The following is a 57,671-nucleotide window of genomic DNA, read 5'->3' as shown; positions in this document are numbered from 1 at the left end:
ACAATCCCTTTTTCTCAAATAAAAACAAGACTACTTCTTTTTTATTTTCATATTGTTTACTATTGAAAGAAATTTTAAGGAGGTTACGAAAATGAAACGTTTATTTCTCTGTATGGAGCGTGAACTTGTTGTAGTGAAAGAACAAGATGGTAACTACGAAACGACTTGTCACTTGCAAAATATGCAACCTACCTGTATTGCCGTTGATCCGTTCCAACAAAATCGTATATATTGCGGAACATTTGGACGAGGTTTATGGTTAAGCGACGATGGCGGAGATTCGTGGAGACCAATTGGGGATTCCTATCGCTACTTTGATTTCCCTAAAGAAGATGGTATTTTACACTCCTCTATCACTTCTATAACGATAAGCCCTAATGAACAAGTTAACGGATATGGAGTCGTTTATGTAGGGACTGAACCGAGCGCTTTATTCCGTTCAGAAAACGGTGGTGAAACGTGGACGGAACTTAAAAATATGAAATCATTATTATCTTCTTATACGTGGGCTTTCCCGCCTAGACCTTTTACCCATCACGTACGCTGGATCACAGTTGATCCAAACAATCCAAATACAATTCACGTTTCAATCGAAGCTGGTGCTGTTATTCAAAGTAACGATAAAGGGCATACATGGATTGATAAAAAATTCGGTGCTCCTATCGACGCCCATCAATTACTCATGCACCCCGAAGCCCCCAATCGCCTTTATGCATCATGTGGTGACGGATTTATGGGCGGACCTGATCGTGCCTATCTTGAAAGTTATAACAGTGGAAACAGCTGGATCTCATGTAGTGAAGGACTTGAGCATCATTATTTATACAGCATGGCTATCGATCCAGCTGATTGCGATACTGTTCTCGTTTCTGCTGCGCCAAGTGCCGATCTCGCTCATCACCGTATTCCTTATGAATCTTATATATATCGAAAAACGAAAGATACTCCTTTTGAGCAAGTACAGCAAGGACTACCGTCTGCAATCGGTACAGTCATTTCGATGTTTGCGACAAATCCAGCAGAACCACATACGTTTTACACTTTAAATAACAATGGCGTCTTTCAATCCAATGATAGCGGCGAATCGTGGGAACAACTAAACATTCCGTGGAAAGATGAGTATAAAACGCAGCATCCGCATGCTTTACTCGTAACTAGTTTTTAACGAAAAAGAGACTACCTAATGTTTTTAGGCAGTCTCTCTTTTATTTCTTTAAATCAATTACAATATCATCTAACACAATACCCTTATTGCCTCCCAGTTTTCGAGACACGAAACTCTCCTTTACTTGTCCTCCAATTATTGTTACCGAACCATAATTTTCAGGAGTGTGAATTCTTAAATTAACGTGAGGCGTTATTATTAGCTTGGTTGCATTCTCATTGAGTTGTTGGAATGTTTTACTCCAATTAAAATTATAAGAATCCTCACCTGAGCCTCCATTTCCTTCCCCAGAATACTGATTACCTAAATCATCTCTCACTTCTAAATCGATATCCACTCCATCCCATACACCCCTTATTTCTTGAGATACTTCTTGGTTGTAGTATAAAATAAACGACATTGGTGTTATTTCCATTCTCTCCATATTTACTTTTACACCATCTTTTTCTGTACTACCTCTAATCAATTGCTCTTTATTTTCTATTCCTCTTAGATTAATATTAAAATTCCAATCCCCTTTTATCGTTTCTTCTGTTTCTAAAATGTCTATACTTTTTATACTCCATTCAATGTTCACTGTAGTTTCTTTACTACTAACTAGATCGCTGCTTGTTTTTATTAAACCTGTATATTTTCTATCAGCGACTTTAGTAATTTCATTGCTTCCTGATTGGGCACCTGCTCCTTTAATAGTTAAAAAATCCAATGTACTTGGATTTTTGCCTAAATCTCTGTTACTTTCTATAGAGTAGTTTATTGATACTGTCTTCCCATCGAAAATCGCATCATTTACCGTTATCTTAATTCCATTGCTTTCTTTTATCATATTTAGTACTATAGCGTATTGTTTATAATTATTATGAAGCTCCGCCGTCTTCTCTACGTCAGCTTTATAATTTTCATATAACCCTGTTCTACCATTATCTAAAAATCGGAATATGTCCCCTACTATTGGTAGTCCTCCAGCGTATGTAGGAAATCCGATGCCAAGCATGGCAACCGATACGCCGACTAAAATAGATGCTGCAGCAACACCTTTTTTCCAACTTTTCATCTTTTTCTTCGTACGTATCAATTGTTTTACATTGCGCTTCACTTTTTCTTTTTCAATTTCAGAAGCCTCAATTTCCTCAAGTTCTTTTTCATCTATATCAATATCATTTAATAGTTCATAAATGTCTTTCATATTGCACTACCTCCAAAACTAATTTTCGTAGCATTTTGTTGTAGTTTCTTTTTCCCACGGTACACACGATTATCTATTGCCGCCCTGGTTAATCCTAATTTCTCTCCGATTTCCTCTGTCTTCATACCGAGGAGATATTTCATAATGAATACCTTTTGATCTAACGGTTCTAATTGATTAATAAGCTGCATTAGTTCTTCTCTATCTTCCATAACGATTAGTTCGTCTTCAGCTGACCTTTCCGTACTGATATGAAACTCACCTGAACCAATTTCTACTTTTTTAGTTGCTTTTCGGTAATAATCAATCGCCTTAAATTTCGCAATTGCCGCTATCCATTTTTTAAAGTCACTCGGCTCTCCGTGAAATTTATTTGCGTTATTCCAAATGGAAAGAAATATATCGTTTACACATTCCTCTATGAGTCCATCATTTTGAACCGGAAGAAGAACTTTGTGCGTGATTCCTTTTATGAGTGGTAAGTATGTATCGACAACGAATTCTAGTGCATCTTCTTTTTGCCGTTGTAATCTTTTTATAAAATTTTTCTCATTTGATTTCATGTAGCGATTCCCCTTATTTTTTTGTAAAAGCTTTTACACCCTATATAACGTCTTACAAAATATTTTCTCTCATCTTTTTTTATTTTTTGTATGTTATGGAATACTTTCCCTAAGCCATTGTCTCACATAACTATGTATTACAAGAAAATTTTCTCAAGTCTGCCTTTTAATTAATGTAGTACACTATTTATATAGCTATTTTTTAACTTGGTGTACATTTTATTTCATTAATCTACTTTTTAACATTTTAAATTAGGAGATGAGATGTGTATGTGTGGAATTACAGGTTGGGTAAATTGGAATAAGGATCTTTCCAATGAACATGTTATTTTAGAAAAGATGGCAAATAGTATTCAGCATCGTGGTCCTGATGCTGAAGGATTTTGGTTTTCACCACGTGCGGCCTTTGCACACCGGCGACTAATTGTAATTGATCCAGAAGGCGGGACACAACCAAAAACATTCCGTACTGGTGATTATACGTATGCTCTTACTTATAATGGAGAAATTTATAATTTCCGTGAGCTGAGAGAGCAACTTCAAAAATGTGGGCATGCATTTGAAACTCATTCAGATACAGAAGTGTTACTACACGCTTATTTAGAATGGAAAGAAGACTGCGTACAACATTTAAATGGAATTTTCGCTTTTGCCTTATGGGATGATCAGAAACAACAATTGTTTTTAGCACGCGATCATTTAGGTGTAAAACCACTTTTTTATACAGAAAGAAATGAAAGTATTATTTTCGGTTCTGAAATTAAAGCATTATTAGCGCATCCATCTGTCCCTGCTGAAATTGATGCGGATGGAATAAATGAAATATTTGGATTAGGGTTATTTCGAACTCCAGGATGTGGTGTGTTTAAGCATATTCAAGAAGTACGTGCTGGACATTCTATAACATTTACACGTGATAAAAAAGTAGTTACGAAGTATTGGAACTTAGAAAGTAAGATCCATACAGACTCTATAGAAGATACATCTTCTCATATTTTATCTATTTTACAAGATACAGTAAAAAGACAATTAATTGCCGATGTTCCACTCGTTTGTATGTTATCAGGCGGATTAGATTCTAGTGGTATTACTGCACTTGCGGGGAAAGAATTTGCAGAGGAACACAAAACACTTCACACATATTCAATCGACTTTTTAAATAGCGCGAAAGATTTCGAACTTACATTTGCTCGAACTGGTCTAGATGCTCCTTGGGTAAAACGTGTTTCTGAACATGTAGGGACGTCGCATCATGACATTATTGTGAATGCTGAAGAATTAGCAAATCACTTATTCGTTCCCCTTCATGCGAAAGACTTACCAAGTGCAGGCGAAATGGAAACTTCACTATATTTACTATTTTGCGAAATGAAAAAAGATGCAACTGTAGCTTTATCCGGGGAATCTGCCGATGAAGTATTCGGTGGGTATCCTTGGTTTCATCAAGAAGAACTATTATATGTAGATAAGTTTCCGTGGTTAACAAACTGGAAAAACACATCTTCTCTAATATTAAACGACGTATCAAAGCAATGTAATCCTGAGCATTATATTCATACACGATTCCATGAAGCTGTTCTTGAAGTACCTACTCTTGAAGGGGAAAGTAAAAAATCCGCGAAACAACGCCAAATGTTTTATTTATTTTTAACGAGATTTCTCCCGTTCTTACTTGATCGTAAAGACCGTATGAGCATGGCTGTAGGATTTGAAGTTCGTGTACCGTTTTGCGATTATAGATTAGTTGAATATTTATGGAACGTTCCTTTCAACATAAAAAGTATTGATAATATTGAAAAAGGCATTTTACGTAGAGCACTAAAACCAGCTTTACCTGACGATATACGAAATAGAAGAAAAAGCGCTTATCCAACTTCACAAGACCCACACTACTTACAAACGATTCGTAATTTAACACTTGATATGTGTAGTAATAAAAACAATCCTATTTTCTCACTCATTAACCATTCCATTCTACTTTCAATTGCTGATCAAAGTAATAAAGAGATTAACACTTTTGAAGCGAGGAGTGCTATGGAGTATATGCTACAAGTAAATGAATGGTTGAAAACGTATCATATTCATATTGCTTAACAAAAAGGAGTTCAAGGACAACAAACCTTGAACTCCTTTTTATTATTAATTAGCGCATTGTTTATTTTCAGTATCGATAGACCATCCGATAATCGTGGCACAATCTCTACCTTTCCACTGCAGTACATTTGTTAATACCGGCTCAATCTGTAAGCTATTTCCGTCGTGTAATATTTCTACTAAAGATTGATCATCATCAAACCTTCGTTTATCACACTCTAAAATACCGTCCGTTGCCATTACAATGTGATTCGTACCTTTTTCTAATCCCCTCACACCTGAAGTAAAACAAGGTGTATTTGCTGCGAAAATATTTTTCCTGCCAATATATTCGTAATTCTTCCGTTTATTTAATCGTCCTTTTCCATTCTTCGTTTGCTCAGAATGGAATAAGTATGCGAAACAATCACCAACTGATAGCCAATATAAGAACTCGCCTTTTCGCAAACAAATTAAACATGCAAGTTCTTCATCATTTTGATCACATTTTTCAATAAATAACTCATCTGTGAATAAGGCTAATAAGTACATATGTGTATGATGAAAAGCTAAATGTATTGGGTATGAAAATAATTCTTTTAGTTTCTCTTTTCTTTCTGAAATTGCTTCTATTATATAATGGATATTTTTCGTTTTATGATGTGTATCAAAAATCATAACAAATTCAAATTCTAATTCAGGATCCCACCAAGCAAGCACCGCATCTCCTCTTTCATATGCATCACTTTCTTGATTTCCACCGTATACGCCAACTGAAAGAGGACCACATTTTTCAACATGTATTTCATCTACATACATCTGTTCATGACTAATCCATTTAAATGTATTCACAGCTATCATCCTCTCTCTTGCTAAATGTATACCTTTACACATAGATTACCTTATATTTCAATAAAAATAAACTTTTTCAATATTTTTTATCCAAATAAAAGGATTTTATTTCTGCATTAACGAATATATCTTATTATGCGATATAAAAATAGGGGGATTTATTATTATGAAAGACATCAATCAACATTGGGAGAGCATTTATTATCACTTACGATGTGAATATGAGGACAACCTTTCCCACCAAGCAATTCGTATTTTACAAATCGTTTCCCGTGAGAAAAATATAACAATTGGAAAAGTTGCTTCTGAGCTTAGTCTCTCTCATAACACAGCATCTGAACACGTAAAGCGCCTTATTCAAAAGGATTTCCTCCTTAAAGAGAGAAATAAACAAGATGAAAGGGTCGTAAATCTTACATTAACAACCGAAGGAATGGAAGTATTAGAAAAGCATACTTTACTAGATAAAAAAAAGATAAAAATATTAGAATCACAGTTATCAAAAGAAGAACAACAATTAATTGAAAAAGCCTTTTCTTTATTAGCGAAGGAGGCAAAATATGCATTTCCTCGTTAAAGTTATCGTTTCGGCACTTATTATTGGTATCATTACTGAAGTCGCTAAGCATTATAGTACGATAGGCGGCTTTATCGCTGCCCTTCCTCTTGTAAGTTTACTTAGTCTATTTTGGATTTCTTTCGAAGGTGGTAACAAACAAGAATTGAGTCAATTTGCTTTAGGTGTATTATATGGATTTCCTGCATCAGCACTACTACTATTTATCGTCTATATTAGTTTAAAAAATTCATTTGCACTTAGTACATCTGTCCTACTCGGTATAGGTGCTTGGTGTATCGTTTTTGCTTGCCAAAAATTATTTCAAACTTAGGAGGAATTATTATTCATAAATTTGTAGAGATATTGGGACAAAATATAGAAGTATATATAAAAGGAAGTAGTAAACAAACTATAGTCATTCAAACTGGAATGACTTGCTCCTTTTATGATTGGCTTCCCATTATGAAAAAGCTTTCCGAGCACTTTACAGTCGTTTCATACCATCGCCCAGGTTACGGAAAAAGTGAGTTGGGAATGTATCCGCGTACTACGATACAAGTAACAAAAGAACTACATATGTTACTAGACAAACTATATATTCATGAGCCAATCATTCTAATCGGTCATTCCTATGGAGGATTATGTGCACAACATTTTGCGATGTTACATGAAGATAGGCTACAAGCACTTCTTTTAGTTGATTCTACTTCCATGAACTTACACCGATTAGACGAACTTCATTTACCGATTTCTGATCAAACTGATTCTGATGATATGTGGCTTCAAAAATATAATACGTACTCCAAAATGGATGTCGACACACTTTATAATGAACAAAAACCTATGCTCGTCAACAAACCAAAACATTATATAGAATTCTCTACATCACCCTCATTATATAAAGCGACGGTTTCTGAACTATCCGAGTGGAAAAACTGTGCTCGTTCAATAAAAGAGCTAGATATAATATTAGAAATACCATTAATCGTTATCGGTAGAGATCCTCATTATTCTATTACTCAAATGATTGAGGGCGGCATGCCAAAAGAGGAAGCAACACAACTTGAATCGACGTGGCAAAAACTAATTCGTGAACAATTTCACCTCTCTATAAACAGTCAATATATTCTAGCTGAACATGCTAGTCACGGAATAGAAAATGATCGACCAGATATTATCATTGAAGCTATTCACTCATTACACACAAAAAAAGGAAGCAACTAAAGCTGCTTCCTTACTTATCTATTCATAATCTTCTTCATCATCAATTTCTTCATAATACGAATACCCATTGCTTACATATATAGGACCATTCGCAACATCAATACGTAGTACCCATGCCCATGGCACAGCTAAACGTTTATGTAATGCTCGCCAAAAGTTCATCGATTTTCTTTCATACTCCTGGAACTCCTGAAGTAACTCTTTATAGGAGGAACCGTCTAACTGAATATTTGCTTCTAACAAACGAGAATGGGCACAGTACTGTAACTCTAGCTCAGCAGCAATTTCCATTTCTTCTTCCGTTGCCATACCAATAATTGTTCCATCTGCTGGTGCAATTTCATATACGTTGTGAACTTCAATAAGCCCTTCTTTCTCTTTCTCAAACATGTAAACAGCCTCCTTTAACATATATTTTTTATGTTACAAAGTCATACTTCTACAATAACTTCTCTCTTTCCTCTTTTTTTGATAAACTTTTACAAAATATTTATCCGATGACCTGCTTCCTCTATTCTTTCAGCAGAAATGAAACGATTATTATCAAAAGTTAATTTGTACACGTCAGGCATTTGAATTATTTTCCAAAACTGAAAATCATATTTCGAATCAAAATAATTCATAAGTAACACCATAATATTCCCATGAGTACCTATTACAATATTCTTCCCTTTATATTTTTCCAATATATTTTGCATGCATAATATAGCGCGCTTTTGTGCTACATCATTTGATTCTCCGCCTTCATATGCAAAAGTCCAATCTTCCCACACATTCTCAATGGCATCATTAAAATCTTCTACTGGCTCTGAACTTAATAACCTTTCCCGTAAATCTTCTTCTATTTGTATCGATACATTATATGTATTCGCAATTCCTTGTACAGTTTGAATTGCTCTTTTGTACGGGCTAGAGATCACAACATCAATATGCCCATCTTTTAATAAGCGTGTTACATTTTCTGCATCACAGTGTCCCTTTTCAGATAAAGGCCGTTCACGTTCTTCTTTTGTATATGTTGAGTGGGCATGGCGAACGAAATATATTGTCGTCATTCTTCAACTTCCTTTCTTATTTTCAATCTATATTCAATGGCATAATTAGAAAATCCTGTATCATTTATAGAAAAGAGCGCTTTTTAAAAAACACTCTTTTGTTTACATAATAAAATTATTTCATTATAATTTTATTCTAAATTCCTTACTTGTTATACAATCTTGAATAAAATAATCTATGTTATTTCTAAGTTTTTGATATGCAACTTGATCATCTATATCGTTAAACATAATTACAACTTCCACCTTATTGCCGTTTTTATCCGTAGTATACAAACTTTTTGTCAATACGAATGCGGTAGAACCACCCTTTTGTCCAGCATATTCAAACTTACTATTTTTAACTGTTCCGTTAAAAACATTCTCAATTTCATCTTGCATTGATTTTGGAAAATAATTTCTACTATTTATTTTCCCCATTATACTCATATAATCTTTAGCGTTTGCACCCACTAATCGATCTGACCAAATTCGCTGAAATTCCATATCTACCTTTAATGGGATATCCCGTTTTTTCCATTCTTCTTCATCTTTCATCCATTCATGTATTTGTAACACATGTTTATTATACTCATCCTTTGACATGTTACGTATCGTTTCTAAAGATTGATTTTCTGGCTCATGAAGCTCTTTTTCTACATACCCTCTCATATATAGTGAAGCAGTATACGAAGAGAACTTGTCATGACTAGTAAGCTCTAACTCTTTTATACTTTCATTTACTCTTTCTATTCCAAGCTTTTCTAACAAATATGTTGTATTTGCATTCGAACTATAATGAATCATCCCTTTAGCGACTTCTTCCAAAGCGATTTGTCCATTTTTCACTAACTCTCTCGCTTTAGCATCTTCTAACCAGTTAGGATGCGCTCCACCATCAGTGTTTTTAACATAATATTTTTCTAGCTCCTGCAATGAAATTTGTTCATCTCGACTTATTTTCCCTTCTGATACTTGCTTAGCAAATTCAACTGCTATTACGATTTTCGCCGTACTCGCCAATGGTAATTTTTTATTGGCATTTATAGAAGTTAATACTTCTCCATTTCTTTTAATAAATAATGAACATGTTTCATCGTCTTTATGTTCTTTTATGTACTTTAATACGTAATCAGGATCTTCTTTTGACAAATAGTACTTCATAATGACAAAGAAAGCTATAACAGCTACTAGAATCACTCCTGCAACAATTCCTATAATCTTAAATATGTTCACAATATACCCCCTCTAATAAAGTGAAACTATAATCAGTGGGGTTGTTCATCCCCCACTGATTATTAGTTGAACCAATCGGCGTTTACGGGCAGCCCGACTCTCACCTAACATCTTCGCCCCAGCCGAATTTTAAGGTGGGAGTTTTACTGCCCGTTAATGCCAGATACATTCCCTTCTATATAATTATTATAACGAATTGAATTACAAAATTATACAAAACAGAATAACTCTTCCTAAAAAAGAAAGAGTTACTCTATTTCACATGAAGTTATTTGTCCATTTAACGTAACGACTATATTTGAGTCGTCACTTTCTTTAACATCTTTTAGCCGTTTGGAGTTAGGTGGACCAATTACAACTGACTCCTTAATTGGCGAAAGGTCTTTCTCTAATTTCTCTGCACTTACACCGTATGCAGCTTGAAATACTTCTGGTGGTGTTAATCTAAGTATGTCTGATCCTTCTGCTGTTTCAAACTGATCGTTATTGAAGAACAAATGTAATTGTACTTCTTCTGTTATGGCTGTGATCCAATGCCACCATCCCATTGGAATAAAGACAGTTTGCCCCGCTTTTACATGATAATTTTGCAATTGATTCGTTTCAGGATTTAAAATGGATGTAACTGCTTCTCCTGATACAACAACATCTAATTCCCATGCATTCGGATGCCAATGCGGTTCTCGCATATGTCCCTTCGTCATAAATAAATCAACAAATGCTCCTCCAATCATTGCTGGTAACTGCGTTGAAGTAACTTCATATGCAACGTTTTTCTCATCCCTTTTAAAAAAGACATTTTTTCTTGAATCAAAGAAAAGGTTTGGAGTTCCTGAGCTTTTCTTTAAATTTTTATTATCTGGAACATAACCTGACGTACTCATATCATCCCTCTTTTCCGCTCCTAACATTTTGTACTTAACGATGTATCGTATGGAAAAAATAGATGATATGTGCCTATTCAGCACATAATAAAAAAACATGCTTTCATTAGGAAAACATGTTTTGTGATATCCTTCACATTGTTTAGTTAAATAATAACTCTTTTACTTACCATGATGTAACATTAAATCACTAAGTTCTTCTTCAATGTGATTTAATTTCGCAACGCCTTCTTTCCATTTATGAATATAACGTGAAACTCCAACGAAAAATAAAACAATAATTGTAGAAAGAATAATACCATACACGATTGCTACAGTACTCATAGTTACACTTCCTTATAATTAGTAATGTGGTTATTAGTTATATTTTTATTATAAACCTTTTTCTTTTAAAATACTTCGATTTCAACTTTTTGTAACAAAATTGATTTTTCTAATATTTCGTTCGTAAAAATGGCATATTTTTCACAAATTATACAAAACTTCACCATATGTACTATTACCATATGAGTTATATTATTAAATAGAATAAAGGGGATGATATACTATGACGACTTGGTTTATTGTACTGTTAGTTGTATTTGGGGCATTTAAAATTATCGTTTCTAGCCTTCCTAACTCTGTTATTGAATCCATTATTAGCAAGTACGAAACACATCCACAACTTGAAGAAGAGAATGTGACTGTTACTATTAATGGGAAGAGCGTAGAAGACGAAAAAAAGTCTCAAATCATTCATGATTTTAATGAAGGTTTATTTTTAGATCGCTATTATGCACCGCCTCACAATGAAGGCACTCCTTTAATTATCAATGCAAAACGTGGCAAAAAGGATTTTACATTTTATATTTATAGTCACGAGGAGCATGTTGATGTTGTAAAACAACATAAAAAGAAGGTAGTTGCTTATAGTTTACGCTCTAAAAATCTTCAAAATAGTGATATGTTCGTGTCAGCTGACTTAGCTTAATACTCATATATTAGAAAAAGGAATCCACGAAATATGGATTCCTTTTTTCTCATTTACTGAAAAATAAGCTCTGTCTTCAAACTATCTTTCGGTAACAACCATCCTTTTTTCTCTATACTCGCCATTAATAATTCTCTTTGTTTTGTCGCAATACTTTCCTCATTTGTTTTAAACGACACTTCTATTACGAAGTCATCTTCTATCTTCCCAGTATTACCTAATGGCCAAATTTCAATATTCGTTTTTATATTTTCAAATTCACCTGTATATCGTTTCATTAATACAGGACCGTAAATGTGAGAATCCCTTAACATTTCTTCTCCCCAATTCGTATACAACCATTTGTTCATTTTCCCTGGTAACTTTTCTATTAACATATTTTGAGCAGCTTGTTCGTTTGGTAAGTCAAGTACCCCATATCCTTTCGCACTGTAACTTTTCTTATTTGAAATACTTAACGTTTTCTTCCCAAATCCCCAATCTATTTCCGCCTCATAACTATCAGTTTTACTATCAAATCCTTCTTTTTTAGCTACTTCTAGTGCATCTTGAATTACACCATTTTGAATAGGATATCTTTTTTTATATGTTAGCTCAAAATCTTTACTAAATTCTTTCTTTCGAATTCTCGCAAACCAACCTTCGTTACTTAAACTTTTATTCGCCGTATCTAAAAATTGCACTTGTATTCTTTCATCATTTGTACCAGCTTGGAAATGTTCTAGTACCTCTTGCTTCATCTCTTTGTTATAACCTAATACTTGTTCTGGCTTTAATAATAACTTCACTTCAAAACTAGGTTTCATTGGACTAGCAGCAAACCCTTCCATCACGTTATAAAAGAAACAACAAAAGAAAATGCTTACGAATACAAATACTTTTTTCATATACCTATCCCCTTTACATTTTAAATGACTTCTATACGTTCCATTGCAAGTGAATATATATTTTCATATCCTGCTGTACTTAGCTTTTGTTGTAATCGATCCGTATCCTCTTTAAGAGCGTGCACTAACAAAGTATGTTCCGGTAATAATATATTTAACATTGCCTTAACATCACCCATACTTTGATGAACTTTATACGGAACTCGATTCACCCTACATGTATTCCTTACATGCTCTTTCATAACTTTTTCTGCAAAACTCTCTTTCGCAATATGTCCTGTAAAAATAATGGAATTCCGTTCTTCATGCCGAATTTGTTCATAGTATAACTGTGCGCGTTTCGTTTGCATATTCGCATCACTCATTACAACTATTCCGTAACTATTTTGCAGACTAATGTCATGATCCATAACGATTATGTTTCTTTTTAAACTCTCCATAACCCATTGAAGTTCTTCATTATTTTTTATCCAATCTTTATATAGGAACATCTCTTCAAATCCAGCCAAAATTTCTTTATCTACTATAAGCGGAAATTCTTTATATCGTTCATATAAATACAATACTATATCTTGCGCCCTACCAAGTTGCGGTAGCGGTAGTAATGCTATTCCTTTATTTTTCATAACTCGTTCAATTTCTGCACATAGATTATCTAATCTTTCATTTTGCGAAACATCATCAGTATGGTAAGCGGCATCTACAATTGCAATTTTTATATTGCTTCGCAACTTCTCAGGTAAATTTGCTCGTAGTATATTAGATTCTGCGGAATAATCACCAGAATAAAATACGTATGTATTACACATATCCACTAAAAACCAAACCGCTCCTAATACATGCCCACTATACCCCCATTGAAACCGCAATGTAGGAGTAATTTGTATCCATTCATTTGGATTACTAATCTCATCAATACATACATAATTTAAATCTTTTATATTTTGATCGTTATAAGGTACATTCCACCCTTGCGAAAGATTGTAGTTTCTCCATTTTTCAAAATAAGCTGGAAGTTGTTCCTTTGTATAACGAGTTGTCCATATTTTTTTCTTATATCCATACTTCGCTAATAAAGGTAAACCCATCGTATGATCTTCATGAATATGCGATAAAAATACCGCCTCTAAAAATGGAACGACTTCTCTTTCTAGTTTTGGATAACTATCTTCATACGATCGATTAATACCACAATCAAATACGATTTTTGTCTCTTTATTTTTTACAAAATAGCAGGAACGACCGTACTCTCCTGCTCCTCCCCATACTTCTACCCTCATCATGCGACCCCTTTTCTTTTTTGCTCCATATGTTGCAGAAGTAATAAGCATAGTGTTGTAATTCCAACAGAAACAACTGCCATCGCCATTCCTATAGATACTTCCCCCTGTTCAAATTGAGCAAAAATAAACGTTGCTGACGTTTCTACTGATGGAGGTAATACGAGAAGCGATGCTACTAACTCTCGTATTGAAATCGTAAATGTCATCGCCCATCCAGCGAGAATGCCAGGAATAATAAGAGGCAATATTATTTTCCTAAAAATATAAATATAATTCCCGGAAAAAATACTTCCTGCCTGCACAAGAGAGTCATCAATTTGTCCGAGCGATGATTTTACATACTGCACTGTATAAGGTAAAAAAAGAACAACATACGTTACGATAACCATAACAGGTGTATTGTAAATGGACATAGGCATATATGGTGAATTCCAAAATAAAATAAGACCTACAACCATCACTATTCCTGGTACCATATTCGGTAACATACCGCACATATCAAGCCATTTTTCAGAAGACTTCTTCCCCTTTCGAATCATAAGTGCTAAAAAGACTCCAATCATTACAGCAACAACCGCTGTTACGAGCGAAAAAAGAAAACTGTTCCATAAAGCTTCTAATCCTGGAGAACCCATTGTAAACAATGCTTCATAATGACTTATTGTAAAGTTATTTACATGTAAGCCACCGCCTCTTAATTTCGACAATGAAGCAATCAGTATAGAAAAGTATGGGATACCAATTGATACGATTAGCAAACTAATCACATAAACCCATGCTACAACGCGCGCAAATATAGACAAAGTATACCTTTTAGATTTCACACCTTTTCCACTAACCATTGCATATGAATACTTTCGATTCAATACATTTTGCATATACCAAATGAGCATACATGCACTAAGTAATAAAGAAGATAATGCTGTTGCACTACTAAAATCAATCGGCCAACTCGAAATAAATTTATGGATTTCTGATGTTAACACGTGGAATCCTATTCTACGCCCAAATGTAGCTGGTGTTCCAAATTCAGCAATCGTCTTTACGAAAATGAGTAAAGCACCCATGACATAGCTTGATACTAATAACGGCAATATTATTTTTCGTAAACGATAGAAAAAGCTCCCACCATGAACTGCTGCCGCTTCTTCTTTACTACTCCCAATCTGAAGTAACGTGTTTTTCAACATGAAATAAAGGAATGGGAATAAATGCAGACTCATAATTAAGACCATACCTCCTAAACTAAAAAACGATGATGAAATCGTCTTTAGCATCGGAAAAAATTGTTCAAAATAGCCGTTAGGTTGCATGAACAAAATCCATCCCATCGATCCGATATAAGGCGGGGTCATAAATGGAATCATAAAAACAATATCTAACTTACTATACTTTCCTACATCGGTTTTACTCATAATGAACGCCAATGGAAATGCAAATATTGTAGCTCCTATTACAACGAGTACACCTAGCAGCATCGAATTCAGAAAAATCCCAGCTAATCCGCCACTCTGCATGACTTCAAAAGGCTTTAAAAAATTCCAACTGCTATTTTCATATACACTAGAAAATAAAATGAGAAAAAGCGGAATGACGATTAACATCGCCACAAGTAACAACGCTACTGTCATTCCAACTTGTCTTACTGACACGAATCGATTTACCATGTAATCACCATCTTATTGAAATACTTTCTTAAATTGTTTTCCTATTGCATCTTGTTCTTTCTCAACTGTTTTCCAATCAATATGTAATACTGGAATCTCTTCTACATCCGGTCTATTTTCAGCTTTTATATCTTTTCTACCTGGCAATAAATACGCTTTAGAAACTTGTTTTTGTACATCATCTGATAATAAATAATCAATAAACTCTTTTGCACCTTCTACATTTTTACTACCCTTCATAATGCCTGCCGCACGTGGACTAATAACTGTTCCGCTTTTTGGATATACGATATCAACCGGTTCACCCTTAACTTTTGCACTGTACGTCATATAATCAACACCCGCAATTACCATATCTTTCGCACCTGTTACAACTGGGTCTAACGCTTCTTGGTTTGCCCCCGCTACTGTACCTTCATTTTTCTTAAGTTGTTCAAATAATTTCCATCCATCTTGTCCATTCTTTTTCACATATCCTGTTACAAAGTCTAAAGCTGAACCTGAAAGTGCTGGATCTGGAAGATTCACTTTTCCTTTCCATTCTCCTTTCGTTATATCGCTCCAATCTTCAGGTGCTGTTTTCACATTTTTTGTGTTGTACACAATTCCTAATGCTGAAGCACTATATCCAAAATAATGTCCTTTATCATCTGACCATTCAGAACGCAGCTTATCAGCTTGTTTCGCTTCTTTATAAGGTAACGTTTGACCATCTTTCTTTAGTCCTTCCATCGCTGGTAAAGAAGCGAGTACGACAACGTCAACGACTGGATTTTTCTTTTCAGCTTCCATTCTCGCTAAAATCTTACCTGTTGTTCCTTGAAACATTTCCACTTTTATACCGGTTTTCTTTTCAAAGTCCTTTTGAATTTTTTCTGCTAATCCTTTCGGTCCTGCACTATATACAACAATTTTCTTTTCATTAGAATTTTTATTTTTTGCATCTGCACTACCTGTCTTTGAACTACAACCTGTTACTACAGCTGAAAATAGTAAAGTACATACAAATAAAGACTTAAGCGAACTGAATTTCTTCATACGACTCTCCCCCTATATGATGAATACATTTTTTTGGTACATATAAGGATACCGGTTTACCGACGCTTAGCTTACTATTGTGATAAGCTGTCCATACACCGAGTGTCCCCATGTTTACTTTCACTTCATAACGTTCTCCGACATATGTAACGTGCTGAATTTCACCTGTATACGTATCGCACACTTCATTTTTTGCCCAGTTCACGTGCTCTGGACGAACCATTTGTTTATTCTCTACAAGCCAATTTGCCTTACCAACAAACTTTGCAACAAATTCATGAGACGGCTTCACATAAATATCTTCTGGCGTTCCTTTTTGTAATACTTCTCCTTGTTTCATGACAATAATTTGATCTGACATTGACATAGCTTCCGTTTGATCATGCGTTACATACAATGCCGTTAAGCCAATAGAATGAACGATATCCATAAGCTCTAAGCGCATTTCTTCACGCAAAATTGCATCGAGTGCACTAAGCGGTTCATCAAACAAAATAAAATGAGGTTTTGTTACAATTGCCCTAGCAAATGCAACACGTTGCTGCTGTCCACCAGAAAGTTCGTGTGGATATCTTTTCTCCATACCTTGCAGGCGAACTCGTTTTATCGCATCTTCTACCTTTTCTCGTAAATGATTCGTTTGCTTTGTAGCCCTTAATCCAAATGCAACATTTTCAAACACAGTCATATGCGGCCATAAAGCAAAATCTTGAAATACCATACCGATATTCCGTTCATGAGGAGATGTTTTTATTTTTTTCGCACCAGAATACATACACTTATCTCCAAAATATATTTCACCTTTATCCGGCTCTTCAAGCCCTGCAATCATTCTAAGTAAAGTCGTTTTTCCGCATCCAGAAGGTCCTAAAAGTGTGGTAAATTCCCCTTGTTTCATGACAATTTGCAGTGGTTTTAACGCCTGTGTTTGTCCAAATGTCTTTTCTAATCCGTAAATTTTAATATCCATCGTTTCACCTCTCTCCCCTCATTCTTAACCTGCTTTCATTCTATATGGAGGATTTATACTGAATGTTAATGTACTGTAAAGATTAAATTAAAAAACTTCTAATAAACTATTTATTTCTATAGATTTTTTCTATAGTTAAAATAAAAAAGGCGGGCAATTCATAATGAATCTCTTAAAATTAGAAATTGTAGTGCTTATTAAGAAATACAAAAAGCTTACGATTGTTGCAGAAAAACTTGGCGTGAAACAACCTACTATTACATTTCATATAAAAAGCTTAGAAGAGGAACTTGGTGTGTCTTTATTTGAATTACGTTCCGGAAGGTATTTCTTAACAGAGGCTGGCGAGGCATTTCATCATTATGCTTGTAAAATAGATGCACTTATGAAAGAAGCTAGGCGGGTCACACAAGAGTTTAAAGATTTTCATAAAGGTGCTATAACAATCGGTGCTAGTTATGTACCAGCGACTTATCTTTTACCAGAAGTTGTTCACCAATTTCAATGCGAATTTCCTAATATAAAAATAACGCTCATGGTAAAACCAGCTCCTGAAATTCGAATCATGCTACAAAATCATGAAATTGATCTCGGAGTAATTTCTGCTGCACCATTTGATGAACCACTTTTAAAACAAACGAATGTAATGCCTGATACACTTGTTCTCGCTTTTTCCAAAGAACATCATTTTGCTAAAAAGACAAATGTATCATTACAAGATATCGAAAAAGAACGTATATTATTGCATCGTAATCCATCTACAACGAGAGATTTACTTACACAATGGACACTAGCACATAACATCACATTCAAATCTGAAATTGAACTAGATTCATTAGAAACGATGAAACAAATTTTAAAATACGGGAATGGCGTCGCTTTTATTTCTAAACTTGCTATTGAACAAGAAATACAGCGAAATGAGCTATGCTATATACCAATTCCAAGATTTGAATTTCAGCGTAACATTTATACGATTCATCATGAGGACAGATGGAATTCTAAAATCATTTCTTTTTTACTACATAGCATCATTTCTTTCGCAGCCAAAAATTAAAAGGCTGTCGTTATACACGACAGCCTTTTAAACTAAAACTCTATTTATTTTTCTTCGCCTCAATTTTTGCTTGTGCCTCTTCAGCCTTATCTAATGCTTCTGAAACTTTTTTCTCTTTTTCTTTCACTTCATCTATACTATCGACTGCTTTAATAAGTTTATCGATTCCTTCTTCTTCTACTTTTCTCCGCTTTGCCACTCTTTCATTTACTTTCTCTTCCACATCTTTTGCTTTTTGAAGCATATTCTCTGCATTTGATTTCACAGCTTTTTCAAGTTCATCATCTTTTTTCTTTTGTAACACTTCATTTGCAATATCTTTCGCTTCTAAATACTTACCGTCTTTTAATGCTGTTGCTCCGTGATCCATTATCTCGGCAATTTCTTTATATGATTTCGCTTCATTTCCTGATTTCTCTTTTTCTGCTTTTTCGAACCACATTGTTGCATCACTATATTTTTCATCTTTCAATGATTGCATACCTGTTTCAATATACGTGTCATAATTGCTACATCCAGCCATTACAACTAACAGAAAAAGCATAACAAAACTTATTTTTTTCATGATGTTTTCTCCTTTTCTTTGCCTGCTCACTTTACTGTAACATACATGAAAAAGAGTTTCAAAAACTAAAATACTAATTTGGTCATTTTTTATCATTAAGTCAAATTTTCTTTTAGGCTGACACATCCACTTGCTTTTTCGCTACATGCTTCTTCACTCCAACTAAAACAACTAACAATAATCCTCCGCCTATTGTCATCATAACAATGCTAGTCGGTAACATATCTAATAATAATCCATATACAATCATACCAAGCGGTGCAATAGCAGTAGCAATTGTTTCAAGCAAACCGAAAACACGGCCTAAATAACTTGGATCTGTCGTCTTTTGCAAATGTACTTGCATCGGGATATTTACAGCCATCATTGATATACCCGTTAAAATCATAAAAGCAATATAGTACATAAAACTTACTACTTTCGGAATGGTAACTAACAATGGGAAGACCGTACATAAACTTAAACCCGCAAATAAAAACAGCCCAATATAAACAGAGCGAAACGGATTATTCACTTCTTTACGTACTGATAATGCAATCGCACCAATTAGCATCCCGACAGCTAACATGCCCTCTACAACACCGAGTTGCTTCGAGGATAAATGCAGGTTTTGAATAATAATAAATGGTAGTGAAACGAACAGTGCACTTGCAAAAAAGTTTACCCATAGCCCTATTTTCATTAAACCATATATTTCATGCTGTCTTTTTATATATGAAAAACCTTCTTTTATACTCATCAAGAAATGCTCTTTACTTTCAACCATTTCTTTTTTATATAAATCAAATACGATAAATAATTGTACAATTACCGCTAAAAAGAATGTAATACTATTTAACAGAAAGAACGACTTAATTGAAAAGAAACCAAATACAACTCCGCCAATAATTGGTGCTAAAATATTCGATAATGATGCTGCAGTCTGGTTCAAAGCACTCGCTTTTTGAATACGCTCCTCATCTACTAAATTAGGAATAGACGAAGTTAATGCTACAGAATAAAAACTTGCACAAATTGATAATAATGCCGCTGATACATAAATAAACAGTAGTGATGGCCCAAAAGTAGTTGCAAGAATAAACATAATAAGCATCGTTAAACTACTTAATAAATCTGTGCCAATGACAAGCCATTTTCGATTGACGCGGTCAGCTACAGCACCTGCAATTGGGCCACAGATCATTCTTGGTATTGATCCGCAAATAAGAGTAGTTGCAAACCCCATTCCTGAACCAGTTGTCTTTAATACGTATAGCCCCATTGCAAACGTATAAATACCCGCCCCTAACAAGGACGTCATTTTTCCAATCATCATTAAAATAATATTTCTCGTTGCAATCTTCATTTTCCAATCATGTTGACCTATACTTACATCCCCCATTATGACACTCTCCCCTTAAAAGTTAAATTGTGTTAAACTTATTATATAATCAACTTTCCAATTTTTACAATAAAAAGTTTAATTGTATTTAACTTTTAAATTATAAAGGAGCATATGATGGCTACTCTCGGTGCAAAAATTAAAACGTTACGAAAAGAAAAAAAGCTTACTCAAACTGATTTAGCAGGTTCAGAACTGACAAAAAGTATGCTAAGCCAAATTGAAAACGGAAAAGCTACACCTTCCATGAAAACATTACAATATATTGCTGAAAAACTTGGATGCGAAACGAGTTTTTTACTAGAAGATGATGATGTGGAAATGATAGAACTCATTCAACAAATGGAACAACTAATAAAAGCAAATAAGTACGATGAAGTATATGAGGTTTTACTACCTATCGTTCAAAAAGAGCTACCTCCTACTTTGAATACCGCTCGTTTATATAAACAATTTGTAACAGCTGCGGCTAAAATGAAAGATTACAATATTGAACATTACGTGGAAAAGGCTACTTCTATTTTTGAAAAATATACGTTATACCGGGAAAGTACGGAAACAAAATTAAAATTATCCTTTACGATATTCACACGTAAAAAGTATGCTGAATGTTTACAACTCATTGCTAGCATCCGAAATGACTATGAAGAGAAACATTTAGAAATGGATCTCATTATACATATCGAGTTATATTTATATGAGGCGATTATTTTTCTTGCATATGGTAATTACGAACAATGTGAAAGTGTCATTTTAGATGCACTTGCATTTTCAAAAAAACATCAAGTATATTATAAAACAGATGAATTTTACCGTATTTTATCTTACCAAAAAGTCCTAACGGCTGATAAAGAACAATATTTACATTACATAAAAAAATCAGAGCAATTTGCCATTTTTACAGAAGATACTTTATCTGCAGCGGTTATTAATCTTTTAAAAGCTTACTACTATAACACAATTACTCATGAATATACTATTGCATTAGAACATGTAGAACAATTTCGAGAAAAACTAAAAGATGAGCGAATTTTTCAAGATGATGGATCGTATTATCTTGAAAAAGGAAAGGCTTTGTATGGTTTAAAACAATACGAAGAAGCTTTAAAAACATTACAACGTGCTATCATACCAGATTATATAAACCATCCACTTGATCACGCACGGCTTACAACAGCTGGGGCATATCGTGCTCTTTGTTATGTCAAACTTAATGATAAAAAAAGAGCTCTTGAAGAAGTAACAGAAGCATATGAAATCGTACAGTCCTATCCTGATTCCATCTTCACTTCATTTATTAAAGAAACATTACAAATAATACAAAAACTTTAAGAATGTCTCGAAATGGTATATTATTCCTCTTTTTTAGCAAAGATAATAATGATGGGAGGAATATAAATGAATATTCAACGTGCAAAAGAGCTTTCTGTGTCAGCGGAACATGCTAATGTCAGTTTTCAAGGCATGCCCGTTATGATTCAACACGTCGACGAAAGCAACGAAACCGCCCGCATATATGAAGTAAAAAATCCAGGTCGCGAATTAACTGTTCCAGTTAATAGCTTAGAGGAAATATAAGAAACGCCACTTCAATTTTTTGAAGTGGCGTTTTTCTTTCTTTAGATTATTTATTATAAATTTCTTCTATCTTCTATTTTACATGGGATGAAAAAATTTGAATTTTCCACTTCTTTTCTTTTTGTGACCTGCTAAAATACAAACTATGGATGAATTATTCGTACTATACATTAAGGGGGAAAGACAATGAAATCTGATTTAGAAAAAAACAAACCTTATTATGCAGTTATATTCACTTCTAATTTATCAAATGATACAACAGATTATAGTACCGTTGCCGAAACAATGGAGGAACTTGCGAAGCAGCAACCTGGATTTTTAGGTGTAGAAAGTGCACGCGGTAATTCGGGCCTCGGCATTACAATTTCTTATTGGGAATCACTTGAAGCAATTGAAAATTGGAAAAAGAACACCTTACATAAAGAAGCGAAAAAAAGAGGTCGTGAGCAATGGTATGAAAACTTCCACTTGCGTATTTGCCTTGTAGAGAAAGAATACAAGTTTCAAAGAGAAATTTTGTAATGATGAAGAAAAAATTAGCTCTCGTTGTTTCACATGAAATATATGGTGTAAATGATCATATGCATCATGTAATTGACCACTTCACTTCATCTCAAATAGATGTATTCTGCCCGAATCTTCTACAATTACAACAGGCATTTCATTATAATAATGAAGAAAAAGCATACCAATATTTTATGAACCACATTGGATTTGATGGTGGAAAAAAGCAAATTGAGGAACTCATTCATAGCCTTTCCAATCGTTACACACATATTGGACTTATCGGCTTTAGCGTTGGAGCTACCATCTCATGGCTATGTAGTAACAATCCAAAACTAGATTTTATTATTGGATGTTACGGCTCTCGTATACGCGATTATGTTCACATGAAGCCTGCATGTGCTACATTACTCATTTTTCCTGAAAAAGAAATTAGTTTTTCAGTATCCTCCTTAACGAAAACATTACAGCAACAAGATAATCCTTTATTAGAAATAAAACAACTACAGGGTGAGCATGGATTTTTAAATCCATACACTGAAAAATATAACGAACACTCTACAAAACAAGTATACAATTTAATAGATTCATTTCTTATGAAAGCACTCTTATAAAGGAGGTTCTAATGCCCCTTACATTACTCTTACTTATTTTCATAATCATTGCCTTTATATCAGCGCTAACTCTCATTTTTATAACAGTTAAAAATGAGAAATTTTTAAAACGTCCCTATTCACAATCCATTATCGTTTGTATTTTATTTTTGACAAATTGGGTACTATATGTAACAACTTTTTATTCGTTACTCCCCAAGAAAATGAGTGAGTTCATATTTTTACCCATTTGGTTTTTCCTTTGCATTTTAGGATTTATCGTCTTCTGGCGCGAATGGAGAAATAATCGTGTGTTCTCGATATGTATCGGTTTTCTTTCTTTTATTAGTTTTCTATTCGGAGTGTTGTTGTTAGTTCTTTCAGGAATGTAAAAGAAAAGGAAGAAAAGCACGACATCAACTTTTCTTCCTTCTATCTTTACCTTTAGACTTCACTGTCACTGATTCACAAGGTGTATAATAAATTTGAGGTGTCGCCTTATCAACAAACATCATAAACGTAATAAAGCCGATAATAAAGAAAATAAACAACGTTAACAATATTGCTCCTATCGTTAAAAGTATCATAACACCACCCCTATATATTTCTTATTATTACACCTTTCGCTATTATATGAGCCGAATCCTTTCTAGAAAAAGAAACGTAACAAAATAATCACAATCACTCCAGTTAATACGGTTCCTAATAGACTACGAGTATAGATTGCGACAAGAAATGTTGGAATTGCGGCGATAAGATAATCCCACTGCATCGTCTCATGCATAAATAATACTTGTGCTAAAAGTGCTGCTAATATCGCAATTGGTATGTAATTTAACCATTTTAAACCCCAGTCTGGAATTTGTATTTTACTAAATACGAGAAGAGGCAAAATACGCGGAACGAGTGTGACAGCTCCTGCCGCTAGTAATAGTAATAATACATCTAATCTCATTTCCATTTTTCAATCAGCACTCCAATCGTCGCAGCTAGTAATGTTGCAATAATAACTGCTATACTATCTGGCATAAATAAGTGTGAAACGTATGCGATAATAATCGCTACAATTGCTACACTGAGATGAATTGCTAGTTTCGGTTTACTACTTATTAGCTGAAGTACAAATAATCCGATAAACATCGCTGGTAATGCATAATCCATCCCGTACGTATGAGGGTCTGGTATCCACTCACCAAAAAGCCCCCCGATAACTGTAGCAAGAATCCAATTTAAATACGCTGTTACATTAAGGCCCATCATCCATTTCTCGCCTAAATATCCTTTTTGCGCTGCTTGTTGCACTGCAACGCCGAAAGTTTCATCTGTAATTTGCGAACCAATTATTACATTTTTAAAAAGAGGTATCTTCGTGAAGTAAGGCGCAAGTGCCGCACTCATTAATAAGTGACGTAAATTAACAAAGAACACGGTAAAAATAATTGCTGAGGCTGGGGCACCTGCTGCATACATCCCCGCTAATATAAACTGAGCAGAACCTGCGTAAATTAACGTGGACATAAAGGCGATTTCTATGACCGAAAAACCTGCTGTTTTCGCAATAACACCAGCTGCTATACCGATGCTCAAATATCCAAATACAGTTGGTAAACAATCCTTTACACCTTGCTGAAATGAATCATCGCTCTGCAGTGTCATATGTGCTTGAGCTTTATTCACCATTATCTCCCTCCATTTCTTCCATCGTGCGTTTGCCTGTTACGACATGAACTAAATCTATGTTTTCACGCCATAATGTATCTAATTTATCAGCTCCAAACTCCTTCGTAATCTCTTCCACCATAATATCGTGTCGAACATACTCTGTAGCGACGAGTACTAAAGCTGGATCATACGTTGTCACCGCCCATGAAGTGCTATCATTTGAAAAGTTAGCAATTAATACTTCTTCCCCATCACGCGCGATAACAGTTAAATGACCTCCCATTCTCTTTTCAACGACGTGAGGTGTCATATAATTATGATGAAATGTCGCTCCTATTTTTGTTTCTGGAGCACCAAATAAAATGGAAAAAATATGTACGCCTTCCTCTTCCTTTTGATGAATGAACGGCTCAATCTCGTGCACTTGATCTTCCCATACTGAAATCCATAGCTCTTCTTTTGCTCTATTAATTATATTGCATATTTCTTTCAAAACACGATCATTTGAGCGAATATGCGAAATTACATCAATTTGCCTCTCTTGTTCTAAACAATTTAATTTCTGGTCTAAAAATGCAAAGGACTTTTCAAAGTCTTTTCGCATTCGATCCATTAATTCCGTAGCTGGCACTGGTACATATTTCACTGGTTCAGAAGGAACGATATGCACCGCTCCTTTATCCATCAACTTGCCAAGTACTTCATAAATCATCGAACGAGGTACCCCTGTTTGTTTACTCACTTCGTATCCTGTTACTGGGGAATGTTTTAATAATCCAATGTACGCTTTGCATTCATATTGGGAAAAACCTAGCTTTTGTAACTCTTTTATTATTTCATCCATCGGTAACCCCTCACAATCTACATAGCTCTCATTTGAAAACGATGCATTCATTTTATATTAGTAGTTATTATTATACCTACTAATATAAGAAAAGAAGACCCGTAAAGTCAATTGATAATTCTGAAATTTTAACAAAAAAGAAAAAGCCTTCTTATGAAAGTCATTTTCTACATAGTATTCCACTTATTTTAACAGCAAAGTATTTGATAAAGTCCCCTCTAAATGTTCACGCAAAGTTGAACCTGTATATTCTTCCCTAAATACACCCGTCTTCACAAATAACGGAATAACTTCAATAAAGAATAGATCCAATGATTTCTGAGGCCCACCTGGAATTGCAATAAATCCATCTAGTGCTCCTGCTTCAAATCTTTCCATAATTTGCTGGAATACATCTTGTGGTGTACCGATCGCAACCCAATGAGCAGAACCAACAACTTCTGGTCGTTCTAGTATTTGTTCAACAGTTGGCTCATTTTTAATGATGAAATTCCGTAATAATTCGGCATGTGTTTTACTACGTACAGTTTGCTCTCTACTTGGCAGCATATCTTCCTTTATCTTACTTTCTAGTGGAATTCCTCTAGCATCTAATCCGAGTACCATTTCAAGTAAAGCCAATCTCTTCTCCATTGTGAGATGTTGATGAGCTTGCCTATGCATCTCTAGCGCTTCTTCATATGTATCACCGATAAAGAAATACAATCCAGGTAATACCCGTACATCATCTTGCTTTCGGCCATGCTTTTCTGCTCTTCTTCTTAAATTTTGACGAAGTTCGATTCCTGATTCTATATCTGGCATCGCGGCGAAAATCGCATCCGCAACAGAAGCAGCGAAATTCCGACCAGCCTCTGAAGCACCCGCTTGAAATAATGGCATTTCTCCTGAAATATGCTGCGGAATATTAAGTGGTCCTTTCACCTCAAAGTATTCACCACTGTGCTCAATAGGCTTTACCATCTCTCTAATGACTTCAGTGTTATCTACTTTCAAAACTTCATAAGGATGGCTTCTCCAAAGTTTTCTTACTAACTCTGTACATTCTGCAGCTTTCGCATATCGTTCCTCAGATGGCGGCATCCCTGTCTCACCAAAGTTTTCTGCACCATCAATGGATGTGACAATATTCCAACCTACTCGGCCATTACTAATCCAATTTAAAGATTGTAATTGCCTCGCAAGTATGTATGGTGGATAAAACGATGTGGAGGCAGTCGTAACCACTCCAATTTTTTCTGTTGCATACGCAATAGCAGTAAATAATAATGTCGGATCTAACATTACATTCCCCTTATTACGAGCGATTAAATCCGGATGCGCCACTAAATAATCTGCTTTAAAAACAAAATCTAACTTAGCCTCTTCTGCCTGTAGTGCCAACTCTACTTGTTCATCTATCCCTGAATTAAACATACTCTCTTGTTCTTTCTTTCTAGCAATTAAACATAATCCAATGCAAAGTTTCTTTTTAGTAGACATAAATACACCTTCCCCTTCGTTTTTAATTCACCTAGTTAAACAATTGATACGACCATCACAACTTCCATTCTTATTAAACACCATAAGATGATAATGATTATCATCTTATGGTGTAACTGTAATAAAAGCAACCAAAAAAGACTCCCCTTAACGGGAAGTCTCCTTTATCTCAATATTTCATTCGCTTCTTTTTCATAAATTTTATCAAATGAAGTCATAATACGCTGAGATGCTTGAATCATTTTTTGACTCGACATAAGATCTGCCATCTCTTTCGTCATATCTACATTTGAATTTTCTAGCATATGATTTTTTACTATTCCTGTTCCGTTCGGTAAATTAGCAATATTTCCTTCTGCTAGTGTAAAGCTTTTGTTTTCACGCTGCACGAGACGAGCATTCGTTTCTGCATCTACTGTTTTTGTTTGCAAACGGGCAATATTATTCTGTGTTACTTCATCATATAATGTACCATCTGCTTGTACAGCAACCTTTGCTCCTTCTGGAATACGAATACGCTCATTATCCTCTCCCATTACGAAAGCACCTGAAGATGTTTGCAAATAACGATCACTATTTAATGTGAAGCTTCCGTCTCTCGTTAAAAACGTTTCATCATTTTTAGATGTAACGAAAAATGATGATGTGCCTGCCGCACCGTCATCTAAAAAGAAATCTGTAGCACTATTTGTAATTTGTACATTTCCTTGTACTAAGTTCACATGCGTCGCAGCTGGTACTACAGCGTAATCGACCGAACCGATATTTGTCATAGCCCCATCTCCGCGGCGATATGTGTCTTGTACATCAAATACTTTAGAAGTCATATTTTCTGCTTTAAATCCTGTCGTTTGGGCATTTGCAACGTTATTCGAATGAACATTAATACGCTGCATGTAATTCATCATTCCCATAGAACCTATATAAAGACCGTTCATATTCCTTTGAATAAGGCAACCGCCTTATTCTTCACCTCTTTTCTTACGATGTTTGCAACATTTGTTTCGCTAAATGTTCAGCTGTAGCGATATGTATATGTTGCTTTACGTCTTGTCCGTCTGTCATTAATACAATTGGAGCTGATGAAACTGCTGGGATTTTCAACAATTCGCCACTACTTGCTGTTTCATCAAATTTCGTAAACACGATACCATCTATATGAATATCTTTAAAGTTCGCAATGATTTCAATCATATCTTTACTTTTCATAGAAGCTGATAACGTTAAACAAATATAATCTGGTTCTACTTGTCCCATCGTTTCAATCATTTCTTCTACTGTATCTGACGTACGATAATTTTTTCCGGCTGTATCAATTAAAATATAATCGACGCGTGCTTCTTCTTTAAAATACGTAAGTGCTCTTGTCATTGCCGCTTCATCACGCACAGCGATTACTTCTGATCCAATTGTCTTTACGTAATCTTGCAGTTGCTGTACTGTCCCAATGCGAGAGTGATCCGTCGTAATAAAGCCAACCGTTTTTTTCTTACCGTGAAATTGCCATGCCATTTTCGCAAGCGTCGTCGTTTTCCCAACCCCGGTTGGACCGATTAATGCAATTGTTTGTACTTCTTTTTCAAATACATTTTCAGTGTTGAAGTGAGATCTCATATCTTCCAATATATACCCGATTACTTCCTCTTCTGTAATCATCGTTGCATTTTCAAACTTCACTTTTAACTTTTCAGCATATGCATGAATGAAATATTGTTCTACATCGTTTTGTTCTAGCATCCGAATTACTTTTTGAATAATAAACGGTACAGATTCTTGATTTTCTTTCTTTGCAACTACTTCTTTTTTCTTGGTCGGAACGACTTGTTTCACAACTTTTTGCTTTTTCACTACTTTCGTTTCTTCCGTCTGTTTCACCACGACGATTCCTTTTTCAAACAGCTTTAATAGTTTCTCTTTTTTTCTTGCCCATTCTTCACTATTTCCTGTTTGCATTGCCGCGTATGACATAGAAGTCGTTACATTTTCTAAATTGTGCAGTACTGATTGAATTCCATTTGCCTTCACAATTTGTTCTGAAGAATCATTCACAACATCCATTAATTGTTCATGAAATTGTGCTGTTCCTTCATTCACTTCTTCCTGTTTATCCTCTGGAAAAGCAACTAACATTTCATAATCCTTTTTCCAAAAAAACGGGATATTTCGTTTTACACTTTCATCGACAACGTAATAATAATCTGTACCATATTGGTCAAATAACTTTCGATACAATTCATTTTTCGAAGCTGCTTTTATTCGCATTAACGCTTCTTTCTTTTCTGTACTTTCCATTACTTCACCCCCTACTATTCAATATAGGCAATTTGATCTACAACAATTTCTGGTGCTAATTCACTAATACAAAGCACTTGCGCTTCTATTTGATATCGTTCTAGCAGTCTTACAATCGCAAATCTGAAATCTTTTCTACGCGTTAATAATACTGGTTCTCTTCCCATTAATCGCGCTTGTTTAAAGACGCGCTGTACTTGCTCAACGACACGTGTTTCTAAATCTAAATCCCAGTTTAATAAGTAACCTTGATAGGAATTGTTCACAACATCCGCATCTAGCTCTATTGAATCAGAGAAAAGCGCCGCATAAATTTTCCCGTCCGGATTTTTTGCATTTTCACAAATAACTTTTGAAATACATTCACGGACGAATGCCGTTACACCATCAACATGATTTTGATACACTTCTTTTCCGTCAATAATACCTTCAATAATCGTTGGTAAATCACGTATTGAAATACCTTCTTTTAGAAGTTGTTTAATAACATTTTGAACGAGTGATAAATCGATTTCTTTCTTCTTAATCTCTTCTAATAAAACGCCATTATCATTTTCAAGAGAATTGATTAAGTCTTTCACATGTTGACGCTGAATTAACTCATGAAGATTACGTCTAACGACAACATCTAAATGTGTAATTAATATACTAAGTGGCTCTAACACTTGATAGCCCTTCATTTGTGCATCTTGCACCATATGCTCTAAAATCCAATATCCATCTTCACCGAAGATTGGATCTTTCGCTGGTTCTGCATCTAGATCAGCCATTACGTTCGGTGTTTTTAGTGCTAATAAGTAACCAGATTTTAAAACACCTTCAGCCGCCTTCGCACCTTTAATACGAATAATGTAACGACCACGTGGTCTAAAACTCGTATTATCTTTAAAGTTAATGCCAGGAACGTTAATACCAAGGTCGGTAATAATCGATTTCCTCATAAGAACAACTTTATCACGAGCTGTCTCCCCATTAATTTTTTGCTTTACAAGTGCCGCTAAATCTAAACCGAGTTCTACAATAATCGGATATTTATCTGTAAAGACTCCAAATGAATCTTCCACTTGTTGTAATTGCTCATCCTCGCCTTGAATCATTTCTAATTCTTTTTGGAGCTCGTCTTCTTTCTCTTTCTTTATTCGCTTTTTATTGCGAATTCCTAAGAAGATAATTGTTCCACCAACGAGAGCAAACGGTATGAATGGTAGCGGAGTAAAAATACCCATTGCGATAAACAAACCACCGAGCGCATATACAACAACTTCATGCGCTAATAACTCTTTAAAGATACCTTCCGTTACCGTATCCGGTGAACCATCAAATACACGCGTTACGATAATACCTGTTGAAATCGCAAGCATTAACGAACCGATTTGGTTTACGATTCCGTCACCGACAGTTAACTGTGTATAATGAAGAGCCGCATCTGCAAAGCTCATTCCTTGCTGCATCATTCCGACAATTAAACCGAAAATGATATTTACGAATAAAATGACAATCCCGAAAATAACGTCCCCTTTAATGAACTTCCCGGCACCATCCATCGCCCCGTAAAACTCTGTTTCCATATTTAATTTTTTTCGTTTTGCTTGTGCATCTTTTTCTGAAATAATACGCTGGTTTAAATCCGCATCGATAGACATTTGTTTCCCTGGTAAAGAATCAAGTGTAAAACGAGCTGCTACTTCAGCTGTACGAGATGCACCGTTTGCAACGATAAACTGGAAAATGATTAAAACGATAAAAATAACGATACCAATTAATAAGTTTCCGCCAATTACGAACTGACCGAACTCTTCAATAACATGACCCGCATTTCCGTCTGTTAAAATCGCTCGCGTCGTCGAAACGTTAATCGATACGCGGAAAATCCCGATTAATAACAACATCGTCGGAAATGACTTTAATTCATCCCACTCGTTAATACTTGTCGCTCGCATATAAATAAGTACTGACATACTTAGTAGAAAAACGATAACGATATCAAGTACAAATGGTGGAAGTGGAATTAGGAGCGCCACAACGAATGACGCTGCTAAAAAGATAGAAAAATAGGTTCTTGCAGAATCCATCTTAAACAAAGAGATCCCCTCCAAACGCGCTATTATACTTCAAGTTCATTCGTTTGAATTAAATAGCGCATAACTTCAATTACAGCTACGTATAAATCTTCTGGAATCGTCTCATCTTCCTCGACTTGATAATATAAAGAACGAGCGAGCGGACGGTTTTCCACCATCGGTATTTCTTGTTCACGGGCAAGCGTCCGTATATATAATGCGAGCTCATCTTCCCCTTTTGCAACGACAATTGGCGCCGCATCAACTTGTTTATTGTAACGAAGTACGACTGAAATATGCGTCGGGTTATTTACAATAAACGTTGCACCATCCATCTTTTTCGCAATAGTCCCTTGCAAGATGGCATGCATAAAGTTTTTTCGTTTCCCCTTTACTTGTGGGTCCCCTTCATTATCTTTATGCTCTTGTTTTACTTCTTCTTTTTTCATCTTAATATCTTGCTCGTACTCCCACTTTTGATAAATGAAATCAATAATAGAAAGAACGATTAAAATAATTAAAATAGCTAAAAAGATAAATTTAATTTGCCTAATAATTTCAGTAAGTGACGCAGTCCAGTTAAATCCAATCATACTCACGATCTTCTCTAAATTCTTTTTAAAAAGAACGTACGCAACGTAACCGATTAATCCCATATAAAACAGTGATTTCAAAATATCTACTAAACTTTTACGACTAAACAGTCTCGTAAAATAGTTTTTCGGATTAATACGTGATGCTTTCGGCTTTATGACTTTAGAAGAAAATAAGAAACCGACTTGAATCATATAATTGAATAAATGAAAAGCATATACGAGTATTAATATAGGAGCTGATACTTTTAGTAGCAAAATCCCCATTAAATAAAAATACTCGGTCGAATCTGTATTTTTTCCGATTTGATCAAACAGCACCGCTACAGAATTGGCAATCTCAAACCCTAGCCAATCTCCGAAAAAATAAACGACAACTGCTAATACGAGAATAGAAAATAAATTATTTAAATCTTTACTCCGGGCGATATTCCCTTCTTCACGCGATTTTTTACGCTTCTGCGGGGTGGCCTTTTCTGTTTTATTATCCTTTGCCATACGCGTCCCCCTACTTCGTTAAGAAAAAGTTAAATAGTGTCGTATACTCTTCCAGTAATACATCTGTCATATTTTTAAACACATAACCGAGCATCGGTACGCTCATCGCAATAAATAAAATACCACATGTAATTTTAATGACGAATGCATTCATAAAAATATTTAATTGCGGTGCATTTTTTGCGATTAAAATTAGGACGAAATTAATAATGAATAAGCTTCCCATAAGCGGTAAAGCAATTTCGACCGCTGATGTAATCGCAAATAATAACGTTGCGAGTAGACTATCTAAAAAACTAGTCGTCAACAATTTTGAAATCGACTCTGTATATTGAAACGACTTTAAAATCGTGGCAACGAAATAGTTAATGCCGCCAAGTGAAATAAAAATAATGAGAAAAAATATATCGAAAATTGTTGATAGTAAAGTAGACTGCGACCCTGCGTTTACATCAAACAAACTTGCCTGTGATAAACCGATATCAAAGTCTAAAATATGTCCGGCCATTTTCGGAATGTTCCACAGCATTTCTACAATTTTTGCAAGGGATAATCCAATTACAATTTGCGTTGCTGCATAAGCTGCGACGTCCCAAACTGTCTTTATGTGAGAGACATCAACTTGATCGGCCACTGTAATCGAAAGACCAAGTCCAAATGTAACCTTTGCCATTGCAGGAATCGACCGTCCTGAAAAGAAAGGTAAAAAATATAAAAATGAAGTAATACGGCAAAACGCAAAAAACGTCGCCGCCCATAATTCCATATTCATTTCAGTTCACCTATCTTAGTACGAACGCAATAGCGATGGAATTTTATCAAATAAATCTAAAATAAGTGTCGTTAACTCTTGAAACATCCACGGACCTAAAATGATAATAACGAGCACTATACTCGCCATTTTCGGTAAAAACGTCAACGTTTGCTCTTGAATTTGCATCATCGCCATAATGACAGCGATGATAATAACGACAATCATACTTACACCGGCAACCGGCATTAAAATCATAACCCCTTTATAAAAAAAGGTTTGAAAAATATCTATAATTGGTGACGTATTCATTTATATGACTCCTATCACATAGCATCAAACGCTTCAGGCGACCGTTTTAAACATTATATCGACGATTTTTGTATATCCACCTAAATATACGAAAACGAGTATTTTAAACGGTAAACTTAAAATCATCGGCGGTACCATCATCATCCCGAGGTACATTAAAAGTGTACTAATAATCAAATCTATAAATACAAACGCTAAATAAATGAACATCCCCGTTAATAATCCTTTTTGAATTTGCGTTAACGTAAAGGATGGTACGAGCGTAAATAATGAAAGGTCTTTCAAATCTTTCGGCAACTCTTCACCGCGTACTTTCAGCATCATTTTTAAATCATGCTTATACGTATGCTTCGCCATGTAATCTTTCATAATTGGAGCCGTCGTCTCCGCAGCTTGACTTACAGTTATTTTTTCTTTCGTCATCGGATCCCACACATCACTCTTTAACTGACCTAACACCGGTTGCATCGTAAATAGTGATAAAAACAAAGCAAGTCCAACAAGCACTTGGTTTGGTGGTAAGTTCATTACCCCAAGTCCTTGACGAGTTATTCCAAGAACGATCATAAAATAAGTAAAATGCGTAAATAAAAGAACGATAGAAGAAGATAATGATAGAAGGGTAACGAGTGCAAATAACTGTACACTTGAATTACTCGTAAACTCTTTTCCATTTTCGAAATTAATAAAACCGTTCGGGGCTGCATACGCTGGATTTACAAAAACAATTGAAAAAACGATAGAAAATACGAAAATAACGGCTAATAATGATAACTGTTTCTTTATTCTCATGATGGATCCTCTACTTTTTTCGTTTCACTCTTCACCGCGTCTTCTAGCGCTTGTTGAAACTGATTTCCTGTTCCTGTTAATTGCACAGACTGCACACCATTATTACTAATAACAGTGAATACTTGCTTGCCATCCACTTCAAATAAAAAGGCGCTCGTTTGATGATTTAAATATACACCGTCTTTTACTTGAATATGGCCATTTTCACCTTGCTTAAAAAACTGCTGTTTGCGCGTCTTTTTCGTCATATAAAATGCACCGTAACCGAGTGCACCAAACAGTAAAACGACTTGAAATAAGGTCGTCATATACGACATATGACTCCTCCTCTACTCTTTATCTTGCATTTGACTTTGCGCCTTCATAAGCGCAGCTTGCTTCTTATCAGCTTCAATTTCAGAAATAATAATGCCGAACTTCTCGTCCATTACGATTGCTTCACCGATGCCGACCTTCATATTACTTAAATACACATCTACTTTATGTCCTAAGTTTTTCTCTACTTCAAGAACATCGCCAACTTTTAACTGCTTCACATCACCGAGCGTAATAGATGACTTTCCAAGCTTTACGCCAAGTTCAATCGAAATATCTGAAACAGTATCAATATGTGCTTTACTCGCTTCATTTCGTTTCCCTGCAAATTCTTCTAATCCCATTAAGGACACAGGAGATACTTCATGCTTCATATGGATCCTCCTACTCTACAAAACTTTTAAATAGGAGCGCTTTACGCGTTCCATCTTTCCCAATAAAACAATTAAATTTATGCTTTCCATCTACATAACCGAGTAATTCATCCGAAACTTTCGTATGAATTGGAATAATATCGCCTTCTTCAATTTGTTCAATGTCACTCATTGTCATTTTCTGCTCACCAATTGCAACGTGAACAGGTTTGTACACTTGATTTACTTTCACTTCCACTTCAGACGTATACTTTTTACGTTTATCTGAAGAATGTTCGACAATATTTTCAGACGTTAACTTATCCATAATTTCTTCAACAGATAAGAACGGAATCCCGATACGCACCGTCGTATTCCAAAAATCTGTTTTCATATTTACGTTCAGTAATGAAATTATATCGCTCGCTGTCGTAATCTTTAATGCATTCGGATCTGTTTCCGTCGTTACAAACTTCGGTTCAATCGCAACAACACTTTCAAATGATTGCTCTAAATTTTTACAAAGAAGCAAGAATATATTATCAAGCGTTAAAAACTCAAACGCCGTTAGCGGTCTGCGCATCGTAAAGTTACGCTTACTATCTCCACCAAGCCAGCATTCATGAATATAAATAACAAATGCTAAATCAATCTCAATAACAATTTCTCCAAGCTCTGGTAAACCGAGATCAATTACGCAATATAAATAATAATCCTTCGGCATTTTCTCCACATACTCACTCGTAAATGGAACTTGCTCAACTGTTGAAGGCTCTAGCTCAATCGGAATACGCATACGCGCTGACAACGTCTGTGACGTCTGTTTTCCAAACGTAGAAGCAATCGCTTGCAAACTACGTAAATGCTCAACACCAAACTTCTCTGGTCTATTAAAATCATACTCTTGAAATTTCTCTTGCTTCCCTGCTTCTTGTGCAAAAGCTGGCATTTCCTCGCCTTCATTTACCGCCTTCAGCAGGGCATCAATTTGCTCTTGGCTTAATTTTTCGCCACTCATGACAATCCCCTTCCCTACCTTTTCAATTCAACGATTTCAACGTACATCTTCCCGTTTTTCGTCAAAATCCTTCCGGTTCCAATCTCTTCATTCTCAAGCATAAGACGCACCGTATTTTTCGTTGAATTTTCAAGACGATACAATGTACCTTTCGTAATATGAAGCAGATCTTCAATTTTCTTTTTCGTATTTCCGATTTCAAAATAAATTGTTAACGGAATATCATCTTGTAATTTCAAATCTAGCCAACTCCCATATCATGTTCACGAAAATTTCATGTTCTCTCTATATATGAAATTTCTTATTTTGAAACGTCGATATTTAATATTTTTTTAATATATCCTTGCGTTTCTTTAAATGGTGGTACGCCTCCGTACTTTCTCACATTACCAGGACCAGCATTATAAGAAGCAAGCGCCAATACTAAGTCACCGTTATTTTTCTTTAAATAACCGCTTAACTCTTTCACGCCGCCTTCAATACTTTCAGCTGGTGAAAATGGATTCTTCACACCCATCTCCTTCACATTCGCTGGCATAAGCTGCATAAGCCCCATCGCACCTGCATGTGACACCGTTTTCGGATTAAAATTAGACTCTACTTCAATCATTTTTTGAATTAACGTTTTCGGAATTCCATATGTACGGCTAACGCGATCAATAATATCCTCATACTTCCCTTCATTGGAAGAACGTATTTTTTGAATATTATACTTCTTCGTTAATTCCCACGTATCAACAGCCTCATTTTTCGTTTCTGGGAAACGTCGTTCAAACTCTTTTTGCGCGACTTGCACTTCATCTGCTTTCTTCGTTTCAGCCTTTTCTTCAGGCTTACTCACTTCCTCTACTTTATGAATAGATTGTTCCGGTTTAGTAACAACCGTTTCTATTTTCGTAGATTGTACCGGCTGACTCATATCTTCTATGTTTGCCGGCTGCGTAGTACCCTTCGTCTCCTTTGCAGGTTCACTCTGCAACTTCTCTTGAAAACGACTACTAACGAATGCTTGCGGACTACTTAGCTTTTGCTGAATTTGTCCTTTCTTATATGCAAGCACTTCTTTTACTATATTTCCAACTACCATAATATCACCTTTTCGGTAAACAAAGATAATCTAATATTAGAGTTTTTTTTTAAAGTTTGCAATAATCCTTTTAATAATTATGTAATAAAAAAATGAATATATTGTTAAACTGTTATTTTTTTATATTTATTAATTCGAATTTTTAGTTGACACCCGTTGTAGCAAGGATTACAATAAATCTCGAAATTGATTTTTTCGCATATTACCGTTTTTCAATTTGCAGAAAAGTCAATATAAAAAAATGGGGGTTTCTTAACATGAGAATTAATACAAACATTAACAGCATGCGTACTCAAGAGTACATGCGCCAAAACCAAACAAAAATGAGCAACGCTATGGACCGTTTATCAAGTGGTAAACGTATCAACAACGCTTCTGACGATGCAGCAGGTCTTGCAATCGCAACTCGTATGCGTGCACGTGAAAACGGTTTAGGAGTAGCAGCTAACAACACACAAGACGGCATGTCTTTAATCCGTACAGCTGACTCTGCTTTAAACTCTGTATCTAACATCTTACTTCGTATGCGTGACATCGCTAACCAATCTGCAAACGGTACGAACACTAGTGATAACCAAAAAGCATTAGATAAAGAATTTTCTGCATTAAAAGAACAAATTGATTACATTTCTAAAAACACAGAGTTTAACGATAAGAAATTATTAAATGGCGATAACAAATCTATTGCTATCCAAACTCTAGATAACGCTGATACAACTAAACAAATCAATATTAATCTAGCTGATTCATCTACTTCAGCTTTAAAGATTGACACATTATCTATTGAAGGAACTGGTACTAAAACAATCGCAATTACAACAGCAGACATTGCGAAAGATACAAACATTGCTGCTTTAACTGCAGCTAAAGGTACTTTAGCTGGTTTAACTGGTTCACCAACTGAAGCAGCCCTTACAACAGCAGTTGAAGGTTTTAAAACGGCATTCGAAAAGGTTGATAAAAACTTAATGAGTGACACTGCAATTAAAGGTATTGAAACTGCAATTAAAGCGTACGATGAAGCTGGTACTAAAACACTTGCACTTGCTCAAGCAGTTGGAGCTGCTTATACTGCACCTACAGCAGGTAATATTACAAAAGCTGCACCAAACGCTTCTGAAGCAATTAAATCAATTGATGCAGCTCTTGAAACAATCGCATCTAACCGTGCAACACTAGGTGCTACATTAAACCGTCTTGACTTTAACGTAAACAACCTGAAGAGCCAATCTTCTTCTATGGCTTCAGCAGCTTCTCAAATCGAAGACGCTGACATGGCGAAAGAAATGTCTGAAATGACTAAGTTCAAAATCTTGAACGAAGCTGGTATCAGCATGCTTTCTCAAGCAAACCAAACGCCACAAATGGTTTCTAAATTATTACAATAAGCCATTTGAGTTAGTTTCCTGAATAAACCTCTCTGCTTGCGGAGAGGTTTATTTTTTCTATATAGATAGATTCTTTATAAAACTTTCTTTTTTATGTGGAAGAGAGTATCCCCGATGCTTAGAAGCGGTCAGTGCTTATCTTGATCCCCTCTTATGTTAAAACACAAACAGTAAATAAGCATAAGCCCCTCTATCCTTCCATAACTGTTTATTAGATTAAAAGATACCAACTATATCAATCTATAAGGAGTGTCTATTATGCGTATTGGTACGAATGTTTTGAGTATGAATGCTAGGCAGTCGTTGTATGAGAATGAGAAACGTATGAATGTTGCGATGGAGTATTTGACGACTGGTAAGAAGTTGAATAACGCTTCCGATAATCCCGCTAATGTTGCGATTGTGACTCGTATGCATGCGAGAGCAAGTGGTATGCGCGTGGCAATTCGTAATAATGAAAATGCGCTATCGATGCTTCGCACAGCAGAAGCTGCCCTTCAAACTGTTACGAATATTTTGCAGCGTATGCGTGATTTAGCTGTTCAATCTGCGAACGGTACAAATTCAAATAAAAACCGTGATTCACTAAATAAAGAGTTTCAATCTTTAACAGAGCAAATTAGCTATATTGGTGAGACAACTGAGTTTAATAATTTGCCCGTATTTGGCGACCAAAACCGTCCTGTTACATTAGATGATATCGGTCATACAGTAAATCTAACGAAACATATTCCCCCTTCCCCTACACAACATGACATCAAGATTTCAACAGAACAAGAAGCAAGAACGGCAATTCGTAAAATTGAAGAAGCCTTGCAAAATGTATCACTTCATCGTGCTGATCTTGGGGCTATGATAAATCGTTTACACTTTAATATTGAAAATTTAAATAGTCAAAGTATGGCCCTAACAGATGCTTCTCCTCGAATTGAAGACGCGGATATGGCGCAGGAAATGAGCGATTTTTTAAAGTTTAAATTATTAACTAAAGTTGCGCTCAGTATGGTTTCACAGGCTAATCAAATTCCGCAAATGGTTTCTAAATTACTACAATCTTAAAAATTTGTCTTCCCTCTTTGAAACGATTCCACACAAAACAAAAGGGAAATACATATAAACTATGTATCTCCCTTTTATTTTGTACCCAAATTTTATTACTGTGTTACAGTCATAACTTGTCCACTACGATCAACCATAATTTTCATTTTCCCGTCTTGTGCGTTATATAACCCTAATTTATGCAAATCTTGTTTACATTCTTTTACGAAGTAAGGCAATGTGCGAATTTGATCGATATCAGAGCTCGTAATGAAATGAATTAAATGATGCGTCATTTCTTTTATATCATGAACAAGCTCTTCCTTTTCTCGCTTTAGTCTTTCATTTTCAGCTCGTAATACATGCAATTCGCTTTCAAGACCACGTACATCCTTTTCATTTTCCGAACGCCCAGCAGCCATGCTTGAAAGCTTATAAATGCCTTCCATAAACTGATGGAGTTCATCTTCTTTTCTTTCACTACATTGACTAATTGTTTCAAAATTATCAACGATACCAGATATAACTGTTACAAGACTTTTTTCATTCTCTGTATTTTGAACTTCTTTTCTTACTTCTTGCTTGTTTTCTTTTTTCATTTCAACGATTTGTTCTTTTACGGGTGTATATTTTCGCTTTCGTCCTGGTTTTTGTTTTTCAATATTTTCAAACGGTATTTCACGTTTTTTCAATTTATAATACGTATTTTGCAATTGACTTTCTGTTTTCGGAAAAAGATTTAGTTCATTTTTACTAACGTATTTTGAAATATTTAAAATGTTTAAACCGTGACGTTGACAAAATTGATACACTTCATACAGTAACTCTAGCTCAGACTTCAGCCATGTAATTGTTGATTTTTCATAAGCTCGCATACCGCCATGTTTTTCTATATCTATTTGGAATAAAACCATTCTATTATATAAATCGACTAACTCTTCATACTCCACTCGGAATTGTTTCTCTATTTTTTTAAATTCCGTTTCTAATTTCATATCATTCATTTTATTATTTGACATGTTTTGTAAAAGTTTTAATACATTGATTGCTGTGTGGTGATACATAATCTGTGCCACTCCCCCTCATCCTTTCACAATTCTCATCTGACTCCCATGTCTTTTAAGAAATAGCAATTTTTACATATCCATATTATAACATTTCGAAATTGTCTGTCAAATAATTAACATACAAAAACGTATGGAAAGTGTAAAAAAGAAAGAGTATTATTTAATTAATATGCAATTATACATATTAATTACATATAATTATATTATATGGTATTTTTAATATATTTTCACCGAAAAAGTTTGCGCTACCACGAAATATCACTAACATAAACCAAAATATGTTCTCTTATATTTTTAAACAAAAAAACGTTACTTATTAATTAAACCAATTGAAAATCTCGAAATAGAGACGATTCTTACAACCACAAATACTCCTTCTACCTGTACAGCGTATAGAATACTAAAAAGGAACTAGCCAGTACTACTATACATGGCTAGTTCCTTTTTCCCCACTAATAGAAGAAAGTTTCCAACCCTCAGTCGAAAGCTCTCTTCTCCTGCTTACTTGAAACCACTCCATATCTTTGGTCTTACATCGTACAGAGCTCTATTAGGCACTGACCGCTTCCAAACTTCGCTAGAGGTTCTATTCCAGCAAAAAAAACGCTTTTTAAAACTCTTTTACAACACTAACTTATCAACTAAACCAATTAACTCTTGAATATCTGGCTTACTTACTTGAGCATTTGCTCCTACAGCTTCACCTTTATGGAATAATTCATTTGTAATTAATGAAGAGAAAATAATGACCGGTAAACGATTCATTATTTCACCATCCTTAACCACTTTCGTTAAATGATGTCCATCCATTTTTGGCATTTCAATATCAGTAATTAGCAAGTGAATGTGTTCAAACATTTTTTCCCCTTGCTCTTTCGCTAATTTTTCAATTTGTGCTAATGCTTCCGCACCATTGCTGAAGAAGTTCATTTTCGTATATCCAGCTGATGATAAAGTTTCTTCTAGTATTTGGCGAAGCATTGCTGAATCTTCTGCAATATAAATAACTTTTTCAGCACGATCTGTTTTTTGTTCTAATCCTGAAAGTGATTTATTGTCATAACCAGTACCGCTAATTTCACATACAATTTTTTCATAGTCTAATAGTAAAATAATTTTCCCATCTAGTTTTACAATGCCAGATGTCGTTTCTTCTAGTCCCATTGATAATGAAGCTGGTTCATCAATTTGTTCCCATGAAATACGTTGAATACGATGTACTTCGTCAACGCGGAAAATAACTTTCATTTGGTTTAATTCTGAGATGATGAATTTCGTTTGATCAAGTGGCTTTGTTGATTTTAAATTAAGAGCCGTTGCTAAGTTAATAACAGGTAAAATTTCACCACGTACTTGAACAACACCTTCAACTGCATGATGAGATTCTGGCACAGTTGTAACAGGGAATGGATTAATGATTTCACGTACTTTCATTACATTGATACTAAATAGATTTTCACCAACAGTATATGTGACAATCTCTAATTCATTTGTTCCACTTTCTAATAAAATACTTTGTGCTTGTGACATAAAGGTGTCGCTCCCCTTCCATTAATTCCGTATATTTAATTATTAAGCTTTATAAAAGAGAAAAAGTCAACTACCTATATGAAAAATATAGATAGTCGAACAATTTATTTACGCTTAATCTTGTATAAATGAAGCAAGTGCCTCTAATAACACTTCTTGTGCCCCTACAATTTCTGTCGGCATTGCTTCCCATTTTTTTGAAAGTTCCGTTTCTACTCTCATTCTTAACTCTTGATTCATTTCTTCGAGTACATATTGTTTCGTCGCTATATCAACATCAAGTAACGCGAGTGCATATAGTTCTGGATCGTTTATTTTTTTAAATAATTGTTTTAATATAGCCGGCGCTATATGTTTTAATTTTTCAATATGAATTTCCTTATCCGAAAATAGTAGCTCGTATTGAATAAACGCAACATTTTCTTTAATTACTTTAAAATAGCAATTATTTTTTTTATCATTCACAAAATAACCGTTCGGATCTGCGATAATACTCTCTACTTTACGAATTAAATCTGGCAAACTACTCGCCGCCATTACAGTCCGCTGCTCAACCTCACTTGGCGAAATGAATGTAACGCGATACTTATTCTGCGCCATCCTCCTCACCTCTCCTTTTATAAAAATGTATCCCCACAAACTATCCAAAAGGCACTGGTTTGCTATGAGACAATTATCTTATCTCCAACCAACCATCACAGTACCTCTCCATAGCACTACTCTTACAACTACAAGCCCCTCAGAACCATAGTTGTTATCCATACTATACTACAATTCGCTTATCTCTTATTAAACTACCTTGGTAACACTTCATACCGCTGTTTCTACAACGTTCGAGCACCCTTATAAGCACTTAAACCCTACCAAATCTCTCAAACCATTAAAAGGGCTTTTAAGAGCTTTTAAGTAACTCGATATTATTGAACCAAAACGCAATTTGCTGATCCGTTATCCCTGATAACGTAACAAAAAACTCACGGCACTTCATCTCGTCCTTAAACAGTTGATACTTCCAAACTCCATCACTACCAACACTTACGAAATAAAACTCATGAATACGGCCAATGATGGCTTCCTTTTCACCAAATGAATACGGAGGCACTTGCTTAATTTCAAATTGATCCGGTAAATATACATGCTCTTCTCGTTCCATTTTTAGCACTTGCTCGGCAAGTTCACGTTTATTTTCGAAAAAAGGCAATTGTAAAACTCGCTCTTGTCTTGTCATACGAATAAAAAACCCTTTCTACTACATTACAAGTTTTCTTTATAATATATTATCGAATTAAGTTTACAACTTCATTTAATACTTCATCTGATACTTTAATTACTTTCGCATTTCCTTGGAATCCACGTTGATACAGCATTAAGTCAACGAACTCAACAGATAAATCTACATTGGCCCCTTCTTGTGCGCCACCACGTACTTTACCTGCACCGTTTTGACCAGATGCTCCAAGTGCTAAAATACCTGTTGTATTCGTCGCTGTATAGTTACCATTACCTGTTTTCATTAGACCGCCTTCGTTCGGGAACATCGCAACAGCTAATTGGCCAGCAGATTTCATACTTCCATCAGAATATTTTACCATTACATATCCACCGTCAGCAATGAAGCAATCTTTAACCGTTGCCGCTGCTCTACCATCTACGTCTGTTACTGATAATGTTTTATCTGTTGGATGATTTGTTAATTTACTGAAATCTAAATTTATTGTTCCGCCATTAAATGGGATGGCTGCTCCTTGTTGTACCGGATCTGGATTTCCAACTTTGTCAAATTTCAATGTACCTGTTGAACCTTGACCTGTAACATCTTCAAACTTTGTATCTTTTATCGAGTCATTACGTCTTTGCACTTTATATGTATACTCGTGTTCATTCGTTTTTGTAAATTCTACACGCATTGTCCACGTATTACCAGCATCATCATAAAACGGTAAGTCTTGCGTAATTTTACTTTCATTAACCGGGATATTCCCTTTAATTGTACCCTTTGTTGTTTGAATACCACCAATTGCTGTTCCCATTGGAATTTGCAACGGTCCTGGAATTCCAGATAAATCAACTTCACCAGTTGCCTCATTTGCAGGGTATGCAAATACGTATTGACCTTCAGTATTCGTAATATAGTAATCTGAAGATATCCCAAACGTACCTTTACGAGTAAATTCCATATTTCCGCCTTTTGAATCACCTACAACGAAGAAACCATTACCTTCCATTGCTGCTTGTGTTTTACCACCTGTTAACGTAATTGTACCATCACTATAATCCGTAACCGTACCACTCATTTTCACACCGTTACCGATACTTTTCGGATTCGTTCCTGCGTATTTACCGTCACTTTTTGCACCAATTGAATTGTTATATAGTAAATCATCAAACATTGCTTTTTGTTTTTTATAACCAACGGTTTGTGCATTGGCAATATTATTTGAAGTTACACTTAATGCATTTTGTGTTGCATTCATTCCTGTAATACTTGTATATAACGCTTTAATCATAACGTATGGACACTCCTCATGAATTTGTAGTTTTTACTTCTTCAGTTGTTTTTTGATCTTCTTTCTTGACATCCTCTGGATTCGTTTCTCCAATCGGTTTATCAGACACTCTCTCAACGAAACGAAGAGATACGACTTTATTATTAATAATGAGCTGTACATCATTATTCTCTGCAAGGCGAACCGTCTCTACTTGACCAGTTACTTTGTTTCCGTCGCCGTCAACACCTCTTACGTACTTCCCTAAAAACTTCATACCGCCATCAAGCGCTGTCGAATACATCGTCGTTCTTAAAGAGTCAACTGCTTTTGTCATATTTTGCACTTGCTCCATAAGAGATAACTGCGCTGTCTGATTCATCATTTGATTCATATCCATTGCATTAAATGGATCTTGATGTTGGAAACTTGATAAAAACAATTTTAGGAAGTCATCTTTCCCCATTACCCCAGGAGTCTTTTGTGCTCCTGCTGAAACTCCGTTTGTTTGTTGAACTGGCGATTGTACACCATTCACAGATGCGTTTTTTGCTTGCGCTCCTGCTTGTAACGGAATATGATTTGTACTCGTTGTATTTAACCCAACTGTTGGCACGCTTTATTCCTCCAATAATCCCGCAAATTCTTTTGATTGTTGTTTCTCATGTTGCGTACTTGCTAATTTCTGCTTTTGTCTTTGTTCTTGTTCTCGCTGTTCTTTACGGTTTTCATCTTTATCCGAATAGCTAATTTGAATATTAATTTCTTTTTCTTTTAGCTTTAGCCTCAATTCATCAAAAATGATTTCAACACGTTTTTTTGCATCGTGTTTTTCCATTTCTACATGCACATCAATTTGGTCGCCATGCTTTTTCATAAATACAGTTAACGTTCCAAATTTTTCTGGATTTAGCTGGAATAAAACACGTTCTTGTTTCACTACAAATTTTTGCAATGCTTCTACTTGCGCTTCCATTTTCTTTCCTAAGTCAGGTAATGTAACCTTCTCAGCGCCACTATTTGATTTTCCGATTTGATCAGTACTCGTCGCTTTATTTAATAACTCCGCACCCGTGGAACTCGAATCACTTAACGAATCGACTTCTGGCAACTCTACCTTCACATCATCGCTCTCTGATTTCAGAAGATCTACATCTTTAGACTCTTCTTGTTTTTTTGCAATATTACAAGTTTCTGTCTCTACAACTTTCAAAGCCTGCATCATTTGCTCTGGCATCTTCACTTTGTCTAACACCATTTGCATTGTATCTTCTAAACATATAGCATTTTTAATATTCATATTTGAAAGGAGCTCTTGTAATTGTTGTAATTCACCTGCGGGTAATTCGTTAAGCTTTATATTTCCATATTCTTTATACAGCTCTTGTATTTTTTGTATGTATTGATATAACAATTCTGGTTGCACACGTAATTGCTCAATTGCAACCATTTGCTCAGATACAGCTAATAACAACTGTTCTGTCTCTTTTTTTTCTTCTTTCTTTACACTTGGTTCTTCTTTCGTTACCGATGGTTTAGAAAGATTATATTCTTTTTTCTCTTCTTTTGGTGCTTCTTCTCGTTTCGTTTTCTCCGTTTTCGGCTGCTGTTTATTTTCCATTCTCAACGTACGATCAAATGAAGAATTTTCATTTTTCGATTGTATTTCTAGCCCTTTTTCTTTTTGCGGAGGTAAACTTTGTTGCACCGGTAATACAGACTGTATCACTACATTCACCTCATCCATTCATACACATTTTTAAATCAAGAAGCATTTTTTCTTCTAGCTTTTCTTGCACTTTTGCAAGCTTCTTACAATCTTCTTGATACATTTCATCAATGACACGTTCTTTTTCTTTTACTTGCTCTAAAAGGCTTTCATTTTTTTGAATAAAACCTTCTGTTTTTTTAATTTTTCGATTCCATTCTTCTATTCTTTCAGGTGAAAACGTATGTGAAGAAAGCATGCCAGCCATAATACGTTGACCAGTTTGTACGACTTTGCTACGTGATTTCACAACGTATAAATCATATTCTTTTTTTTGTTCTATTTTTCTTTTTTCAGCTGTTAGTTCGTACACTTCTTTTAAAATATGTTCTTTTTCTTGATTTATTTGCAATTTTATCGTGTCGTACTGCTGTTTATCCACCTGTTTTCATAGCCCCTTCCTATTATAACGCTCTCTTTTTCTATTATATAGTTTTTTTCCAAAAAAATCTGTGAAATATTAAAAAACAAAAAAATAAGACCCCTTTAGTAGAGGCCTTATACTATATGGTGTATCGCTTGAACGATATCATCAAATTGGAAACTATCCGATCGACCTTGCTTTAAAAACGTATTTATATCTTCTACTTTATTTTTACATTCAAAAATATAAGCATTTTCTTCATTTTCTTGAATCGTCCCTAATTTAAAGTACAATTCATTTTCTTTATAAATAGATAAGATTTTTCTCATTTCATTTGCAAGTTGCCAATGGTTAGGCGACACAATTTCTTCCATAATCCTACTTACTGAATCTAACACTGAAATGGCAGGATAATGACTAAGCGTAGCAAACTCACGCTTTAATACAATATGCCCATCTAAAATACCACGTGCTAAATCTGGTACAGGACCGTTTAAATCGTCTCCATCAACGAGTACGGTATAAATCCCTGTTATAGATCCTTTTTTTGTTTTACCAGATCGCTCTAACAGCTTCTTCATATAACTTTCCATTAACAGTGTTTTACCACCAATCGGTAACTCTTTCACTGCAATATCAACACTTCTACGCGCATCAGCAAAACGAGTGACAGAATCCATCATAAGTAGTACGTTGTTGCCTTGATCACGGAAGTATTCAGCAATAGATGTTGCAAGCTTTGCCGCGCGAAGTTGCATCAGATGGCTTTCATCTGACGTCGCTACAACAACAACGCTTTTCCTCATACCTTCTTCGCCTAATTCTTTTCGAATAAAGTCTTTTACTTCTCGGCCACGTTCTCCTACTAAACTAATAACGTTAATATCAGCTTTTGCATTTTTCGCAATCATTCCAAGTAAAGTAGATTTACCAACACCTGATCCAGCGAAAATACCAATCTTTTGACCGATACCAATTGTTAACATAGAATCAATTGATTTTATTCCCGTTTCAAATACATCAGTAATCTCTTCACGCTCAAATGCATGAATAGGGGGGGCGTCTAATTTTATTTTCTGTAGTGGAATGTTTTCAGCGTCCTCATTTAACACTTCACCATTCGCACTTAACACTTTTCCAAGTAAATGATCACCACGAGGTACGACAACATCTTCTGCAATTAATGTAACTGAATCCCCGTAACATACTTTTTCTGTCTGTCCAAATGGGAGTAACATATTATTCTCTTTTTCAATCGCAATTACTTCACATAAAACATTATGTTCTCCAACGAAACAAACATCTCCAATTTTCGCTTTCGGTCCTTTCGCTACGAAGAACTGTTCTTGTACACTATGAACTTTACCAATTTTCGTATAAAACGGTGTGTCGATAAACGTATTCCACTTATTTTGTTCATTTATGAGCTTGTTGTTCATACATTTTGCTCCTCAAACAACTTCTCTTCTTCCCATTTATGACGAAGTTTCGCAAATATAGGTGCAAATTTAAATTCAAAAAACTCTTTCTCTTCCTCCAAAACAAATTCACCGAACTGCAGGGAGAAATCATATTTCCATTCTACTAATTGTAGTAACCAATACTCTTTCGTATTTTCCTTCTCTTCTTGAATACGTTCAAACGTTTCTGGATGTACTGTTATTATTAATTTTTCAAATGAAGTAGGCAACGTTTGAACGATGCCAGTTAAAATTGGTAACACATCAAGTAATCGCGAATCTACCGCTTGGTTTACGATTTTTTCTGCTAGATGAAAAGATTGATCCCACAATAACTCTGTCCATTCGTATGCTGTTTCTTGTTGTTCTTTTTGAAACTGCATACGTGCTGCTTCCATCTGTTCCATTTGTTCATGAATATGCATTTTAAATTGTTCTTTATCTTGTACTAGCTGCTGACGCTCTCGTTCTAGCATTTGCTGCCCTTGTCTTAACTGATTCATTTCCATATGTAATGATTCTTGCTGGGCGCGAAGCTCTGCATGATCAGCTTGTAATTCTTCCTCTTCTATTTGGACTGAAGCTGGTTTTGGAAATTGTAATTCATACGTTTCTTCAGAAAAAGAAACAGAATTCTTCGGAATTCTGTTTTTAAATAAGGACATCCCCTTCACCTCTTTGAACGATAATTCTTCCTTCTTTTTCTAGCTTTTTAACTGTACCTGTAATCGTTTGCTGCGCTTTTTCAGCATCCGTCATCTTAAGCGGTCCTAAGCCATCTAATTCTTCTAGAATCATCTCTTTGCGGTTTGAAGACATACATGTAAATAATTTTTCTTTAATTTCTTCTTTTGCAATTTTAAGTGCTTTCGCAAGAACACCGTTATCTGAAATTTCTTCCAATACACGGCGAAGCGCAAGATCTTCAAGACCAAGTAAATCTTCAAAGACAAACATATTTTCTTTAATTTTCTCAGATAACTCATAATCGACTTCATCCAGCTTTTGAAAGACTGTTTTTTCAACACCTCGTGAAACATTATTTAAAATGTTCACAATCGTTTTCAAGCCATCAGTTTTATTAATTGCACTAAATGCCATATTATTTAATTTCGCTTTTAACAACTCACCAATTTGATTAATTAATTCACCATCAACTTGTTCTAGTTTTGCAATACCCATTACCGTCTCTACTCGTTTATGATCTGGCAATCTCTCAATTAATTGAGAAGCAAGTTGCGGTTTAATGTAAGAAGCAATTATCGCAATCGTCTGTGGTGATTCATCATTGAGCACTGTAAGAAGTGGTTCTAAATCTGTAAGTGAATTTAAGAACTCAAACGGATTATCTTTGTTATACCAAAGGTCTTCCAATAATTTTTCCAGCTCGTCTTCGGGCATGTTTTTAAATATGCGACGAATGTACTCTTTATCTGGAGTGACTAAGTTTAATTCTTTTACATTTAATTCATATAAGAACTCCCCTAGCACATTTTCTAACGTTTCTGGTTTATATACACGAAACTTCGCAATTTCACGAAGTAATACTTCTTTTTCCTCAGCTGTCATATATTCAATGACTTTTGCTGCCACCCCTTCGTCTAATGTACGAATGAGGATGGCAGCTTTTTCTTTGGAGGAGATTTCATCTAACATCGTTGTTCCTCCCTTACTGTCCGTTTAACCATTTTTTAATTACTTTTGCAGTACCTTCTACATGTTCTTTCGTAGCTTCCTGCACTTGATCATCTAACGTTGGTTCTTTCGGTCCTTCTGGTTCCGGTGTTGGCTCTGGCACTATTTTTTCTTCAGGAATTTCCAGAATACTTTCATTACTTGCGGCAATTTCCTCTTCGGCTAAGTATTCTTCATATTCCTCTTCTTCTCTCTTTTTCTTACGTCTTGCTAAGAAGAACCATACTAGACCAATTAGTGCTAACAAGCCAGCTGTAATTCCACCGAATAACCACCAATTCATACCACTTTTTTCTGGCTCTTTCTCTTTTTCAACTTTCGGCTGGTCGAACTGAACAGTTACAACATTAACTTGACCGTTTGTAAAGTTTCCATTCGGATCAGCTTGAAGCCCAGCTGCTGTGCCAATCGCTTCTTTGAAAGTAGTCATATCAATTCTTCGTTTTACTAACGTATCATTATCTACCCATACAACAACATTGGTTTTCGTTAATTCTGGATGTTTCTTAATTGTTTCAACTGTTTTATCTATTTCATAGTTTTCAATTTTGTTACCATTTTTATTATCGTAGACAACTTTACCGTTTTGATTATTGTTCGTACCGTAGTTTGGCACGTCACCGTTCGCTGTAATACCAGCACCTTGCTTCGTATCTGCTCCTTCTTGCGCAGTAGAGCTTTCCTCTTGCTCTTGTTTACTACGAAGTACACCTTTATCGCCATATTTTTCTGACTGACGTGTAACTTCATCGTAGTTTACAGACACTTTCGTATTTACTTTATATTCATTTGACTTAAACATCGTCATTAACGTTGCGTCAATATCTTGCTTTAATTTACCTTCAATTTGATGCTGCATCTCTACTTCTTTTTCATAAGAAGAGGAACTGTTAGAATGCGCTTCATCTGCTCCTTTTGAGATGATACCTTTTTTACTATCAATAACACTTACTTCTTCTGCTTTCACGCCAGGAACTGCCGCACTAATCATTTGCTGTATACCAGCAACTTGATCAGCTGTTAATAATTGTCCACGCTTCACACCAACAGTAATCGCCGCTGTTCCTTTTGCTTTTTCTTCATCAAAAATTGTTTCTTTTTCAGGTAATGTAATTTGAACATTTGCCGTTTCAACCGTCGCAAAATTTCGTACAATATCTTGCTCCAATTGTTTTTTCGTGCCGACAATTTGCTTCATTTTTTTATCTTGCTCACTTGACCCGAGCGAGCTTTCTAATAAAATTTCCTCGCCGCTCTTAGAGTTAAACGGTAAGCCCATTCCATTCATTTCTTTTCGAACCCATGGAGCATCATTCTTTTGCACACGAATTGAACCATCGGCCGCTAATTGGTAATCGACACCTAACTTCGATAATTCTGCTGTAATCTCTTGCTTATCTGCATCATTTAAATTTTGATATACAACAACATATTTATCTGGCAAGGTGAAGTATAAAAGTGCTCCTGTTACAACCGCTAAAAGCGCAGCACCGATTACTAACTTATGCCACGTTTTTAACGATTGGATAACATTTTTTATCTTTTCCATTTAAACACACCCGTCCACTTTCCTAAATTTGCATATTAATTAGTGACTTATAATTTTCAATAAGATTATCACGTACGAGAGCAGCCGTTTTCATTTGAGATTCAGCTTTTTTTTGCTGAATTAAAACGTCATGTGTTTCTCCTACCCCTTTTGTTAATAAATCATATACTGCTGTTTGCGCATTATTTTGCGTTTGATTCATATCTTCCAATAAATCAATAAACTTTTTTCCTGGAGCTACAGAAGTTTCCGAAGTTTTCGGTGCACCAATTGACTGAATTGCTCCAAATGGCTGTGTATGTAACATTGGTTGAATTTTCATATCCCTATCTTCCCCCTTATCCTCGTCCAATTTCTAAATCTTTATCGAGCATTTTTTTGTTCGCATTTAATACACTCGTATTTGCTTCATACATTTTTTGAGCAACCATAACATTCGTCATTTCAGCAGTTACATCAATATTTGGATAACGTACATATCCTTCTTCATTTGCGTGCGGATGCGTCGGATCATACACTAAGTTTTCCGTTTTGTCTGCTTCAATACTTTTTATTTTCACTCCGTTAGTAGGAGCCCCGTCTAACATACTTGCAAAACTATTATTTGATTCTAGCACCACACTACGACGCTCATATAAATCTGCCCCCGGAGCGGCTGTCGTATTCGCATTTACAATATTGTTTGAAGTAACTTCCATCCACTTTCTCGCTGTCGTTAGTCCTGAGCCACTTGCATTCATTGCCTGAAACATCGTTGTCTCTCCTTCTACCTTTAACGTCCACGTGCCGCTTGGTTAATTGCGTATTGTGTATTAATTGCATTAATTGAAATACCGTATAACTGATTTGCTTTCATTAAATCTAGCATTTCTGTCGTTACATCCACACTATTTCCATCTTGATTCTTTTGCATTGATTTCGTTTGAATCTTTGCATACGTATTTTTCATATTTACTGTCGGTAAGTGCATTTCATTCGTTTGATATAAATCTGGATTGCTCTTTAAATCAGCCGCATTGTTCTTATATAACGCACTGCTCTTACTCATCTGCTCAGCAAATGTTACATCTTGTGCTTTATAGCCAGGTGTATTCGCATTTGCAATATTACTAGAAACAGTATTTCGTTTCGTTACTAAATAGTTCATATAATGGCTTACATCACTCACTAAATCTGGCATATTCCACACCCTTCCTTTTCTACCTTAATGATCCACTGATGGAAGTTTCACTTCATTATTTATTTTATTATATGTATTTATTAAAATATTAACTATTATGTACCCTTACATATTTTATTCCATTTTTCCATTGTTGTCTTTAGAAAAATACAAAAATATAAAAAAGAATACAAAAAACTGTATACAGACAGTGATCCGTGAACTATTTTCATATATGAACTACACATTAAAGTTCATTTTTATATTATTTAGATTACTACTATTTTTTCATTACAGTCATAAAATGAAACCTCAATCAGCGGAACTATTTACTTAAACAAAGGAATGGATCCCCTTTAAAAAGGGGAAATCCATTTGTAAACTGTATTATTAATATTTACCGTAAAATGAATTAGCTTTCATTCGTCCATCATTTGTCATAATCATTTCTTCCAAAATCTTTTGCTTATCTCGAATATGCTGCGCTGCCTTAATAATGAATGGACTTACTTCTGCTGCAACTTGCGCACGCGTTTCTTCATCCAATGTCATCATCCAGCGATTTAACATCTCACTCTTCTCAGCAAACTCTCCATCTGACACTTGCAATTCACCGATTTCATTAAAACAGCCGACAAACGTCCGATAAATATCATTGTTCATTTTCAAGTGCTCCGCGGTAACCGTCTATTAAATCTTGTAACACTTTCACAATCGCATCCATGTCTTTTGCTTCACGCGTTACTTTCATCGTCTGAATTTGAATACTAATCCAATCGTATAAACCATAAAGACTATCATATAAGTCTTTCGTAATTTCAGGGTTCAATTGAAGCTTCAATTCTTCAAAAATACGTTCTAACTTTTCAAGAAGCGCATCTCCTTCTTGTAGTTTAAAAGTATGTAAAAGCTCTTCTAAATTACGAAACTCTACAATACATCTTTCATAGATAAAAATTGTATTTTTAATCGGATTACTCGTCATAATATCATTTTGCATATAACGTTGCCATGCTTGCATACCATCACTTCCTTAACTTTCATTAATCATCACTTTTTTGTTTTGTCATTGCTTTAATTGTTTTTAGCTGGCTATCAAGCGCCGCTAATGTACTTTCTAATTTTTGATACTTCTTCACAATTTCATCTTGCTTTTGCAAGTTTTGCGTCTCGATATCTTTAATCTTTTTATCTAAATCACTTACACGTGAGTCAATATTTTTTACTCTCTCACCGACTACACCTTTATCACCAAATAGTTTATCAAGTGGCTCTTCCATCATTTTTCCTAAACCGTTAGAACTAAAGAAAAATTGCTTCGCTGCATCAGGTTTTTCTTTTAATGCTTGTGTTAATTTTTCATCATTAACTTCCATCGTTCCATCTTGCTTTAATTGAATACCAAATGTGAATAAATAATTACCATCTTGAGAAAATGTTACGACATTGTTCATCGCTTGACGTACACTTTGCATAATGGCTTGACCTTGGAAAGCCCCACCTTTTCCGGCAAAGATATCTACCGTACTAACAGCTTTATTATAATCCGCAACCATCTTCTTAATAACATTCGATGCATCTGTTACGTTTGAGTCATTTACTGTAAATTTTAGGTCTATACCTTTTGTTTTTGGATCTGGTGTTGTGCCAGCATCTGGTGTCCCTTCCACTTTTGGCTCAGTTACCTTTAATAATTCAATTTTCACGCCTGGAAGAGCCTCAATTGTATTGGTAAAGCTTTCAGCTGTGATACCATTAATACTATATTTAGCATTTTGCGCTTCATTGATTACATTAAGCGCTACTCCATCCGCATTAGCTAAACCAATATCTTGAAATAGTGTAGATGTGTTCCCCTCAAACTTAATTACTCCATCTGTTCCTTCTTTTTTCGAGGTCATGAAAATTTTATTTCCAAGTGTATAAGCTGATACGCCATAATCTCCATCATTAATCTTATTAATTAAATCTTTATATGTCATATCAGTTGTTACTTTTAATTCTTTACCGCCTAGTTTTAATGTTTCATCTTTAGGAAGCTTTGCATTTATATCTGTAATGTCATTTGAAGCTATTTGATGACGCTGCGCTAGCTGTGTAATTGTCATATTAAAAGTTCCTGCAATCGCACCACCATCAGCTTTTACATTTATATAACCGTCTTGTGTTGTCGTTACTTTTTTTTCATTCCCTTTAAAAGCCGCTAAGTTTTTAAATGTTTGTGTGAAAGAACTAAATTCTGATTTTAAACTTGTATATAATAATTTATCATTTGTAAGGTCGTTCTTTTCTTTCGTATACGGTGTTTTCCTCATATCTAACGCATTCATTTCTAATTCGACGAAGTTTGAAGTATCGATCATATTATTTCCGAGATTCCAAATTTGTTGTCTACCACCAATACCTGTCATCGTTGTTCCTGCCATTTTTCTCACTCCTTATTAATTACATGTAGTCTAAAATACTCGTTTTACTCATCGTGCTAACTGCTTTAAGCGTCGCTTCATACGTCGCATTTATATACGCTAAGTCAGAAATTGCTACCGCTAAATCGACATCCTCAATTTCTTTACGATTTTCTTGAAGCGCTAAATTTTGCTCGCTTAAAATTGTTTTAAATGTTTCCATTGTGTTCATTGTTGAACCAACTTCAGTTGTACGGTTAATGATGCCATCTAAGTTTTTCTTATTTTCTCCTAATAACGGTTGTAACGCTTTTTGGTCACCTTTTTGCATCGCTTCGCTCATCTGTTTTAACGTTTTTATAACCGGAGATAATAATGCTTCTCCGTTACGAAACGCTTTTAATTCATAACCGTCATTTAGTTGCCAATTTACATCATTTTTTCCACCTTGGTATGTACCATCTTCTGTAAATGGTTGCTTCTCCGCACTATCACCACCGAAAATATAACGACCTTGCTCTTTCGTATTCGCTAAATATACAACTTGTTTTAAAATTTGATCAATCTCTGCACCGATGGCTTTCAATTCTTTTTCACCATTTGGCTCATTTAATGCCTGCACCGTTAATTGATCTGCTCTCGTTAAAGATTTAAAAATACCTTGTAAAGTATTCTCAGTTTGTGTTAATACATTTTTCGAATCGGCTAAATCTTTTTGCATTTGTTCCATATTTGCCAATGAATGTTGAATTGCAAATGATTTACTTGCTGCAAGTGGGTCTTCACTCATAAGAAGGTTTTTCTTCCCCGAAGTTACTTGATTTCGATGATATTGCTGTTGCACGTTCAAATCCATTAACTGATTCTTTGCCCAGCTTGCATTTTGAAATGTAGATACTCTCATCTCTCTCTTCTCCTTTATCTATATTTGAATTGGTGTTAAGAAGAATCCACAGCTTCCTATCGCTATCCTCTTAACCCACTTAACCTACAACCATTTTATATTTCTAGTCTCACATCGATTGGGCCAATGATAGGCATTACCGCCTCTACCATCTGCAGATCCTCTTTCTAACCATAAAAAAGAGGGGATTTCTTTTCTAATTCACATTATCTAATAATCGAAAATAGACTATCAAACACTTCATTCATCGTAGTAATCGCTTTAGAGTTCGCTACGAAATATTTTTGGAAGGCCATTAAATTTACCATTTCCTCTTCCATATTTACCCCTTCGACGCTCATCTTTTCTTGCTGAATACCTTCTAATAGGTCTCCATGAATTTTTTGATAAGCATTCACTGCACTTTTATCAGAAGCTACACCTACTATGAATTGGTCTAATGCTTGTTTATTAGAAAGGCCTTCTTTATAATCGCCATCTGTAATTGCTGCTAGTTTATTTGCTGTTTCAGCAGATATTTTCATTTTCGAAATATCTTTTGCAAATTCTGGATTTAACTTCATATCTTTCGCATAATCTCCAACGAAGAAATCTTTTCCCATCACTGTATTCACTTGATTTTTCACTGAGCTCATTAAATCTTCAAGGTTTTTTTTATATTCAACAATCTTCGCTTTCGTATCAATCGCTGATTTTATCGCTCCGCTAGTTACAGAGATTTCTGAACCGTAAATCTCAACTGACATTGGGTCTTTTTCTTTATTTAATTGAAGTGGATATGTATCTTGTCCATTTACTGTTAAAACACCATTCATTCTAACACTCGCGATATTAGGATTCATAGATTCATAAGATACTTCTATATTGGCATACTTAGACATCTCTGTAACGATGCGATCACGTTCGTCTAGCAGTTGATTCGGTACTTGTGTGCCTGCTTGTCCAATTTTTTTATTCGCTTCTGCTAAACTTGCGGCAAGACGATTAAATTCATTAACATGTGCTTCAATATCTTCTGTCGTCTGTGCTTCCACTGTATCTAAGTTTTTCGCAAGACGATTTACTTGGCTTGTGAACTTCCCAGTTTCAGAAATTAATGTATCGTAGTAATTTGGTTGTTCTGGATTTTTTGCCACTTCACGAAAAGCATTAAAGAAGCCGTCCATTAAACTAGATAACGAATTTTTTCCTGTCGTCCCTACCATAGACTCTACTCGTGATAACGTTGAATTCATGTAATTATAGTAAGAGAGTTGTGATAATTGATCATTAAACTGTTTCGTCTTCACTTCATCAGTAATACGATCGACACCTAACGTTTGTACACCGTATCCAATTCTCTGTTCTGGCGTATGACCATTGCTTGCTCCAACAGATCCGTAATTCACCATTTGACGCACATAACCCGGTGTATGAATGTTAGACAAGTTTTGTTTCGTTGTTTGTAACCCCATTTGAGCCGCTAACATACCTGATAGCGGTGTATTATAATCAGATAATCTCATAAAGCTTCACTTCTCCTTTACAATA

Annotated in this window: 68 protein-coding genes (1 of these 68 running past the window's edge); 14 read left to right on the top strand and 54 right to left on the bottom strand. The window is 35.1% G+C overall.

What is annotated here, in order from left to right:
- Nucleotides 1-91 precede the first annotated feature (91 nt).
- Nucleotides 92-1,165: a WD40/YVTN/BNR-like repeat-containing protein gene (locus ACS2MN_RS12525; protein ID WP_000825309.1), complete on the top strand. Its 1,074-nt coding sequence runs from the start codon at nt 92-94 to the stop codon at nt 1,163-1,165.
- A 40-nt stretch (nt 1,166-1,205) separates the two neighbouring features.
- Here the strand turns inward: ACS2MN_RS12525 and ACS2MN_RS12520 are convergent, their stop codons facing one another.
- Complete coding sequence (locus ACS2MN_RS12520; protein ID WP_000652109.1) at nt 1,206-2,351, bottom strand: DUF4179 domain-containing protein; 1,146 nt, start codon at nt 2,349-2,351, stop codon at nt 1,206-1,208.
- Nucleotides 2,348-2,914, bottom strand: a complete 567-nt coding sequence (locus ACS2MN_RS12515; protein ID WP_088055377.1) for a sigma-70 family RNA polymerase sigma factor — start codon at nt 2,912-2,914, stop codon at nt 2,348-2,350. Before ACS2MN_RS12515 ends, ACS2MN_RS12520 begins: the two co-directional genes overlap by 4 nt.
- 270 nt (nt 2,915-3,184) lie before the next feature.
- Between ACS2MN_RS12515 and asnB the strand changes: the two genes are divergently transcribed.
- The gene (asnB, locus tag ACS2MN_RS12510) at nt 3,185-5,008 is read left to right on the top strand and encodes an asparagine synthase (glutamine-hydrolyzing) (protein ID WP_000334025.1); all 1,824 of its coding nucleotides are present in this window, start codon (nt 3,185-3,187) and stop codon (nt 5,006-5,008) included.
- Nucleotides 5,009-5,053: 45 nt separating this feature from the next.
- Here asnB and ACS2MN_RS12505 read toward each other — a convergent pair whose 3' ends face one another.
- Complete coding sequence (locus tag ACS2MN_RS12505) at nt 5,054-5,881, bottom strand: protein phosphatase 2C domain-containing protein (RefSeq protein WP_015000325.1); 828 nt, start codon at nt 5,879-5,881, stop codon at nt 5,054-5,056.
- A 124-nt stretch (nt 5,882-6,005) separates the two neighbouring features.
- Between ACS2MN_RS12505 and ACS2MN_RS12500 the strand changes: the two genes are divergently transcribed.
- The 3 genes from ACS2MN_RS12500 to ACS2MN_RS12490 are packed head-to-tail and all read left to right on the top strand — an operon-like array spanning nt 6,006 to nt 7,622.
- On the top strand, nt 6,006-6,416 hold the full coding sequence (locus tag ACS2MN_RS12500; protein ID WP_000651924.1) for a MarR family winged helix-turn-helix transcriptional regulator: 411 nt from the start codon (nt 6,006-6,008) through the stop codon (nt 6,414-6,416).
- A complete protein-coding gene (locus tag ACS2MN_RS12495; protein WP_000545617.1) occupies nt 6,400-6,729 on the top strand; it encodes a DUF3147 family protein in 330 nt (109 codons plus the stop codon). Before ACS2MN_RS12500 ends, ACS2MN_RS12495 begins: the two co-directional genes overlap by 17 nt.
- A complete protein-coding gene (locus ACS2MN_RS12490) occupies nt 6,690-7,622 on the top strand; it encodes an alpha/beta fold hydrolase (protein ID WP_043321620.1) in 933 nt (310 codons plus the stop codon). Before ACS2MN_RS12495 ends, ACS2MN_RS12490 begins: the two co-directional genes overlap by 40 nt.
- 18 nt (nt 7,623-7,640) lie before the next feature.
- Here ACS2MN_RS12490 and ACS2MN_RS12485 read toward each other — a convergent pair whose 3' ends face one another.
- The 6 genes from ACS2MN_RS12485 to ACS2MN_RS12460 form a co-directional block, all read right to left on the bottom strand.
- On the bottom strand, nt 7,641-8,012 hold the full coding sequence (locus tag ACS2MN_RS12485) for a hypothetical protein (protein ID WP_000461765.1): 372 nt from the start codon (nt 8,010-8,012) through the stop codon (nt 7,641-7,643).
- An 89-nt stretch (nt 8,013-8,101) separates the two neighbouring features.
- Entirely contained in the window at nt 8,102-8,677 is a 576-nt protein-coding gene (locus tag ACS2MN_RS12480) for a histidine phosphatase family protein (RefSeq protein WP_200203825.1), read from the bottom strand.
- 123 nt (nt 8,678-8,800) lie between these two features.
- Nucleotides 8,801-9,892, bottom strand: coding sequence for a serine hydrolase (locus tag ACS2MN_RS12475; RefSeq protein WP_346994127.1), 1,092 nt, complete (start codon nt 9,890-9,892; stop codon nt 8,801-8,803).
- 248 nt (nt 9,893-10,140) lie between these two features.
- Nucleotides 10,141-10,776 carry a cupin domain-containing protein gene (locus tag ACS2MN_RS12470; protein WP_000107762.1) on the bottom strand — a complete coding sequence of 212 codons (636 nt, stop codon included), beginning with the start codon at nt 10,774-10,776 and terminating at the stop codon, nt 10,141-10,143.
- A gap of 162 nt (nt 10,777-10,938) precedes the next feature.
- Nucleotides 10,939-11,100 (bottom strand): hypothetical protein, encoded by a 162-nt coding sequence (locus ACS2MN_RS12465; protein WP_000108701.1) that lies wholly within the window; start codon nt 11,098-11,100, stop codon nt 10,939-10,941.
- 65 nt (nt 11,101-11,165) lie between these two features.
- Complete coding sequence (locus tag ACS2MN_RS12460) at nt 11,166-11,282, bottom strand: hypothetical protein (RefSeq protein WP_002011946.1); 117 nt, start codon at nt 11,280-11,282, stop codon at nt 11,166-11,168.
- A 41-nt stretch (nt 11,283-11,323) separates the two neighbouring features.
- On the opposite strand from ACS2MN_RS12460, the gene ACS2MN_RS12455 reads away from it, so the two are divergent.
- The gene (locus tag ACS2MN_RS12455) at nt 11,324-11,746 is read left to right on the top strand and encodes a YfmQ family protein (RefSeq protein WP_000214566.1); all 423 of its coding nucleotides are present in this window, start codon (nt 11,324-11,326) and stop codon (nt 11,744-11,746) included.
- Nucleotides 11,747-11,799: 53 nt separating this feature from the next.
- Here ACS2MN_RS12455 and ACS2MN_RS12450 read toward each other — a convergent pair whose 3' ends face one another.
- The 5 genes from ACS2MN_RS12450 to ACS2MN_RS12430 are packed head-to-tail and all read right to left on the bottom strand — an operon-like array spanning nt 11,800 to nt 17,591.
- A complete protein-coding gene (locus tag ACS2MN_RS12450) occupies nt 11,800-12,633 on the bottom strand; it encodes a hypothetical protein (RefSeq protein ID WP_000755303.1) in 834 nt (277 codons plus the stop codon).
- Nucleotides 12,634-12,653: 20 nt separating this feature from the next.
- Entirely contained in the window at nt 12,654-13,916 is a 1,263-nt protein-coding gene (locus ACS2MN_RS12445) for an MBL fold metallo-hydrolase (RefSeq protein WP_015000322.1), read from the bottom strand.
- Entirely contained in the window at nt 13,913-15,583 is a 1,671-nt protein-coding gene (locus tag ACS2MN_RS12440) for an ABC transporter permease (protein ID WP_088055375.1), read from the bottom strand. The genes ACS2MN_RS12445 and ACS2MN_RS12440 overlap by 4 nt, the downstream gene beginning before the upstream one ends.
- 12 nt (nt 15,584-15,595) lie before the next feature.
- The gene (locus ACS2MN_RS12435) at nt 15,596-16,621 is read right to left on the bottom strand and encodes an ABC transporter substrate-binding protein (RefSeq protein ID WP_346994126.1); all 1,026 of its coding nucleotides are present in this window, start codon (nt 16,619-16,621) and stop codon (nt 15,596-15,598) included.
- Nucleotides 16,599-17,591, bottom strand: coding sequence for an ABC transporter ATP-binding protein (locus ACS2MN_RS12430; protein ID WP_000351834.1), 993 nt, complete (start codon nt 17,589-17,591; stop codon nt 16,599-16,601). Before ACS2MN_RS12430 ends, ACS2MN_RS12435 begins: the two co-directional genes overlap by 23 nt.
- 163 nt (nt 17,592-17,754) lie before the next feature.
- Between ACS2MN_RS12430 and ACS2MN_RS12425 the strand changes: the two genes are divergently transcribed.
- Nucleotides 17,755-18,648 (top strand): LysR substrate-binding domain-containing protein, encoded by an 894-nt coding sequence (locus tag ACS2MN_RS12425; RefSeq protein ID WP_438894703.1) that lies wholly within the window; start codon nt 17,755-17,757, stop codon nt 18,646-18,648.
- Nucleotides 18,649-18,688: 40 nt separating this feature from the next.
- Here ACS2MN_RS12425 and ACS2MN_RS12420 read toward each other — a convergent pair whose 3' ends face one another.
- Entirely contained in the window at nt 18,689-19,213 is a 525-nt protein-coding gene (locus ACS2MN_RS12420) for a DUF4398 domain-containing protein (RefSeq protein ID WP_000723949.1), read from the bottom strand.
- A gap of 112 nt (nt 19,214-19,325) precedes the next feature.
- On the bottom strand, nt 19,326-20,594 hold the full coding sequence (locus tag ACS2MN_RS12415; protein ID WP_000503120.1) for an MFS transporter: 1,269 nt from the start codon (nt 20,592-20,594) through the stop codon (nt 19,326-19,328).
- 117 nt (nt 20,595-20,711) lie between these two features.
- Here ACS2MN_RS12415 and ACS2MN_RS12410 point away from each other — a divergent pair, with 117 nt between their 5' ends.
- From ACS2MN_RS12410 to ACS2MN_RS12390, 5 genes are all read left to right on the top strand, one after another.
- The gene (locus tag ACS2MN_RS12410; RefSeq protein WP_000212332.1) at nt 20,712-21,926 is read left to right on the top strand and encodes a helix-turn-helix domain-containing protein; all 1,215 of its coding nucleotides are present in this window, start codon (nt 20,712-20,714) and stop codon (nt 21,924-21,926) included.
- A gap of 66 nt (nt 21,927-21,992) precedes the next feature.
- A complete protein-coding gene (locus ACS2MN_RS12405) occupies nt 21,993-22,172 on the top strand; it encodes an H-type small acid-soluble spore protein (protein ID WP_001025738.1) in 180 nt (59 codons plus the stop codon).
- A gap of 186 nt (nt 22,173-22,358) precedes the next feature.
- Nucleotides 22,359-22,694, top strand: coding sequence for an antibiotic biosynthesis monooxygenase family protein (locus tag ACS2MN_RS12400; RefSeq protein ID WP_000834002.1), 336 nt, complete (start codon nt 22,359-22,361; stop codon nt 22,692-22,694).
- Nucleotides 22,695-22,696: 2 nt separating this feature from the next.
- Nucleotides 22,697-23,290: a dienelactone hydrolase family protein gene (locus ACS2MN_RS12395; protein ID WP_043322879.1), complete on the top strand. Its 594-nt coding sequence runs from the start codon at nt 22,697-22,699 to the stop codon at nt 23,288-23,290.
- A gap of 11 nt (nt 23,291-23,301) precedes the next feature.
- Nucleotides 23,302-23,661: a hypothetical protein gene (locus ACS2MN_RS12390; RefSeq protein WP_001131598.1), complete on the top strand. Its 360-nt coding sequence runs from the start codon at nt 23,302-23,304 to the stop codon at nt 23,659-23,661.
- 24 nt (nt 23,662-23,685) lie between these two features.
- On the opposite strand, the gene ACS2MN_RS12385 is transcribed toward ACS2MN_RS12390, so the two are convergent.
- The 17 genes from ACS2MN_RS12385 to ACS2MN_RS12305 form a co-directional block, all read right to left on the bottom strand.
- Nucleotides 23,686-23,856: a DUF3951 domain-containing protein gene (locus ACS2MN_RS12385; protein WP_000602233.1), complete on the bottom strand. Its 171-nt coding sequence runs from the start codon at nt 23,854-23,856 to the stop codon at nt 23,686-23,688.
- 62 nt (nt 23,857-23,918) lie between these two features.
- Nucleotides 23,919-24,230, bottom strand: a complete 312-nt coding sequence (locus tag ACS2MN_RS12380; protein ID WP_000425939.1) for an AzlD domain-containing protein — start codon at nt 24,228-24,230, stop codon at nt 23,919-23,921.
- Entirely contained in the window at nt 24,221-24,949 is a 729-nt protein-coding gene (locus tag ACS2MN_RS12375) for an AzlC family ABC transporter permease (RefSeq protein ID WP_000247290.1), read from the bottom strand. The genes ACS2MN_RS12380 and ACS2MN_RS12375 overlap by 10 nt, the downstream gene beginning before the upstream one ends.
- Nucleotides 24,939-25,775, bottom strand: a complete 837-nt coding sequence (locus ACS2MN_RS12370) for a TrmB family transcriptional regulator (RefSeq protein ID WP_000343347.1) — start codon at nt 25,773-25,775, stop codon at nt 24,939-24,941. Before ACS2MN_RS12370 ends, ACS2MN_RS12375 begins: the two co-directional genes overlap by 11 nt.
- A 183-nt stretch (nt 25,776-25,958) precedes the next feature.
- Nucleotides 25,959-27,257, bottom strand: a complete 1,299-nt coding sequence (locus ACS2MN_RS12365; RefSeq protein WP_346994124.1) for an NtaA/DmoA family FMN-dependent monooxygenase — start codon at nt 27,255-27,257, stop codon at nt 25,959-25,961.
- 164 nt (nt 27,258-27,421) lie between these two features.
- A complete protein-coding gene (locus ACS2MN_RS12360) occupies nt 27,422-28,195 on the bottom strand; it encodes a flagellar basal-body rod protein FlgG (protein ID WP_346994123.1) in 774 nt (257 codons plus the stop codon).
- Nucleotides 28,196-28,238: 43 nt separating this feature from the next.
- Complete coding sequence (gene flhF, locus ACS2MN_RS12355) at nt 28,239-29,549, bottom strand: flagellar biosynthesis protein FlhF (protein WP_000446163.1); 1,311 nt, start codon at nt 29,547-29,549, stop codon at nt 28,239-28,241.
- 14 nt (nt 29,550-29,563) lie between these two features.
- Nucleotides 29,564-31,630, bottom strand: a complete 2,067-nt coding sequence (gene flhA / locus ACS2MN_RS12350) for a flagellar biosynthesis protein FlhA (RefSeq protein WP_346994122.1) — start codon at nt 31,628-31,630, stop codon at nt 29,564-29,566.
- Nucleotides 31,631-31,653: 23 nt separating this feature from the next.
- Nucleotides 31,654-32,700: a flagellar type III secretion system protein FlhB gene (flhB, locus tag ACS2MN_RS12345; RefSeq protein WP_001030092.1), complete on the bottom strand. Its 1,047-nt coding sequence runs from the start codon at nt 32,698-32,700 to the stop codon at nt 31,654-31,656.
- Nucleotides 32,701-32,710: 10 nt separating this feature from the next.
- Nucleotides 32,711-33,472 (bottom strand): flagellar biosynthetic protein FliR, encoded by a 762-nt coding sequence (locus tag ACS2MN_RS12340; protein ID WP_098806170.1) that lies wholly within the window; start codon nt 33,470-33,472, stop codon nt 32,711-32,713.
- Nucleotides 33,473-33,487: 15 nt separating this feature from the next.
- Nucleotides 33,488-33,763: a flagellar biosynthetic protein FliQ gene (locus tag ACS2MN_RS12335; RefSeq protein ID WP_001098085.1), complete on the bottom strand. Its 276-nt coding sequence runs from the start codon at nt 33,761-33,763 to the stop codon at nt 33,488-33,490.
- A 33-nt stretch (nt 33,764-33,796) separates the two neighbouring features.
- Entirely contained in the window at nt 33,797-34,555 is a 759-nt protein-coding gene (locus ACS2MN_RS12330; protein WP_098806169.1) for a flagellar type III secretion system pore protein FliP, read from the bottom strand.
- On the bottom strand, nt 34,552-34,872 hold the full coding sequence (locus tag ACS2MN_RS12325) for a hypothetical protein (protein ID WP_000121169.1): 321 nt from the start codon (nt 34,870-34,872) through the stop codon (nt 34,552-34,554). The genes ACS2MN_RS12330 and ACS2MN_RS12325 overlap by 4 nt, the downstream gene beginning before the upstream one ends.
- 12 nt (nt 34,873-34,884) lie before the next feature.
- Nucleotides 34,885-35,244 carry a flagellar motor switch protein FliN gene (gene fliN / locus ACS2MN_RS12320; protein WP_000680022.1) on the bottom strand — a complete coding sequence of 120 codons (360 nt, stop codon included), beginning with the start codon at nt 35,242-35,244 and terminating at the stop codon, nt 34,885-34,887.
- Nucleotides 35,245-35,254: 10 nt separating this feature from the next.
- Nucleotides 35,255-36,241 carry a flagellar motor switch protein FliM gene (fliM, locus tag ACS2MN_RS12315; RefSeq protein WP_000012358.1) on the bottom strand — a complete coding sequence of 329 codons (987 nt, stop codon included), beginning with the start codon at nt 36,239-36,241 and terminating at the stop codon, nt 35,255-35,257.
- A 14-nt stretch (nt 36,242-36,255) separates the two neighbouring features.
- Entirely contained in the window at nt 36,256-36,480 is a 225-nt protein-coding gene (locus tag ACS2MN_RS12310) for a flagellar motor switch protein FliN (protein ID WP_000775714.1), read from the bottom strand.
- A 62-nt stretch (nt 36,481-36,542) separates the two neighbouring features.
- Nucleotides 36,543-37,328, bottom strand: a complete 786-nt coding sequence (locus ACS2MN_RS12305; protein WP_088055374.1) for a lytic transglycosylase domain-containing protein — start codon at nt 37,326-37,328, stop codon at nt 36,543-36,545.
- Between the two features lie 257 nt (nt 37,329-37,585).
- Between ACS2MN_RS12305 and ACS2MN_RS12300 the strand changes: the two genes are divergently transcribed.
- On the top strand, nt 37,586-38,716 hold the full coding sequence (locus ACS2MN_RS12300) for a flagellin N-terminal helical domain-containing protein (RefSeq protein ID WP_001222391.1): 1,131 nt from the start codon (nt 37,586-37,588) through the stop codon (nt 38,714-38,716).
- A 258-nt stretch (nt 38,717-38,974) separates the two neighbouring features.
- Complete coding sequence (locus tag ACS2MN_RS12295) at nt 38,975-39,775, top strand: flagellin N-terminal helical domain-containing protein (RefSeq protein WP_098806168.1); 801 nt, start codon at nt 38,975-38,977, stop codon at nt 39,773-39,775.
- Between the two features lie 95 nt (nt 39,776-39,870).
- On the opposite strand, the gene ACS2MN_RS12290 is transcribed toward ACS2MN_RS12295, so the two are convergent.
- The 21 genes from ACS2MN_RS12290 to flgN form a co-directional block, all read right to left on the bottom strand.
- Entirely contained in the window at nt 39,871-40,818 is a 948-nt protein-coding gene (locus ACS2MN_RS12290) for a DNA-binding domain-containing protein (protein ID WP_000274704.1), read from the bottom strand.
- A gap of 624 nt (nt 40,819-41,442) precedes the next feature.
- The gene (locus ACS2MN_RS12285; RefSeq protein ID WP_000075949.1) at nt 41,443-42,351 is read right to left on the bottom strand and encodes a chemotaxis protein; all 909 of its coding nucleotides are present in this window, start codon (nt 42,349-42,351) and stop codon (nt 41,443-41,445) included.
- A gap of 114 nt (nt 42,352-42,465) precedes the next feature.
- Nucleotides 42,466-42,951, bottom strand: coding sequence for a hypothetical protein (locus ACS2MN_RS12280; protein ID WP_000068315.1), 486 nt, complete (start codon nt 42,949-42,951; stop codon nt 42,466-42,468).
- A 292-nt stretch (nt 42,952-43,243) separates the two neighbouring features.
- Nucleotides 43,244-43,579 carry a DUF3964 family protein gene (locus ACS2MN_RS12275; RefSeq protein ID WP_000198189.1) on the bottom strand — a complete coding sequence of 112 codons (336 nt, stop codon included), beginning with the start codon at nt 43,577-43,579 and terminating at the stop codon, nt 43,244-43,246.
- 49 nt (nt 43,580-43,628) lie between these two features.
- The gene (gene flgE / locus ACS2MN_RS12270; RefSeq protein ID WP_087950290.1) at nt 43,629-44,858 is read right to left on the bottom strand and encodes a flagellar hook protein FlgE; all 1,230 of its coding nucleotides are present in this window, start codon (nt 44,856-44,858) and stop codon (nt 43,629-43,631) included.
- 16 nt (nt 44,859-44,874) lie between these two features.
- Nucleotides 44,875-45,453: a flagellar hook assembly protein FlgD gene (locus ACS2MN_RS12265; protein ID WP_098688851.1), complete on the bottom strand. Its 579-nt coding sequence runs from the start codon at nt 45,451-45,453 to the stop codon at nt 44,875-44,877.
- Nucleotides 45,454-45,456: 3 nt separating this feature from the next.
- Entirely contained in the window at nt 45,457-46,566 is a 1,110-nt protein-coding gene (locus tag ACS2MN_RS12260) for a flagellar hook-length control protein FliK (protein WP_000616448.1), read from the bottom strand.
- 10 nt (nt 46,567-46,576) lie between these two features.
- Complete coding sequence (locus tag ACS2MN_RS12255; protein WP_000360857.1) at nt 46,577-46,987, bottom strand: hypothetical protein; 411 nt, start codon at nt 46,985-46,987, stop codon at nt 46,577-46,579.
- Between the two features lie 116 nt (nt 46,988-47,103).
- A complete protein-coding gene (locus ACS2MN_RS12250; protein ID WP_438894702.1) occupies nt 47,104-48,408 on the bottom strand; it encodes a flagellar protein export ATPase FliI in 1,305 nt (434 codons plus the stop codon).
- The gene (locus ACS2MN_RS12245; protein WP_000051698.1) at nt 48,405-49,094 is read right to left on the bottom strand and encodes a FliH/SctL family protein; all 690 of its coding nucleotides are present in this window, start codon (nt 49,092-49,094) and stop codon (nt 48,405-48,407) included. Before ACS2MN_RS12245 ends, ACS2MN_RS12250 begins: the two co-directional genes overlap by 4 nt.
- Nucleotides 49,081-50,085, bottom strand: coding sequence for a flagellar motor switch protein FliG (gene fliG, locus ACS2MN_RS12240; RefSeq protein WP_000883355.1), 1,005 nt, complete (start codon nt 50,083-50,085; stop codon nt 49,081-49,083). The genes ACS2MN_RS12245 and fliG overlap by 14 nt, the downstream gene beginning before the upstream one ends.
- 13 nt (nt 50,086-50,098) lie before the next feature.
- Entirely contained in the window at nt 50,099-51,673 is a 1,575-nt protein-coding gene (locus ACS2MN_RS12235; RefSeq protein ID WP_000411361.1) for a flagellar M-ring protein FliF C-terminal domain-containing protein, read from the bottom strand.
- A gap of 22 nt (nt 51,674-51,695) precedes the next feature.
- On the bottom strand, nt 51,696-51,995 hold the full coding sequence (gene fliE / locus ACS2MN_RS12230) for a flagellar hook-basal body complex protein FliE (protein WP_000701668.1): 300 nt from the start codon (nt 51,993-51,995) through the stop codon (nt 51,696-51,698).
- Nucleotides 51,996-52,011: 16 nt separating this feature from the next.
- Nucleotides 52,012-52,425, bottom strand: a complete 414-nt coding sequence (flgC, locus tag ACS2MN_RS12225) for a flagellar basal body rod protein FlgC (protein ID WP_000484909.1) — start codon at nt 52,423-52,425, stop codon at nt 52,012-52,014.
- 20 nt (nt 52,426-52,445) lie between these two features.
- Complete coding sequence (gene flgB / locus ACS2MN_RS12220) at nt 52,446-52,853, bottom strand: flagellar basal body rod protein FlgB (protein WP_001113112.1); 408 nt, start codon at nt 52,851-52,853, stop codon at nt 52,446-52,448.
- A 369-nt stretch (nt 52,854-53,222) separates the two neighbouring features.
- Nucleotides 53,223-53,495, bottom strand: coding sequence for a hypothetical protein (locus ACS2MN_RS12215; RefSeq protein ID WP_001058081.1), 273 nt, complete (start codon nt 53,493-53,495; stop codon nt 53,223-53,225).
- Nucleotides 53,485-53,853 (bottom strand): flagellar export chaperone FliS, encoded by a 369-nt coding sequence (gene fliS, locus ACS2MN_RS12210; RefSeq protein ID WP_001149518.1) that lies wholly within the window; start codon nt 53,851-53,853, stop codon nt 53,485-53,487. Before fliS ends, ACS2MN_RS12215 begins: the two co-directional genes overlap by 11 nt.
- Before the next feature lie 22 nt (nt 53,854-53,875).
- Nucleotides 53,876-55,258, bottom strand: a complete 1,383-nt coding sequence (locus ACS2MN_RS12205) for a flagellar hook-associated protein 2 (protein ID WP_000929294.1) — start codon at nt 55,256-55,258, stop codon at nt 53,876-53,878.
- A gap of 19 nt (nt 55,259-55,277) precedes the next feature.
- Complete coding sequence (locus tag ACS2MN_RS12200) at nt 55,278-56,141, bottom strand: flagellar hook-associated protein 3 (RefSeq protein ID WP_001266434.1); 864 nt, start codon at nt 56,139-56,141, stop codon at nt 55,278-55,280.
- A gap of 206 nt (nt 56,142-56,347) precedes the next feature.
- Nucleotides 56,348-57,646: a flagellar hook-associated protein FlgK gene (gene flgK / locus ACS2MN_RS12195; RefSeq protein ID WP_098806167.1), complete on the bottom strand. Its 1,299-nt coding sequence runs from the start codon at nt 57,644-57,646 to the stop codon at nt 56,348-56,350.
- Between the two features lie 17 nt (nt 57,647-57,663).
- A protein-coding gene (gene flgN, locus ACS2MN_RS12190) for a flagellar export chaperone FlgN (RefSeq protein WP_098806166.1) crosses the window boundary here: on the bottom strand, nt 57,664-57,671 show its final stretch. 445 nt of this gene lie beyond the right edge of the window; 8 of the gene's 453 nt are visible here — the last part of the coding sequence; its start codon lies beyond the right edge, outside the window — the gene reads right to left on this strand; its stop codon occupies nt 57,664-57,666.

The organism is Bacillus cereus group sp. BceL062 (assembly GCF_051780025.1).
Classification (GTDB): Bacteria; Bacillota; Bacilli; order Bacillales; family Bacillaceae_G; genus Bacillus_A; species Bacillus_A toyonensis.
Note: the sequence above shows the minus strand (reverse complement) of the source record. Positions and strands in the feature narration are given on the sequence as shown.

Coding starts and splice junctions, on each gene's coding strand:
- ACS2MN_RS12525 (WP_000825309.1), top strand. CDS start 92: ATGAAACGTTTATTTCTCTGTATGGAGCGTGAACTTGTTGTAGTGAAA.
- ACS2MN_RS12520 (WP_000652109.1), bottom strand. CDS start 2,351: ATGAAAGACATTTATGAACTATTAAATGATATTGATATAGATGAAAAA.
- ACS2MN_RS12515 (WP_088055377.1), bottom strand. CDS start 2,914: ATGAAATCAAATGAGAAAAATTTTATAAAAAGATTACAACGGCAAAAA.
- asnB (WP_000334025.1), top strand. CDS start 3,185: ATGTGTGGAATTACAGGTTGGGTAAATTGGAATAAGGATCTTTCCAAT.
- ACS2MN_RS12505 (WP_015000325.1), bottom strand. CDS start 5,881: ATGTGTAAAGGTATACATTTAGCAAGAGAGAGGATGATAGCTGTGAAT.
- ACS2MN_RS12500 (WP_000651924.1), top strand. CDS start 6,006: ATGAAAGACATCAATCAACATTGGGAGAGCATTTATTATCACTTACGA.
- ACS2MN_RS12495 (WP_000545617.1), top strand. CDS start 6,400: ATGCATTTCCTCGTTAAAGTTATCGTTTCGGCACTTATTATTGGTATC.
- ACS2MN_RS12485 (WP_000461765.1), bottom strand. CDS start 8,012: ATGTTTGAGAAAGAGAAAGAAGGGCTTATTGAAGTTCACAACGTATAT.
- ACS2MN_RS12480 (WP_200203825.1), bottom strand. CDS start 8,677: ATGACGACAATATATTTCGTTCGCCATGCCCACTCAACATATACAAAA.
- ACS2MN_RS12470 (WP_000107762.1), bottom strand. CDS start 10,776: ATGAGTACGTCAGGTTATGTTCCAGATAATAAAAATTTAAAGAAAAGC.
- ACS2MN_RS12465 (WP_000108701.1), bottom strand. CDS start 11,100: ATGAGTACTGTAGCAATCGTGTATGGTATTATTCTTTCTACAATTATT.
- ACS2MN_RS12460 (WP_002011946.1), bottom strand. CDS start 11,282: ATGGTAATAGTACATATGGTGAAGTTTTGTATAATTTGTGAAAAATAT.
- ACS2MN_RS12455 (WP_000214566.1), top strand. CDS start 11,324: ATGACGACTTGGTTTATTGTACTGTTAGTTGTATTTGGGGCATTTAAA.
- ACS2MN_RS12450 (WP_000755303.1), bottom strand. CDS start 12,633: ATGAAAAAAGTATTTGTATTCGTAAGCATTTTCTTTTGTTGTTTCTTT.
- ACS2MN_RS12445 (WP_015000322.1), bottom strand. CDS start 13,916: ATGATGAGGGTAGAAGTATGGGGAGGAGCAGGAGAGTACGGTCGTTCC.
- ACS2MN_RS12440 (WP_088055375.1), bottom strand. CDS start 15,583: ATGGTAAATCGATTCGTGTCAGTAAGACAAGTTGGAATGACAGTAGCG.
- ACS2MN_RS12435 (WP_346994126.1), bottom strand. CDS start 16,621: ATGAAGAAATTCAGTTCGCTTAAGTCTTTATTTGTATGTACTTTACTA.
- ACS2MN_RS12430 (WP_000351834.1), bottom strand. CDS start 17,591: ATGGATATTAAAATTTACGGATTAGAAAAGACATTTGGACAAACACAG.
- ACS2MN_RS12425 (WP_438894703.1), top strand. CDS start 17,755: ATGAATCTCTTAAAATTAGAAATTGTAGTGCTTATTAAGAAATACAAA.
- ACS2MN_RS12420 (WP_000723949.1), bottom strand. CDS start 19,213: ATGAAAAAAATAAGTTTTGTTATGCTTTTTCTGTTAGTTGTAATGGCT.
- ACS2MN_RS12415 (WP_000503120.1), bottom strand. CDS start 20,594: ATGGGGGATGTAAGTATAGGTCAACATGATTGGAAAATGAAGATTGCA.
- ACS2MN_RS12410 (WP_000212332.1), top strand. CDS start 20,712: ATGGCTACTCTCGGTGCAAAAATTAAAACGTTACGAAAAGAAAAAAAG.
- ACS2MN_RS12405 (WP_001025738.1), top strand. CDS start 21,993: ATGAATATTCAACGTGCAAAAGAGCTTTCTGTGTCAGCGGAACATGCT.
- ACS2MN_RS12400 (WP_000834002.1), top strand. CDS start 22,359: ATGAAATCTGATTTAGAAAAAAACAAACCTTATTATGCAGTTATATTC.
- ACS2MN_RS12395 (WP_043322879.1), top strand. CDS start 22,697: ATGAAGAAAAAATTAGCTCTCGTTGTTTCACATGAAATATATGGTGTA.
- ACS2MN_RS12390 (WP_001131598.1), top strand. CDS start 23,302: ATGCCCCTTACATTACTCTTACTTATTTTCATAATCATTGCCTTTATA.
- ACS2MN_RS12385 (WP_000602233.1), bottom strand. CDS start 23,856: ATGATACTTTTAACGATAGGAGCAATATTGTTAACGTTGTTTATTTTC.
- ACS2MN_RS12380 (WP_000425939.1), bottom strand. CDS start 24,230: ATGGAAATGAGATTAGATGTATTATTACTATTACTAGCGGCAGGAGCT.
- ACS2MN_RS12375 (WP_000247290.1), bottom strand. CDS start 24,949: ATGGTGAATAAAGCTCAAGCACATATGACACTGCAGAGCGATGATTCA.
- ACS2MN_RS12370 (WP_000343347.1), bottom strand. CDS start 25,775: ATGGATGAAATAATAAAAGAGTTACAAAAGCTAGGTTTTTCCCAATAT.
- ACS2MN_RS12365 (WP_346994124.1), bottom strand. CDS start 27,257: ATGTCTACTAAAAAGAAACTTTGCATTGGATTATGTTTAATTGCTAGA.
- ACS2MN_RS12360 (WP_346994123.1), bottom strand. CDS start 28,195: ATGAACGGTCTTTATATAGGTTCTATGGGAATGATGAATTACATGCAG.
- flhF (WP_000446163.1), bottom strand. CDS start 29,549: ATGGAAAGTACAGAAAAGAAAGAAGCGTTAATGCGAATAAAAGCAGCT.
- flhB (WP_001030092.1), bottom strand. CDS start 32,700: ATGGCAAAGGATAATAAAACAGAAAAGGCCACCCCGCAGAAGCGTAAA.
- ACS2MN_RS12340 (WP_098806170.1), bottom strand. CDS start 33,472: ATGAATATGGAATTATGGGCGGCGACGTTTTTTGCGTTTTGCCGTATT.
- ACS2MN_RS12335 (WP_001098085.1), bottom strand. CDS start 33,763: ATGAATACGTCACCAATTATAGATATTTTTCAAACCTTTTTTTATAAA.
- ACS2MN_RS12330 (WP_098806169.1), bottom strand. CDS start 34,555: ATGAGAATAAAGAAACAGTTATCATTATTAGCCGTTATTTTCGTATTT.
- ACS2MN_RS12325 (WP_000121169.1), bottom strand. CDS start 34,872: ATGTCGTATATGACGACCTTATTTCAAGTCGTTTTACTGTTTGGTGCA.
- fliN (WP_000680022.1), bottom strand. CDS start 35,244: ATGAAGCATGAAGTATCTCCTGTGTCCTTAATGGGATTAGAAGAATTT.
- fliM (WP_000012358.1), bottom strand. CDS start 36,241: ATGAGTGGCGAAAAATTAAGCCAAGAGCAAATTGATGCCCTGCTGAAG.
- ACS2MN_RS12305 (WP_088055374.1), bottom strand. CDS start 37,328: ATGGTAGTTGGAAATATAGTAAAAGAAGTGCTTGCATATAAGAAAGGA.
- ACS2MN_RS12300 (WP_001222391.1), top strand. CDS start 37,586: ATGAGAATTAATACAAACATTAACAGCATGCGTACTCAAGAGTACATG.
- ACS2MN_RS12295 (WP_098806168.1), top strand. CDS start 38,975: ATGCGTATTGGTACGAATGTTTTGAGTATGAATGCTAGGCAGTCGTTG.
- ACS2MN_RS12290 (WP_000274704.1), bottom strand. CDS start 40,818: ATGTATCACCACACAGCAATCAATGTATTAAAACTTTTACAAAACATG.
- ACS2MN_RS12285 (WP_000075949.1), bottom strand. CDS start 42,351: ATGTCACAAGCACAAAGTATTTTATTAGAAAGTGGAACAAATGAATTA.
- ACS2MN_RS12280 (WP_000068315.1), bottom strand. CDS start 42,951: ATGGCGCAGAATAAGTATCGCGTTACATTCATTTCGCCAAGTGAGGTT.
- ACS2MN_RS12275 (WP_000198189.1), bottom strand. CDS start 43,579: ATGACAAGACAAGAGCGAGTTTTACAATTGCCTTTTTTCGAAAATAAA.
- flgE (WP_087950290.1), bottom strand. CDS start 44,858: ATGATTAAAGCGTTATATACAAGTATTACAGGAATGAATGCAACACAA.
- ACS2MN_RS12250 (WP_438894702.1), bottom strand. CDS start 48,408: ATGAACAACAAGCTCATAAATGAACAAAATAAGTGGAATACGTTTATC.
- ACS2MN_RS12245 (WP_000051698.1), bottom strand. CDS start 49,094: ATGTCCTTATTTAAAAACAGAATTCCGAAGAATTCTGTTTCTTTTTCT.
- fliG (WP_000883355.1), bottom strand. CDS start 50,085: ATGTTAGATGAAATCTCCTCCAAAGAAAAAGCTGCCATCCTCATTCGT.
- ACS2MN_RS12235 (WP_000411361.1), bottom strand. CDS start 51,673: ATGGAAAAGATAAAAAATGTTATCCAATCGTTAAAAACGTGGCATAAG.
- fliE (WP_000701668.1), bottom strand. CDS start 51,995: ATGAAAATTCAACCAATGTTACATACACAGCCATTTGGAGCAATTCAG.
- flgC (WP_000484909.1), bottom strand. CDS start 52,425: ATGTTTCAGGCAATGAATGCAAGTGGCTCAGGACTAACGACAGCGAGA.
- flgB (WP_001113112.1), bottom strand. CDS start 52,853: ATGCCAGATTTAGTGAGTGATGTAAGCCATTATATGAACTATTTAGTA.
- ACS2MN_RS12215 (WP_001058081.1), bottom strand. CDS start 53,495: ATGAACAATGATATTTATCGGACGTTTGTCGGCTGTTTTAATGAAATC.
- fliS (WP_001149518.1), bottom strand. CDS start 53,853: ATGCAAGCATGGCAACGTTATATGCAAAATGATATTATGACGAGTAAT.
- ACS2MN_RS12205 (WP_000929294.1), bottom strand. CDS start 55,258: ATGGCAGGAACAACGATGACAGGTATTGGTGGTAGACAACAAATTTGG.
- ACS2MN_RS12200 (WP_001266434.1), bottom strand. CDS start 56,141: ATGAGAGTATCTACATTTCAAAATGCAAGCTGGGCAAAGAATCAGTTA.
- flgK (WP_098806167.1), bottom strand. CDS start 57,646: ATGAGATTATCTGATTATAATACACCGCTATCAGGTATGTTAGCGGCT.